Source organism: Cellulomonas sp. P22 (genome assembly GCF_044392165.1).
On the sequence record NZ_JBISBW010000006.1, the window covers coordinates 111891 to 167365 of the forward strand.

Genomic DNA, 55475 nt, shown 5'->3' on the forward strand with positions numbered 1-55475 from the left:
ACCGCGTGGGGCCACGTGCTCGACGAGCTGGGCGACGCGGGCACGCCCGTCGATCTCGGGCTGGCGGCCGGGCTGTGGCGCACGTGGACGGCGATCGCGCTCACCGGGGCGGGCGACGGCCCGGGTGACGACGTGGACCTGCTTCCTGCGCTCGTGGGCACCGACCGCGCCCAGGTGGTCGACGCGGAGGACGTCGCGGTCGCCGACGCCCCCATGTGGCTCCAGCGCACCGACGTCGCGGCGCTGATCCCCGTCGCCGAGCCGTCGGGTGCCCTCGCCTCGCTGCTGGACCTCCCGCTCGTCTCCGACCTCGCTGCGGGTGCAGTCGACGCCCACGCGACGAACGCCGACACCCTGCCCACGCCCGAGGAGGTCGCGACCGTGCTGCCCGGGGCGCCCACCACGTGGGTCGAGCACGACGTGCTGCGGGTCGACGGCGTCACCGTCGACTGGTGGGTCGAGGGTGCCGGGCCGCAGGCCGTGGTGCACGCGACCCAGCTCGCGGGCCTGGCCCGGGGGCTCGCGCAGGCGGCGGGCCGCTGGTCGGCGCGGCACGCCGTCGAGACCGTGCTCACCGACCCCGAGCGGGCCGCCGAGCTGCGCGTCGAGGCTGCGTTCGACGGGGACGACGTCGCCCTGTGACGCAGCCCGATCCCGCACCCCTGCCCGACCCGAACGGCACCCCGAACGAGGCGCGCCAGGTGCCGCTGTCCTCGGGCGCTGTGCTCGCCGGGGTGCTGGCCCCCACCCTCGTGTTCGAGATCGGCCTCGGGGCTGTGCTCCCCGTCGTCGCGCTCACTGCCTCCGACCTGGGTGCGAGCCTCGCGGGTGCGAGCGTGCTCGTGGCGCTGCTCGGGATCGGGCAGGTGATCGGCGACGTGCCCGCGGGGGCGCTCGCGGCCCGGGTGGGCGACCGGCGCGCGATGCTCGTCGCGACCGTGCTCGCCGTGCTCACGCTCGGTGCGTGCGCTCTCGCCCCGAACCTCGCGGCGTTCGGCGCGGCGGTGCTGGTCACCGGCGCGTCGAGCTCGGTCTTCCACCTGGCCCGGCAGTCCTACCTGACCGAGGTCACGCCGGTGGTCAACCGGGCGCGGGCGCTGTCCACGCTCGGCGGGGTCAGCCGGATCGGGGCGTTCCTCGGGCCGTTCCTCGGTGCCGCTGTGCTGCACTGGACCGGGCTGCGCGGGGTGTTCTGGCTCGCGGCGGTCACGACGGTCCTGGCCGGGCTCGTGGTGGCTATCGTGCCCGACGTCGAGGGGAGCCGCCTGCCCACGACCCGGGCGACTGCGCACGTGTCGACCCTCACGGTGCTGCGACGCCACCGGCACGTGCTCCTGACGCTGGGATCGGCCGTGGTGCTGGTCGGTGCGGTGCGGGCAAGCCGCCAGGTCGTGCTGCCGCTGTGGACCGACCACGTGGGCCTCTCGCCCACCACCACGAGCCTGATCTTCGGCCTCGCGGGGGCTGTCGACATGCTGCTGTTCTACCCGGCGGGCCACGTCATGGACCGGCGCGGGAGGCTGTGGGTCGCGGTGCCGTCGATGGTCGTGCTCGGGGGTGCGATCGCGCTGCTCCCGCTCACGGACACCGTCGCGGGGATCTGCGTGGTCGCGATGGTCATGGGCCTGGGCAACGGGATCGGATCGGGCATCCTCATGACGCTGGGGGCCGACGTGGCACCGCCCGAGACCCGGTCGCAGTTCCTCGGGATCTGGCGGCTGCTGCAGGATTCGGGGGCGGCCGCCGGGCCGCTCGTGGTCTCGGCGGGGGCCGCGCTGGGCAGCCTCGCGGCGGGCATCGCGACCATGGGGGCGATGGGCCTGGTCGCCGCAGGGGCGCTGGCCCGCTGGGTGCCTCGCTGGTCGGTGCACGCGAACGCCACGACCCGGCGTCGGGCAGGGATCGAGGTGCCGGCCACGGGACGCGCGGCGCGGCGGGGACGCGGACGGTCCTGAGCGGGGCGGCGCGGCCGGGGGAGCGGTAGGAGCGGTGGGTCAGCGGCCCGGTCGGCTGCGGGCCCACACGTAGCCGGCGGCGCCGAGCAGCGCCCCCGTGAAGCACACCCAGACCGCCGTGGTGGAGGCCAGGTCGGACCAGCGCAGGACCGCGGTCACGACCAGGGCGACGAGCCACACGACCACCCCGTACCGGAACACCGGGACGAGGCTCACCGGGACCGGCTCCGGGGACGCCTTGCGGCGTTCCGGGTGGAGCACGACATCGAGGAGTGTGGGCACGTGCACCAGGTTACGTCGGTCCGGCGTCAGGCCCGGGACCCGACCGCGAGGGACGTGGCCGTGGCGAGCGCGTCGGGCACGGCCGCGAGGTAGGCGTGGGCGACGTCGTACGGCTCGAGACCCGTGGACCGGACCCCGTCGACGTCGTTCTCCTCGTGGGCGAGCACAGCTGCCAGCGCGGGCCCGTACGGACCCGTCTGGGTCTCGATCGCCTGGGCCACGTCGATCGAGACGCCGGTGCGTGCCACGAGCTCGGACGCGGCGATGCCGAGCTGCGACCCGACGGCCGAGAGCAGGCCCACGGTGTAGCCCGCGTCCTCGCCCGTGAGGGTGCGGCAGGTCATGGCGCGGGTGAGCGTCGACCACAGCGCGCCGATGGTGGTGGGCCGCGCGTCGATGAGCGAGGCCATCGCGAGCGCAGCGAGCTGCTGGGGACCGACGAGCACCACGGCCTGGTGCACCGAGTCGATCTCGCGACGCAGCGCGTACACGCTCGAGTTCACCAGGTGCAGCACACGGATCGCGAGCTCGGGGTCCGAGCTCACGACACGCACGGCCGCGGCCTGGTCGATGTGGTCGGCGCTGAGCAGCTGCATGAGCTCGAGGCACTGCAGCTCACCCGCGGTGAAGTCGCGACCCGTGGTCTCGGGGTGGCGCTGGAACATGGGGCCCTGCAGCAGGTCCGCGCCGGCCTGCTGGCCGAGCCGGATGCGCTCACGCGAGTCCGCGCGCTCGGCGATCACGGTCGCCCCCGCGGCGTGCGCACGCGAGACGAGATCCTCGACGCGGTCGGGGCCGCGGCCCACGTCGACCTTGACCAGGTCCACGAGCCCGAGCAGCTCGTCCTGGGACGAGCTGCCGGTGTAGTCGGCGAGCGCGATCTTGACGTCCCGGGCCCGCAGGTCGGTCACGAGCTGGACGGCGTCGGCGCGCTGCGCCAGCAGGGGAGGCAGCTCGAGTACGACGCCGTGCGTGCTGGTCGGCAGGGCGAGGTCACCGGTGAACAACCGGTTCGTGGCGCGCAGCAGCACAGCGCGGTCACCGGCGAGCGAGCCGAGGTCGAGCCGGCCGTACTCGGCCTCGGTCAGGTGCTCGACCTGGTGCTCGGGGAAGATCCGACCGGTCGAGTCGAGCGCGTGGACGCGGACCGCGTAGCCGTACACGGCGCGGTCGGGGTGCACCACGGGCTGCCGCAGGATCGTGATCTCGCTGACACGGCTGGTCGAGCTCTGGTCGCCGAGCACGCTCATGGACGGGTTCCCCTTGACTGCTGGGTGAAGGAAAGGATTTCACCCGACTGATCGACTCGGGGACGGTGCAGATGAGCGAAAGCCCACCACCAGTTGATGTGCGCTCTCAGGCGCGTGCGCCCGTATCGCCCCAGGCCGGAGGGGTCAGGCGATCGGTGCGCGCAGGGGCCAGTCTGCCTCGAGCACGACCTGCGCGGTGCTGCCCGTGACCGGGTCGACCAGGAGCGGGGCGAGCAGGTTCGCGGTCATGGGCTGGTCGCCGTCGGCCGGGTGCACGATGACGAGCGGCACGAGGGCGCTGTCGGTCGACCCGAGCGCCGCCTCGACGGCCGGGTCCAGCAGCGGGGCGTAGTCGGGGAAGAACAGACCGGGCGCGATGACGAACAGCCGCACCGGGGCCATGCCCGCGGAGGCGCTGCGCAGGGCGAACAGCACGCCCGAGTCGTCGAGCGCGGAGAGGCTGAACTCCTCGTGACCCGGCAGGCCCGCGAGCGGCGTGCGCAGGTGCAGCGTGGCCGGCAGGTCGGACGCGACGCCGCGAGGTCCGGCGGCGACCTGGACGGCGTTCATCGGAGGTAGTCCATCAGGCTGGGCTGGAGCACCTTCGAGGCCGCACCGAGAGCGCCCTGGTAGGCGACCTCCTGCGACTTGATGTCGAGGATGATCGCCGCGAGGTCGATGTCCTCGATGCCCGAGAGGGTCGACTTCGTCGCGAGCAGACCGTCCTGGAGCGTGGACTTCGCGGTGAGGATCTGGTTGTGCCGGGCGCCCACGGACGCGACCTCGGTGAGCATCGCGTCGAAGCGGGTGTCGAAGGCGTTCAGCGCCGAGGACGTGGTCCCGCCGGAGCGCAGGGTCGTGACGATGTCGTCGATCATCGCGAACACCGAGTCGTCCCCCTCGCCGAACACAGCGCTGCCGTCGGAGTCGACACGCACTGTCGTCGCCTCGCCGATGCGTCGCTCGACGCTGGTCGAGGCTCCCGCGACCTTGCCGGTGAACGTGTAGTCGGACGTGAAGGCGACGCCCGCGTCGGACGTGCCGGCGAAGACGGAACGCCCCAGGTAGGAGGTGTTGGCCTGCTCCATGAGCGTGTCGCGCAGCCCTTCGAGCTCGGCCGCGAGGGCCTCCCTCGAGACGTCGCCGAGGCTCCCGTTGCCGCCCTGGACCACGAGGTCGCGGGCCCGACGCATGGTCGACAGCGTCGTGACGAGCGCGGAGTCGACGGTGGTCAGCCACGCGTTGCCGTCGTCGGCGTTGCGGGCGAACTGGGTCTGCTGGCGCTGCTCGCCGCGCAGCCGCAGCATGTCGGAGGCTGCAGCAGGGTCGTCCGAGGGGACGGTCACCTTCTTGCCGCCCGACATCTTGGCCTGCAGATCGGCCATCTTGGTCAGGTTGGACTGCAGGTTGGCCAGCGTGGACTGCTGGATGGTCAGGTGGCTCACACGGTTGATCACAATTACCTCCCGACGACGCCGGTGCGGTTGATGAGGGTGTCGAGCATCTCGTCGATGGCCGTCATGACGCGGGCCGCGCCTTCGTACGCACGCTGGTACGCGAGCATGTTGACGGTCTCCTCGTCGGTGTCGACGCTGGCCTGGGAGAGCTGCTGGGAGGCGGCGGCGGAGCGGGACGCCTCGGCGACGGCGGCGCGCGAGCCGAGGCTCGCGGTGCGCACCCCGAGCTGGACGACTGCCGAGCTCCAGCTCGCGTCAGGCCCGTCGGTCGCGGTGCCGAGCCGCGCGATGGCATCGGCCACCGAGCCGTCGAGCGCACCCTTGGCCGGGTCGGCCACCGCGACGTCCGCGGGGTTCGTGATCGCGACCTTGAGCCCCAGCGCGGCGGGCTTCGTGGGGTCGATGGTGAAGAAGTCACCACCGGGCGCGCCACCGACGGTGGTCGCGGAGCCGTGCAGGGCGTTGACGCGGGTCGCGATCTGCGTGGCCACGGCGTCGTAGGTCGCGGCCGCCTCGGTGAGCGCGCCGCCGCTGCCGGCCGGGGTGCCGGGAGGTGCGAGCACCGACAGCAGCCCGGCGACCCGGCCGCTGTCGAGCCCGGCGTTGACCGCGGGGGAGGTACCGGCCCACACGACGGAGACTGTGCCCCCGGCGGTGGCCTGGCCGAACGTCGCGGCGCCCGAGACGGCGAGCTCCTTGGACGAGGCGCCGTCGACGATCGCGTTGCCCCCGACGAACACGTCGATCTGACCGTTGTCCCGGGCCCGTGTCGTGGCACCCGCGAGCGTCGCCAGCTGGGTGATCTGCTGGTCGCGCGCGTCCATGAGCTCGTTCGCTGCCGCCCCGGAGTTCGTGATCGCGAGGATGCGCTCGTTGAGGTCGGCGACGTTCTTGGCGGCCGTGTTGATCTGGTCGACGAGCGCCACGGCCGTGGTGCGGGTCTGCGTCCACTGCGTGTCGGCCGACGTGTAGAGGGTGGCCAGACGGTCGGCGACCTGCTGCGAGGTCTCGAGGAGCACGGCCCGCGACGACTCCTTGCTCGGGGTGTTGGCCACGTCCTGCCAGGCGGACCACATCGCGCCGAGCTGGTTGGCCAGGCCCGTCGTCGCGGGCTCACCGATGGTCTTCTCGAGGTTCGCGTAGGACGTGGCCCGGGCTGCGAGGTAGGCGGCCGCGCCCGACTCGGTGTTGACGCGGGCGTCGAGGAACGCGTCGGACAGCCGCTGGATCGACGTCACGTGGACGCCGTTGCCGACGCCGTTGTTCGTGGAGAACATCGACGGGACCGTCGCGGCCGGCAGAGCCGACATCGCGGCGCGCTGCCGCGTGTACCCGACGGTGTTGGCGTTGGCGATGTTCTGGCCGGAGACCTCGAGGCCCTGGCGCTGCGCGATCAGCGAGCTCAGCGCGGTGCCGAGTCCGGAGAAGGTGCTCACGATCCTGCCTCTCTCAGAAGGACTGGTCGAGCAGCTGGGCGCTGCGGTCGACGGGTGTGGAGCTCGACCCGCGGACGTCGTACGTCTGCACGGTGTCCTGCAGGGAGAGCAGGGTCTCCTGGGTCGCGCGGTGCGACATGGCGAGCAGCTCGCGGTTGCCGTCGGCGACCTGGCTGATCTGCGTGGTCAGCTGGACGAAGGCGTCACGGTGGGCACGCAGCAGCTCGTCCCACGGGCTGGGGGCGTGCTCCGAGATCGTGAGCAGGCTCGATCCGACGTCGAGGCCCAGCAGCTCGGCGACCGCCTCGGCCTCGGCCGAGCGGCCGAGCTCGGCCTCCCGGATCTGCTCGAGCACGGTCTCGACCTCACGGGTCGCGTGGGTGAGCCACTGCGACCGCCCGCTCGTGAGGATGAGCTGCTCCTCCTCGAGCTTGAACAGCAGCAGCTCGAGCAGGTGGCGCTCGCGCCACAGCACGTCGGACAACCGGCTCAGGGCCACGGGTGCCTCCGCCTCTCGCTCGTCGTTGGGTGCGGTGACGCACCGGGGTTCTGGTCTCCTGATCGGACGCCCACCCGTGGTCATGACCCTTTTTCCGCAGGTGATTCGCGCACGAGCGGGTGATCCGGCCGTTTTCGCGGGCTTCTGGTCCGCGACGGGGTGTCGGCGAGCAGGTGGACAAGTGTCCAGCAGGCGGAGGGGCTCCGCACCCCGCTTCACCCGTTGTGACCTTCGTCACAGCAAGCCTTGTCTGGGAGTTCCCTATGCGCGGCTGTGGGTGATTCCGCTGTCCGCATCGTCCTCTTCGTCGTCTCCTACGTTGTAGAGCCCTCGGCAGGCGTCGACGGAATCCCTCAAGCACAGGGGGGTGGCTGACGACACAACACGGGTGACAGCCATCGGACACGCCACCGACGACCTCGTCGTCGCGCACCTGCCGCTGGTCGGGTACCACGTCAGCGAGGTGCTGATGCGGGTTCCTCCGACCGTGACGCGGGACGAGCTCGCGTCGGCAGGCAGCCTCGCCCTCGTGCTCGCGGCCCGGGCCTACGACGCCTCGACCGGTGTCCCGTTCGCTCGCTACGCCGCCCTGCGCATCCGCGGGGCCCTGCTCGACGAGCTCCGCTCGATGGACTGGGCCACCCGCGGTGCGCGGCACCGGGCCCGCGAGCTGGCCTCCACGAGCGACCGCCTCACGGCCGCCCTCGGCCGCAGCCCCTCGCGCGACGAGCTCGCCACCGCCCTGGGCACCGACGTCGCGACGGTCGACCAGGCCCGCCAGGACTCCGAGCGTCGCGTGCTCAGCATCGACGCGACCGTGCACCCCGTGGCCGATCTGATCAGCGACGACACCCCCGGGCCCGAGGAGGCGCTGCTCACCGGTGAGCGGCTGCGCTACCTGCGGGCGGGCGTCGACGCGCTGCCCGAGCGGCTGCGCTGCGTGGTCGAGGAGCTGTTCTTCCACGACCGCCCCGTCGCGGAGCTCGCGGCCGAGCTGGGCGTGACCCAGTCCCGCATCAGCCAGCTGCGCACCGAGGCCCTCGCGCTGCTGCGTGACGGCCTCAACTCGAGCCTCGACCCCGACCTCGTGCCGGCGGCCGACCGCCCCGACGGCGTCGCCGAGCGACGTCGACGCACCTACTTCGCGTCCGTCGCCGCGCGCGCCGCGATGTCGACGACGCCCCACCGGGCCGTCGCCGATCCCGGCCTGATCCCCGCGCAGCGTCAGGTCGCCGACACGGCCCGCGAGCTGCGGGCGCAGGCCGTCACCGGCTGACCAGCCGAGCGGCTGAAAAAGTTCCCGCAAATCCCTCAGAGGTCGGACCGACGGCCGATGAGGGGGATGTGCCCACGGATGGGCAGCATCTGACCCCACAAGGAGGACGTTCATCATGGGTCTCTCGATCAACCAGAACATCGCGGCCGTCAACTCGTACCGCAACCTGTCCAACACGCAGAACGACCTGAGCAAGTCGCTCGAGAAGCTCTCCTCGGGCTTCCGCATCAACCGCGCGGCGGACGACGCTGCCGGCCTCGCGATCTCCGAGGGCCTGCGCTCGCAGGTCGGTGGCCTCAAGGTCGCCGCCCGCAACGCCCAGGACGGCATCTCGGTCGTGCAGACCGCTGAAGGCGCCCTGACCGAGGTCCACGCGATCCTCCAGCGCGTGCGTGACCTGGCCGTGCAGTCGGGTAACGACTCGAACAACCCCGCGGCGCGCGCCAACATCAAGACCGAGTCGGACCAGCTCGTCTCGGAGCTGGACCGTATCTCGAAGTCGACCAACTTCAACGGCACCCAGCTGCTCGACGGCACCGGTGGCACCGGTGGCAAGCTCACGTTCCAGGTCGGCGCGGGCTCGACCGCGGGCAACGACCAGATCGAGGTCGACCTGGCCCCCGCCAACGTCGCGACGATCGCCACGAACCTCGGCGCTCTCGATTTCTCGTCGGCCGCGACGGCGCTCACGTCAATCGCCCTCGTCGACACGCAGATTGGCACGATCTCGACCGCTCGCGCCAACCTCGGTGCGATGCAGAACCGGTTTGAGCACACGGTCAAGAACATCAACGTCGCCGTCGAGAACCTGTCGGCGTCGGAGAGCCGGATCCGCGACACGGACATGGCGTCGGAGATGGTCTCCTTCACCCGCGCGCAGATCCTGTCGCAGGCCGGCACGGCGATGCTCGCGCAGGCCAACCAGATCCCCCAGGGCGTGCTCTCGCTCCTGCGGTGATCCTGACCTCACCTTCGTGGTGAGGACGCAGCGCCACACGACTGGCCCCATGAGCACGGACGAAGGACGGCACCAGATGGCATCGCTCGGGATCGACGGGCTGATCAGCGGTCTGAACACGACGGACCTGATCAACCAGCTGATGACTGCCGAGGCGGCGCCGCAACGGCTCCTCACGCAGAAGCAGACGAGCACGAGCAGCCTCGTGACGGCGCTGCAGGCCCTGAACGCGAAGCTCTCCTCGTTGGGCGACGCGGCGACGGCAGCCACCAAGGCCTCGTCCTGGGCGGCGGTCAAGGCCACATCGTCGCACCCGTCAGTGACGGCCACGGCCGCTGCAGGCGCCCAGCCGTCCACGCTCAGCTTCACGGTCTCGCGGATCGCACAGTCCCAGGCGTCGCTGGTGAAGCTGCCCACGGCCTACGACACCGCGACGCCCACGTTCACCGTCACCCAAGGTGGCGTCGACACGGTGGTCACCGCCGCCAGCTCCGACATCGCCGACATCGTCGCTGCGTTCAACGTCAAGGGGAGCGGGGTCAAGGCCGCGGCCGTCAACGTCGGCACCTCAGCCGCGCCCGAGTACCGGCTCCAGCTCACCGGCGTCGACACCGGCGGGAGCAAGGGCTTCACGATCTCCGTCGCGACAGGTCAGGACGGCTCGGGCTCCGAGGTCCTCGCGCTCAGCACCGTCCGGTCGGCACAGGACGCACAGCTCACCCTGTGGGCAGGCACCACCTCCGAGCAGACCGTCTCCTCGGCCACCAACACCTTCTCCGGGCTGATGTCCGGGATCGACGTCACCGTCACACAGGTCGAGGCGACGCCGGTCTCCCTCACGGTGGCCCGTGACGACGCGGCGATCACCAAGCTGGCCACCGGGTTGATGGGCGCCCTGGGTGTGGTGATGTCCGAGATCTCGGCCCGCACCGCGTCGACCACCTCCACCTCCGAGGACGGCCGCCCGGTCGTCACGGGCGGCCTGTTCAGCGGCGACAGCGCCGTACGCGGCCTCCAGCAGCAGCTGCAGAGCGCCACGTCGCTCCCCATCGAGGGCCTCTCGCCCGCCGAGGCCGGGATCAGCATCAATGCCAAGACCGGGATGTTCGACTTCGACGAGGTGAAGTTCGCGGCCGCGCTCGCCGCCGACCCCGCGAAGGTCGAGAAGATCATCTCGGGACTGGCCGCGCGTGTCGCCGACGTCGCGACCGGGGCGTCGGACAAGTACGAGGGCACCATGACGCTGAAGATCCGGAGCCAGGAGGGGGTGGTCAAGACCCTCGGCGAGCAGATCGCTTCGTGGGACATCCGGCTGGCGTCCCGACGCGAGGGCCTGCAGAAGACGTACTCGGCACTCGAGGTCACGCTGTCCAACCTGCAGTCGCAGTCGAGCTGGCTCACCAGCCAGCTCGCCTCGCTGTCGACCTCCTCCTGAGGAACGGCCGACAGCCGTCCTGACTGACGCCCAAAGGAGTCCGGCAATGTACGACGTGCGTTCGCGGTACCTGGCCGACACGGTCGCGACCGTGGGGCCGGCGCGCCTCCTGACGATGCTCTACGACCGGATGCTGCTCGACGTCGAGCGGGCCGAGGTCGCACAGCGGCAGGGCGACAGGGTCGAGGGGACCGCGCAGCTCACGCACGCGCAGGAGATCATCGCGGAGCTCATCGCGAGCCTCGACACGGGCGTCTGGGACGGAGGACCCGGCCTCCTGTCGCTGTACTCGTTCCTGCTGACCGAGCTCATCGAGGCGTCGATGACGGGGGACGCGGACCGGACCGCGGGGTGCCGCGAGCTCATCGCCCCGCTGCGGGACGCCTGGCACGACGCCGCCGCGGCTGTCGCCCCCGCCCCGGCCTCCGAGCCCGTCGCGGCCGGCGCGCTGATGGGTGACCTCGGTGTCGGCTGACCTCGACGGACAGGGCGGCGCGGTCGACGCGCAGGCCTGGGCCGACGTCCTCGACCGGCTGCAGGGCGAGCTCGAGGCCGCCGAGGCCGTGCTGCTCGCCGACGAGCCCGGTGACGCCGTCGGGCCGACGACCTGGCGGGCCCCCGCGGGCCTGGGACCGATGCCGGTCGAGCACGCCGAGCGCGCACGCGCCCTGCTCGCACGTCAGGGCGTGCTCACCGAGCACCTCACGGCGGCCGCGGCGCTGACCCGTCGCCACCTGGTCGCGGCGAGCGCGCTCGACGCGCGACCCCCGGGCGTCCCGGTCTACCTCGACGTCGAGGGCTGACCAGGGCTGACGCGGGCCGACGCGCGACGGCGGCACGACTCGGACAGCAGGGGACACTTCCGAGCGAACCCGTTCGGCCGACCGGGTGAACGTCCGCGCAGCGCGGGCGAACTTCTCACAGCGATGCAAGGGCCTCCGATGAGGAGTCCGAGCACGGATGGCTCGCGCATGAGGCCACGGATCGGCCGACCCGAAGTACCACGTCGGTGAGGTAGGGCCACGCATGTCCATGTTCGACTCGGTCGGCTATGTCGCGCTCAACAGCGCGCTCGACGGTCTTGCGCTGCGCCAACGCGTCATCGCGGAGAACGTCGCGAACGTGCAGACCCCCGGCTACCAGGCCCAGCGGGTGCAGTTCGAGGACGCGCTCGCCCGTGCCGTGAGCCACGGCTCGGGTGCGACGACGGCCACCACGGCCCGTTCGCTCGAGCCCACCCGCGAGGACGGCAACAACGTCAACCTCGACACCGAGACGTTGCTGAACGTCGACACGAACCTGCGGTACCAGCTCGCCACCCAAGCGGTGAGCGGGACCTACTCCTCGATCCGCACCGCCATGAGGAGCTCCTGATGACCACCTTCGGCGCGATCGGGATCGCCAGCACGGGCCTCACCGTGTACCGCAAGTGGCTCGACGCGGTCAGCGACAACCTCGCGAACATGTCGACCGCGACCTCGACCACCGAGGCGGCGTACCAGACCAAGTACGTCGTCGCGCAGGAGATCGCGAGCGCGGACGGCGGCGGGGTGCAGGTGGCAGGCATCGAGCTCGGCAGCGCCGAGGGGCGGCTCGCGTACGAGCCCGACAACCCGCTCGCCGACGAGCAGGGCTACGTGCGCTACCCCGACGTCGACATGGCCAGCCAGATGACCCAGCTGATCATGGCGCAGCGCGGCTACGAGGCGAACGCCGCCGTGGTCGACCGTGCCAAGGCCACCTACGAGGCAGCACTGCAGATCGGACGTTCCTGATGAGCATCCCCGCGATCGGCGGCGTGACAACCGTCCTGCCCACCACGTACCTCTCCGGAGCGACCGGCACCGACGCGACCTCGTCGGGCGACGGTGCGGGCTTCGCCTCGGTGCTCGGCTCGATCGACTCGCTCCAGCAGCTCCAGTCGACCAGCAACCAGCTCGCGGTGCAGGCCGTGACCGGTGACCTCGACGACGTGCACGACTACACGGTCGCGGCGGCCGAGGCGAGCCTCACGCTCGAGCTGACCGCCGCGCTGCGCAACAAGGCGATCGACGCGTTCTCCGAGATCATGCGGATGCAGGCCTGATGCCCGCGCAGCTCTCGGCGGTGCTCGGCCGGTTCGGGTCGACCGTCAAGCAGTTCACCCTCGCGCAGCGCACCCTCGCCCTGATCGGGCTGGCCGTGCTCGTGCTCGGCGCCGTCGCGCTCACGAGCTGGATGTCGAAGCCCACGCTGAGCCCGCTGTTCACGAGCCTGTCCGCGACCGACGCGAGCGCCGTGGTCGACCAGCTGAGCGCCGAGGGCGTCTCGTACGAGCTGGCCGACGGCGGCAGCACCGTCATGGTGCCCGCCGACAAGCTCTACACGATGCGCCTCAAGCTGGCCGCCGCGGGGCTCCCCGCGAACAGCGACGGCGCGGGCTACTCGCTGCTCGACGACATGGGCATGACGTCGTCCGAGTTCCAGCAGGAGGTCACCTACCAGCGCGCGCTCGAGGGCGAGCTCGCGAAGACGATCGGGGCGATGCAGGGCGTCGACGCCGCGACGGTCAAGCTCGCGCTGCCCCAGGACAGCGTGTTCGTCTCGGAGAAGGAGGACCCGACCGCGTCGGTGTTCCTCCGCACGACCGCGGGCACGACCCTGGGCACCGAGCAGGTGCAGGCCATCGTGCACCTCGTCTCCGCCGGCATCGAAGGCATGGAGCCCACCGACGTCGCCGTGGTCGACTCGACCGGCAAGGTCCTGTCGACCGTCGGGGCGGCGGTCGGCACCGGGCTCTCGGGCCAGCAGACGGGCGAGTACGAGCTGCGGGTGCGTGCCGCGGTCCAGGAGCTGCTCGACCGCGTCGTCGGTGCCGGGCACTCGGCTGTCACCCTCACGGCCGAGCTCGACTACGACCAGACGGACCGCACGAGCGAGGAGTTCACGGCGACGCCCGACGTCCCCCCGCTCATCTCGGCGACCACGACCGAGGAGTACACGGGGAGCGGCGGCACGGCCGCCGGGGTGCTGGGGCCCGACAACATCGCCGTCCCGTCGGACACCTCGACGGCCGGGGTCTACTCCTCGACCACCGAGAACCTCAACAACGCCGTGAACAAGGTCACCGAGAAGACCGTCACGGCCCCGGGCAGCGTCAAGCGGCAGTCGCTCGCGGTCGCCGTCGACTCGGCCTCGACCCCCGACATCGACCTGGGCGAGCTCACCGCGATGGTCAGCGCCGCCGCGGGGATCGACACCACGCGTGGCGACACGGTCGCCGTGCAGCGCATGGCCTTCGACACGACGTCCGCCGAGGCCGCCCAGGACGCCCTCGCGGCCGCCGACGAGCAGGCGAAGGCGCAGGCCAACGAGTCGCTCGTGCGGCAGCTCGCGATCGCCGGCGCCGTCCTGCTCGTGCTCCTGGCCCTCGCTGTCGCCGCGATGCGTCGCTCGCGCCGCAGCCGCCGCGAGTCGCTCGACATCGGCGAGCTGCCGCTGCTGGGCGGGGGCGAGAACACCCTCGAGATCGAGGGCCCTGACATGGGCCTGGCCGCGCTGCCGATGGGCATCGCCCCGGCGCCCGCTCCGGTCGACGGGGTCGCGATCAAGCGCGCCGAGCTCTCGGCGCTCGCCGACGAGCAGCCGGCCGAGATCGCCGAGCTGCTGCGCGGCTGGCTCACGCCGACCGGACCCGGGGCCCGCCGCTGATGGCCGCGCTCACGGGGACCCAGAAGGCCGCCATGATGCTGCTCCAGCTCGGCCGCGACCGGGCCGCGCGCGTCATGGCCCAGCTCGAGGTCAACGAGATCGAGGAGCTGACGGCCGAGATCATGCGGCTCGACCGCGTGGACCAGGACCTCGCGGACGAGGTGCTCGAGGAGTTCTACGCCGCGTCGGTGATCGGTCCGGGCGTCGGGGGAGGGCTCGGCTACGCCCAGCACCTGCTCGAGGCCTCGCTCGGCCGTGACCAGGCCGCCGGCATGATCGAGCGGCTGCAGTCCTCGATGGCCGGCCAGCGCTTCGAGTTCCTGCAGCACGCCGACGCGCGCCAGGTGCTCTCGCTGATCAGCGGCGAGCACCCGCAGACCATCGCGCTCGTGCTCGCCCACCTGCGCCCCGACCACGCGTCGCTGATCCTCGCGGGGCTGCCGCCCGAGCTCCAGGCCGAGGTCGCGCACCGGATCGCGCTCATGGAGCGCGCCAGCCCGGACGTGGTGACTGTCGTCGCCGAGAGCCTGCAGCGCAAGGCGTCGGCCGTGCTCACCCCGCAGGAGCTGTCGGCGGTGGGTGGCGTCCAGCCGCTCGTCGAGATCATCAACCGCGCCGACCCGACCACCGAGAAGCTCATCCTCGAAGGGCTGCAGGCCCGCGACGAGGCGCTCGCGGAGGAGGTCCGCAGCCGCATGTTCGTGTTCGGCGACATCGTGCTGCTCGAGGACCGTGCGATGCAGCTCGTGCTGCGCCAGGTCGAGATGTCGGAGCTGTCGGTCGCGCTCAAGGGTGTCGGCGAGGAGGTGCGCGACAAGATCCTGCGCAACCTGTCCGAGCGGGCCCGCGAGAACCTCGTCGAGGAGGTCGAGCTGCTCGGCCCCGTGCGCATGTCGCAGGTCGAGGACGCCCGCGCGAGCGTGGTGCAGGTCATCCGCCGTCTCGAGGAGAGCGGCCAGATCCTCATCCGCCGCGAGGGCGAGGACGAGTATGTCGCCTGAGGTGCGGGGAGCCGTCTTCGAGCGGGTCGTCATGGGGGCGGCCCCGGACGGTGCGCGCGAGTCGGCGCGGACCGCCGAGCTCGAGCGGGCCCGGGCCGCGGGCTACGCGGCCGGGTTCGCGGCAGGAATGCGCGACGCAGCCCAGGCCGCCCAGGCCGAGGCAGGACGGGTGGCGCGCGAGCTCGAGGTGGCGGCCTCGCGCCGTGCCGCCGAGCACGCCGCGGCGCTCGTGACGCTCGAGCGCGCCGCGCTCGCCGCGCAGGCCCGGACCGTGCCCGTGATCGACGAGCTCGAGCGACGGCTGCAGCGCGCGGCCCTCGAGCTCGCGCAGGCCGTGCTGGGCCACGAGCTGCGCGACGGCGAGCACGGCGCCCGGGCAGCGCTCGCCCGGGCCCTCGAGGACCACCAGCAGGTGGGACCCCAGACCGTGCGCATGAACCCGCGCGACCTCGACGTGCTCGTCGCGGCCGACGCGGTGCCCGACGTCGCCGGCCTGACGTTCGTGCCCGACGCCATGCTCGCCGTCGGCGACGCCGTGAGCGAGCACCCCGACGGCTACCTCGACGCCCGACTGACCACGGCGCTCGAGCGACTGCGCGCCGTGCTCGCGGAGCCGGGCGCATGACCACCACGACGGCCCGGACCACGTGGGACCGGGCGCTCGACGCGGCCCGGCCCGAGCACGTGGGCACGGTGCGGGGGATCGTGGGCCTGACGATCGAGGTCGCCGGCACCGGATCGGCCGTGGGCGACCTCGTCCTGATCGGCGAGGGCCCCGACGCCGTGCCGGCCGAGGTGGTCGCCGCCGAGCGCGCCGCCGCACGCTGCATGCCGCTCGGACCGACGCACGGCCTGCGGGCCGGCATGCCCGTGCGCGCGCTGGGTACCGTGCTCACGGCCCCGGTGGGCCACGCGCTGCTGGGCCGTGTCATCGACGGCCTGGGACGCCCGATCGACGGCAAGGGCCCGCTCCGCGAGGACGCGCACGTGCCCGTCACGGGCCGTTCGCCGCACCCGCTCGAGCGCGCCAGGGTCGCCGCACCGCTCGAGACGGGCGTGCGCGTGCTCGACACCCTCGTGACGCTGGGGCGCGGTCAGCGCATGGGCCTGTTCGCGGGCTCGGGCGTCGGCAAGTCGAGCCTGCTGTCGATGGTCGCGCGCGGCACCGACGCGCAGGTCTCCGTGATCGCGCTGGTCGGGGAGCGCGGTCGCGAGGTCCGGGAGTTCCTCGAGGACGACCTGGGACCCGAAGGCCTGGCCCGCTCGGTCGTCGTGGTGGCGACCTCGGACGAGCCGCCGCTCGTGCGGCTGCGCTCGGCGTTCGTCGCGACCCGCATCGCGGAGCACTTCCGTGACGGGGGAGCGGACGTGGTGCTGATGATGGACTCGCTCACGCGTGTGGCCATGGCCCAGCGTGAGATCGGGCTCTCGGTCGGCGAGCCCCCCGCGACCCGCGGCTACCCGCCCAGCACGTTCGCGCTGCTCGCGCAGCTGCTCGAGCGGGCCGGCACGGCCGCGACCGGTTCGATCACCGGCATCTACACGGTGCTCGTCGACGGCGACGACCACAACGAGCCCATCGCCGACGCGGCCCGCTCGATCCTCGACGGGCACGTCGTGCTCGACCGTCGGCTGGCGGTGCAGGGGCACTTCCCGAGCGTCGACGCCCTCGCCTCGATCTCACGCGTCGCGAACCGGGTGACCTCGACGCACCAGCGCGACCTGGCGGTGCGGCTGCGCACGGTGATGGCCGCGCGCCGCCAGGCGCAGGACCTGCTCGACGTGGGCGCCTACGTCTCGGGCTCCAACCCGCTCGTCGACGCGGCCGTGACGCACGGCCGCGCGATCGACGCGTTCCTGCAGCAGCCGCTCGACGACGCGGCCGGCGCGGACGACTCCTGGGACCGGCTCGCCGGACTCGTGGGCGCGATGGGGATGGCCGCATGAGCCGGCCCTTCCGCCTCGCGGGGCTGCTGCGGCTGCGCACGCTCGCCGAGGATCAGGCTGCGGTCGAGCTCGCGCGCGCCGTGCGCCAGCGCGACGCCGCCGAGGACCGTCGGCACGAGACCGAGACGGTGCTGGGCTCCGCGTCGCTGCCCGCCCGCTCGGACGAGCTGCACTGGCGGGCCGCCGTCGCGAGCCGCGCCGCGCTCAGCGGGCTGCTCGTCGAGCACTCCCACGCCGTCGTCGCGGCGCAGGCCGTGGTGGTCGACTCCGAAGGTCTCTGGTCGCAGGCCCGCACCGCGACCCGCACGCTCGAGAAGCTCGAGGAGCGGCACGACACCGAGGTGCGCGCCGAGGAGGCCCGCGCCGAGCAGGCCGTGCTCGACGAGGTCGCCGGGCGCATGCGGACCGGGGTCCCGACGCAGCAGGACGGGAGCGACCGATGACGGGCATCGCCGCGATCCAGACCCGCATGGCCGAGCTCGCGCAGCTCGTCGAGCCCCCGACCACGTCGTCGGGCACGGCGACCACGTCCGCGACGGGCACCGACGCGACCTTCGCTGCCCAGCTCGCTGCCCTCGGCGTCGACGCGACCCAGGTCGCGGGGCTGACCGGTTCGTCGACCACCACGTCGTCGACCGCGACGGGTCAGGCGCTCGTCGCCGCGGCCTCGAAGTACCTCGGGGTGCCGTACGTGTGGGGCGGGGAATCGCTCGACGAGGGTGGCCTCGACTGCTCGGGCCTCGTGCTGCGGGCGATGACCGACATCGGCGTCGAGGGCATCCCGCGCACAGCGCGCGAGCAGATGACGGTGGGGACCGCCGTCGGCTCGCTCGCCCAGGCGCAGCCGGGTGACCTGCTCGTGTTCGGCGGCGGCACGCACATCGGCATCTACGTGGGCGACGGGAAGATGATCGACGCCCCGAAGGCCGGTTCGTACGTGCAGATCCGCGACGTCTACACGACCCCCACGGCGATCCGGCGCGTGCTCCCCCAGGAGTCCGCGGCGAGCAGCACCCAGCTCACCTCGGCGCTGGCCTCGGCCACCGCGCAGCGCAGTGCGCTCGAGCTCGTGGCGGGGCTCTCGTCGACCACGTCGTCCACCTCGAGCGCGTCCTCGCTCGCGGCCCTCGCACGCAGCATCGGAGTGAGCACATGAGCGCGACGCCCGTGGCGCAGGCCGCCACGCCCAGCATCGCCCCGTCCACGCCCCGGCCGGCGCAGCGCCCGACGGGTGCCGACTTCGACACCGTGCTGCGCGACCAGGTGCGCCCCGACCCCGGCCAGGACCGCACCGCGGTGCGTGACCGTGCGCGGGCCGCAGGTCGCAGCGACCGGGCTCAGGCCGAACCCGCGTCCGGCCCGGAGACGCCGGCCACCGACGGGTCCGCGTCGGCGGGCGACTCGGCCCCCACGCCGCCCGACGGCACCGCCTCGACGACCCCGACGACGCCCGTCCCGGCGAGCGACGGGCTCGCCCTCGTGCTCGCAGCCGCGGCGCAGCCCGCCCCGGTGCCGACATCGGCCGACGTGGTGCCCGACGCGGCACTCGTGGCGGTCGAGAGCGCGTCCGCGACCGTGCCCGCGGCGCCGGTCGTCGTCGCTGCGGCCATCGCCACGGCGACCCCCACAGTGATCCCCACAGCGACCCCCGCGGCGACCCCCGTGACCGAACCCGGCGACACCGCACCTCAGCCCGTGGGCGGGGCTCCGGCGGTCGCGCCCGGCGCCGTGCCGGAGCAGCCCACCGGCACCGGCCCGATCGTGGCGCGCGCCGCCTCGCGGGCCGCCCAGGGCGTGCCCGTGACCGCTGCACCCGCAGCCGCGCAGTCGCCCGCCGGTGCGGGGACCGTCCCCGCAGAGGCCGCCGCGGTCCCGGTGCCCGCCGCTCCCGCGCCCACCGAGGCGACCCCGACGATCGTGGTCGCGCCGGTCGCGCCCGGCGCGACGGCGGGCGTGGTGCGGGCCGTCGACGCCCCCGCCGCACCGCAGCCCGCCCCCGCCCCGGCGCCGCTGCCCGCGCAGCTCGCACCGCAGCTCGCGGGGCTGCGCGACCTGGGCAAGGGCCAGCACGTGATGTCGCTCGCGATCGACCCCGAGCACCTGGGCCCCGTGCGGGTCGTCGCGCACATCTCGGCCGACGCTGTGCGCATCGACCTCATCGGCGCGACCGAGCAGTCCCGGGAGGCGCTGCGCTCCTCGCTCGCCGAGCTCCGCCGTGACCTCGCCGCATCGGGCCTGCAGGCCGAGCTGGGCCTGGGCCAGCGGGACGCGCAGGGCGCGGGCGGCGACGGCACAGGCTCGTCCGACGACCGGCAGCGCTCCACCTCGACCGGCGCCGGGGCCACCGCCCCGGGGGCCGCCACCGCACCCTCCTCCCCGTCGGCCGCCCGGCCGGGCGGCATCGACGTCTTCGCCTGACCAGGAGCACCCATGAGCATCGACGTGTCCGCCGTGTACGGCGCCACCTCCACGACCGCGACGACAGCGACGACAGCCAGCAACGGCGAGCTCAGCAAGCAGGCGTTCCTCAACCTGCTCGTCGCGCAGCTGCGCAACCAGGACCCGAGCAACCCCATGGACAGCTCGGACCTCATGGCGCAGACCACGCAGCTGACCACGATGGAGCGGCTCGTCGAGCTCTCCGACACCTCGCGCGAGAGCTTCGCGCTGCAGATGCGCATGGCTGCCTCGGGCCTCGTGGGCCATCAGGTCAGCTACATCGACGCCGACGGCGTCACCCAGACGGGCACGGTGTCCGCCGTCTCGTACCTCACTGCCGTGCCGACGGTGACCGTGGGCGACGTGCAGGTGCCGCTCGACTCGATCTCCGCGGTCACCACGCCGGGCACGGCGACCACCCCGCCCGACACCGACACCGACACCGACACCGACACCGACCCCGACACCGACCCCGCCTGACGCAGGCCCGCACACCTCCACCGAAGGGACCTTCCCATGCTCCGCTCGCTCTTCTCCGGCATCAGCGGTCTGCGCAGTCACCAGACCATGCTCGACGTGACCGGCAATAACATCGCCAACGTCAACACGACGGGCTTCAAGTCCTCCCAGACCCAGTTCCAGGACACCCTCAGCCAGGTGCTCCAGAACGCGGGCGGCGCCCAGGCCGGCACGGGTGGCACCAACCCCGCGCAGGTCGGCCTCGGAGTGCGCGTCGCGGGCATCACGACCAACTTCACGCAGGGGGCCTCGCAGTCCACGGGCCGCAGCACCGACATGATGATCTCGGGCGACGGGTTCTTCGTGGTGCGCAAGGGCACCGAGACGTTCTACACGCGGGCCGGCAGCTTCGACTTCGACGCGACCGGTCAGATGGTGCTCCCCGGCGAGGGTGCGCTCGTGCAGGGCTGGGCAGCCGTCAACGGCGTCGTCGACACCAACGGGCCCATCGGCGACCTCAAGGTCCCCGCGGGCACCCTCATGGCGGCCGTCCAGACCACGAAGGCCAGCTTCCTGGGCAACCTGCCGTCCGACGCCGCGGAAGACACCGTGCTGCAGCGCACCATCAAGGCGTTCGACTCGACCGGGGTCGAGCGCGAGATCGCGCTGAGCTTCACCAAGTCGGCTACCGGGTGGGACCTCACAGCGACCGACGGCACGACCACCGCGGCCCCCGGCCCGCTCACGTTCGACGGGAACGGCGTACTGACCACGCCCACGACGTTCCCGCTCGGGGGCGTCGATGTCGACCTGAAGGCCATCACGGGCTTCGCAGGCATCGAGACGCTCAAGGCCGGCGTCCAGGACGGTCAGGCCGCGGGCACGCTGCTGTCGTTCGCGCTCGGTGCCGACGGCACGATCACCGGCTCGTTCAGCAACGGCCTGAAGCAGGCCGTGGGTCGCATCGCGCTCGGCAGCTTCACCAACCCGGCCGGCCTCGAGAAGGCGGGCGGCTCGCTGTTCCGCACCTCGGTCAACTCGGGCGCGGCGCAGGTGGGCACGGCCGGCACGGGTGGCCGCGGCGGGCTCGCGGGCGGCTCGCTCGAGATGTCGAACGTCGACCTGTCGAGCGAGTTCACGTCGCTGATCATCGCCCAGCGCGGTTTCCAGGCGAACTCGCGCGTCATCACGACGTCCGACGAGCTGCTCCAGGAGCTCGTCAACCTCAAGCGCTGACCCCCGGCGTGGTGACGGGCCCCGTGGCGCAGGTCGCGGGGCCCGATCACCTGCCGGACGTCACCGGAAGCCTCACACCAGCGCCCGCCCGGCCGATGAGAACGGCACAGGGCCCACGGACGGGCTCGTCGGCACCGACCCAGGGACGGACAAGCTGTGATCGTCGTGACGCGCCTCAACGGACCCCAGTTCGGGGTGAACCCCGACCTGCTCCAGCGCATCGACAGCGCACCCGACACGATCCTGACCCTCATCGACGGCACCAAGTACATCGTCGAGGAGTCGATGACCGAGGTCATCGCCCTGATCCACGAGCACCGGGCCGTGCTGCTGGCGCGCGCGCAGGAGATCCAGGCCGCCCCGAAGCCGAGCGTCGAGCTCGTGCGTGACCTCGACGGCGAGCCCGACGACGACACGCCGATGGCGCACCCGGTGCCTCTTCGTCCCAGGAGCCGCTGATGGACCCCGCCGGCCTGATCGGAATCGTCCTCGCGTTCGGCGCGATCTTCGGGGCGCTCGTCATCGAGGGTGCCGACCCGATGTCGATCTTCCTGCCCGCACCGCTGCTGCTGGTGTGGGTCGGCACGATCGGCGTGGGCATCGCCGGGCACACCGTGAAAGACGTCCTCTCGTCGTTCGCCGCGGTGCCGCGCGCGCTGCGCAGCAAGGCCCCGGACCCCTCGGCCACCGTCGACACGGTCGTGGACCTGGCGGACCGCGCCCGGCGCGAGGGCCTGCTCGCGCTCGAGGACGCCGCCAAGGACATCGACGACCAGTTCCTGCGCAACGGGCTCCAGGCCGCGATCGACGGCACCGACCCCGAGGACCTGCGCATCATCCTCGAGGACCGGATCGCGACCAAGCGCACCCAGGACCGGGTGCACTCCAAGTACTTCCAGGACATGGGCGGCTACGCGCCCACGATCGGCATCATCGGCACCGTCATCTCGCTCGTGCACGTGCTCGAGAACCTGGCCGACCCGGCGTCGCTGGGCCACTCGATCGCGGCGGCCTTCGTCGCGACCCTCTGGGGCATCCTCTCGGCGAACGTGGTGTGGCTGCCCCTCTCGACCCGCATCAAGCGCATCTCCGACCTGGAGTGCCAGCAGATGGAGGTCACGCTCGAGGGCCTCCTCGCGGTGCAGGCCGGCGCGAACCCGCGCCTGGTCGGTGAGCGCCTGCGCTCGCTGCTGCCCGAGAAGGCGCCAGCCAAGGTCGCGGCGTGAGCTCGTCCGCGGCCGCGCGGGGTCACGGCGGTCGACGCCGCCGCGGGGGCGGGGAGGAGGAGCACGTCAACCACGAGCGGTGGCTGGTGAGCTACTCGGACATGATCACGGTGCTCATGGCGCTGTTCATCGTCCTCTTCGCGATCAGCCAGGTCGACCAGCAGAAGTACGTCGCGCTGCGTGACTCGCTCGCGGCGGGGTTCAACACCAACGTGGCGCCGTCGGTGCTCGAGGGCAGCACGGGCACGCTCGACGGCGCGAGCATCGTGCCGGAGACCGCGCCGGCGCAGAGCTCGGGCGGCATGGTGAGCGCCGACGCGGGGCTCGGCGCGCAGGGGGCGAACCCGTCGGCCACCCCCACCGAGACCGTCGACCCGGACGTGCTCGCGGCGGCCCAGCGCGAGGCCGCCCACCTCGAGGAGCTGCGTGACCGGCTGTCGGGCCTGCTGGCCGCGAACGGCCTGGGCGACGCCGTGCGCTTCCGCATCGACGACCGTGGCCTGGTGCTGGGCCTCGTGGCCGACGACGTCTTCTTCGCCGCGGCGAGCGCCGAGCTGACCCCGACCGCACGCCAGGTGCTCGACGTGGCGGGCCCCACGCTCGTCGAGATCGCCGAGAACATCTCGGTCGAGGGGCACGCGAACTCGATCCCCGTCTCGGGCAGGTACCCCACGAACTGGGAGCTGTCCTCCGACCGTGCGACGCAGGTGCTGCGGCACCTCGTCGAGGCGGACGGCATCGCGGCGAACCGCATCATGGCGGTCGGGTTCGGCGACGCCCGTCCGCTGGTCGACGGCACGGGCGAGGACGCGATCGTCGCGAACCGCCGTGTCGACCTCGTCATCCTCAGCAGCGCCCCCGAGGCCGTGCGCGTGCTGGTACCCACCCTGACCGGGACGGAGGGCTAGACCCATGCCCATCGAGCAGCGCGTGATCTCGAGCAACAAGATCGGGGCGAAGAACCCCCAGTCCATCGGGGCGGTCAAGGCCGCGTCCCCCGAGGCGTCCCCCGAACCCCAGGGCGGCAAGCGCAAGAAGCTCATGATCGTGGTGGTCGTGGCCGTCGTCCTGCTGCTCGGCGGCGGCGGTGCCGCGTACTTCCTGGGGGTCTTCGACTCCGGTGCGTCCGCTGCGCCCAGCGCGCCGCCCGCGCCGACCCCGGGCGAGGTGCTCGCTGTCGAGCCGGTGAGCCTGAACCTGGCGGACGGGCACTACCTCCGCGTGGGGCTGGGGCTGCAGCTCACCGCCGACGTGACGGAGGCCCCCGACCCCTCGCGGGCCGTCGACGCGGCCATCGCCCTGTTCTCCGGTCGCACGGTCGAGGAGGTCACCGACCCCACGACGCGGGACGCGCTCAAGGCCCAGCTCGTCGAACAGCTCGCCGAGGTGTACGAGGGCGAGGTGATGGACGTCTACCTGACGAACTACGTCACGCAGTAGACCGGCCACGCCGGTGAGTCGGGGCGCCATGGAGGGCGTCCGCACCGCTGCGCCCGCACGGCGACCCATGACGGGTCCTGGGCGCAGAAAGTTTCACCCCCGGTTTCTCATAACCGGGTGACGCCCGCCGATGGGGCGAGCGTGACCGTTGACGAGACCGCGCACGCCCCTGTGCGCCCCACGGCGCGCCGTGCACGCACCACGGAGCCGGAGACGTACGACTTCCGGCGCCCGATGACCATGGCCCGCGAGCATGCGCGCCTCGTGGAGATGGCGCTCGAGACCTTCGCCCGGCAGTGGGGCACCCAGCTGACCGCACGCCTGCGGGTGACCTCGCAGGTGACGTTCGACGAGCTGACGCTGCGCTCGTACGACGAGTACGTCCGGGCCCTGCCCTCCCCGACCGGGATGGTGCTCTGCACGGTCGAGCAGACCCGCCAGACGGCGGTGGTCCAGCTCCCGGTGGGCGCGTTCATGGTCTGGATCGACTACCTGCTGGGCGGGTCGGGCAAGGGCGACGAACGTGAGGGCCGCGAGCTCTCCGACATCGAGATGACGCTGGTGCGCGAGCTGCTGCAGCACGCGCTCGGCGACCTCGGGTACGCGTTCGCCGCGCTGCTGCCGCTCGACGTGAGCGTGCGCACGGTGCAGTACAACCCGCAGTTCGTGCAGGCCGTCGGGGCGTCCGAGCCTGTGCTCGTGGCGTCCTTCACGCTGCGCTCGGGCCAGCGCGAGGACCGCGCGACGCTGATGTTCCCGGCCGACCTGCTGCTCTCGGCCCTGCTGCGGGGCGAGGGGGCCGACTCGCGCACGGACGACGAGCGCCGCGCTCAGGCCGCCGCGCACGCCGACCTCGAGGCGGCGGTGCAGCACGTGCCCGTGAGCGTCGCCGTGCGCTTCACGCCCGTCACCGTCCACCCGCGCGAGGTGGTCGATCTCGCGGTCGGCGACGTCCTGCCCCTGTCCCACCCGTCGTCACGTCCGCTGGACGTGGTCGTCGACGGGGTCGTGCTCGCCCGAGCCGCCGCCGGGAACAACGGTTCCCGGCTCGCCTGCATGGTTGTCGACGTCGAGGAGAACCTCTGATGAACCCCGCCCTCACCTTCGCCCCGGCCGCCCTCGAGGCGGCCGCGGCGGTGGCTCGTCTGCTGCCCTCGACGGTCCCGCTCGTGGCGGTGCCCGCGGTCGCCGGCCAGGGTCCCGAGGCCCAGGACGTCGCGGTCGTGGCCTCGTTCGTGGGTTCGCCCAGCGCTGACCTGGTGATCGTCGCGGAGGGGGCTGTGCGCGAGGCGCTCGCCGCCGCCGCGGAGGCCGGCGCCCCGCTCGACCTCGCTGACGCGCTGCGTCCGGCCCTCGAGGCCGCGTGCGCCCGGCTCGGCGCCGGGGTGCTCGACGCGGCGTCCACGGCCACCGCGGGCGACGTCGTGGCCGCCGACGCGCACCTGTTCGCGCTCGAGCACGAGGGCACCGCGCACGGCTGGTTCGCGCTGCGGGTGCGCGCCGAGCCGACCCCCACGGGCGTGGCCGGCGTGCCGACCCAGCGCGCTGGGCTGCACGTGCTCTACGACGTCGAGATGACCCTCACCGCCGAGATCGGGCGCACGCGCCTGCCCGTGCGCCAGGTCCTCGAGCTCACTCCCGGTGCTGTGCTCGAGCTCGACCGGGCCGCGGGCAGCCCTGCCGACGTCATGGTCAACGGTCGGCTCATCGCCCGCGGCGAGGTCGTCGTGATCGACGAGGACTACGGCATCCGGATCACCGAGATCCTCGCCGGCTCGGAGGCCGGCGCCTGATGGACGGGCCCGTGCTCGTGCTGCGTGTGGTCCTCGCCCTCGTGTGCGTCATCGCGCTCATCTGGGTCGCGGGACGCAGGCTGGGCGGCGCACAGGCCCGACGTGGGCGCCCGGCGCCCGAGATGCACGTGCTGGCCCGGCAGTCGTTCGGGAGGCACTCGGGGGTGGCCGTGCTCGCGGTCGGCAACCGGCGGCTGCTGCTCGGCTACGGCGACCAGCAGGTCACGATGCTCACCGAGCTCGCGCCCGTGCTCGACGGTGCCCCGAGCCCGTCCTCGGCCCTCACGCACCCGACGGCTGCGCCCGCGGCGCGCCCGTCCACGGGCGGCGCGCAGCTCTCCGCGGTGCCGTCCCCGCGCGCCGAGCTCGACATCGACGCTGTCCTCGCGCAGGCCCGCATCGACGCCCAGGCGCCGCCGCGCGTGCCCGGGTCTGCCCCGGCCGGCCCGGCGCCCACGGGGGCTGCCGACCCCACCGACCCCGCCGCCGCCCCGGGTCCGCTCGACGGCTCGGTCCTGTCTCCCGCGACGTGGCGCCGCGCGGTCGGCGCGCTCCAGGACCGCACGGTGCGCCGATGACGCTGACGGCGACGCCTCCTGCGGTGCGACGGCTGCACGGGCGCACCATCGCCCTGGCCGTGCTCCTGCTCGGCCTCGTCGTCGTGCTGCTCGTCGTCGCCGGCGCCGGGCCGGCCCACGCCGTCCCGGTCGACCCGACCGACCCCGCGGCCCCCACCGCGCCGCTCGACCCGGGGGCGGGGGACACGGTCACGGTGGCGGTCAACGGCGTCAACGGCACGCCCAGCAGCTCGATCGTGGTGCTGCTCGCGATCACGCTGCTCTCGGTCGCGCCGTCGCTGCTGCTCATGACCACGAGCTTCACCAAGATCTTCGTGGTGCTCGCGCTGACCCGGAACGCGCTCGGCCTGCAGGGCGTCCCGCCCAACCAGGTGATCGCGGGCCTCGCGCTGTTCCTCAGCCTGTTCGTCATGGCGCCCGTGGTGAGCGACGTCAACGAGGTGGGTGTGCAGCCCTACCTCGCGGGCGACCTCACGTTCACCCAGGCCGTCGACGTCGGTTCGGGCCCGCTGCGCGACTTCATGGTCGGCCACACCCGCGAGGCGGACCTCGCTCTCGTCACGCGGGCCGCCGACCAGCCCAACCCCGAGGACCCGGCCTCGGTGCCCATGCTCACGCTCATCCCGGCGTTCATGCTCTCCGAGCTGCGGGCCGCGTTCATCATCGGCTTCGTCATCTTCGTGCCGTTCCTCGTGATCGACCTGGTCGTCTCGTCCTCGCTCATGTCGATGGGCATGATGATGCTGCCGCCCGTCATGGTGTCCCTGCCGTTCAAGCTGCTGCTGTTCGTGCTGGTCGACGGGTGGGGCCTGATCATCACCGCCCTGGTGAGCTCGTACACGGGCGGTGGTTGACGGTGGACACCAGTGCGGTCCTCGACATCGGCCTCGACGCCCTCCTGCTCGCGGCCAAGCTCTGCGCCCCGGTGCTGGTCACCGCGCTCGTGGTCGGCTTCGCCGTGTCCCTGCTGCAGTCGATCACCCAGATCCAGGAGGTCACGCTCAGCTTCGTGCCCAAGGCCGTGGCCGCCGCCGTCGCCCTGCTCGTCTCGGGCCACTGGATGATCTCGGAGCTCGTGAGCTTCACGCACGAGCTGTTCTCCCGCATCCCGCAGCTGGTCGGGGGCTGAGGTCCGTGGAGCCGCTGAGCGTCTCGCTCCCGCTCGGCGCCGTCGAGGCGACCATGCTCGCCGGGGTGCGCATCGCCGCGTTCCTGGTGATCGCCCCGCCGTTCTCCCACCGCTCCATCCCCGGACGCATCAAGGCGATGCTCGCGATCGGCCTGGCGCTCGCGGTCAGCCCGCGGCTCGACGCCGACGCGGTGGCCTCGGCCAGCACCGCCGGGTTCGTGGTCGACCTGCTGCTCCAGGTGGTGATCGGGGGTGCGCTCGGGTTCCTCGTCGCGCTCGTGTTCGCGGCCGTGCAGTCCGCGGGCAACCTCATCGACCTGTTCGGCGGCTTCCAGATGGCCGCGGCCTTCGACCCCATGAGCCAGACCAACGGTGCGCAGTTCGCACGGCTGTACACGTTCACCGCGGTCGTGCTGCTGTTCGCCTCGAACGGGTACCAGCTGCTCATCGCGGGGCTCGTGCGGACGTTCGACGCGCTGCCGATCGGTGCCAGCCTCGACCTCGCGACCCTGGCAGACACCGCGACCACGGGCCTGACGCAGATGTTCGTCTCGGCCGTGCAGATCGCGGGGCCGCTGCTCGTCGTGCTGTTCCTCACCGACGTGGGCCTGGGGCTGCTCACGCGGGTGTCGCCCGCGCTGAACGCGTTCGCGCTCGGCTTCCCGCTCAAGATCCTCATGACGATCTCGTTCGCGAGCTTCGCCTACCTGGCCATGCCCGGCATCATCGACGGGATGCTCGGCACGGCCGTGCGCGACCTGGTGGGGGTGGCGCGATGAGCAGCGACGGCCAGGACCGCAGCGAGAAGGCCACCCCGCAGCGCATGAAGGAGGTCCGCCGCAAGGGCGAGCTCGCCCGCTCGCAGGACCTCACGGCGTGGATCGGGCTGGGTGCGGCGGCCCTGATGCTGCCCGGCGTGATCAGCCGGGCCGGGCAGGCCGCGACCGAGCAGCTCCAGACGGTGCGCGACGTGGCGCTCGACCCGGGCGCGCGCTCGGTCGACGTCCTGCTGGGCGACGCGCTGCGCTCGTTCCTGCCCACGATGGGCACCATGTTCGTGGTCGTGGTGATCGTGACCGTGGCGGTCGCGGCCGCGCAGGGCGGCGTGCACCCCAAGCAGCCCAAGCCCACGTTCAAGCAGCTCAACGTGCTCGCGGGGATCAAGAGGCTGGTCGGCGCGCAGACCCTGTGGCAGGGCGTCAAGACGCTGCTCAAGACCGCGGTGGTGGGTCTGGCCCTCGTGGCCGGCGTGCAGGCCCTCGTGCCCGTGCTCGTGGGCTCGGGGCGGCTCGCGCTGTCGCAGCTGGTCGACTCGGCGTCCTCGGGCGCGGTGACGCTGATGCGCGGTGGCGTCGGGGCAGGGATCCTGCTCGCCGTGCTCGACGTGGTCGTGGTCATGCGCCGCAACCGCAAGAAGACCCGCATGACGCTGCGCGAGGTCAAGGACGAGAACAAGCGCTCCGAGGGTGACCCGCTGCTCAAGGGCGCGATCCGCTCCAAGCAGATGGCGATGAGCCGCAACCGCATGATGGCGGCCGTCGCCGACGCGGACGTCGTGCTCGTCAACCCCACGCACGTCGCTGTCGCGCTGCGCTACGAGCCCGGCGCGGGAGCACCGCGGGTCGTCGCGAAGGGCGCCGGCGCGGTCGCGACCCGCATCCGGGCCGAGGCCACCGCGAAGCACGTGCCGATGGTCGAGGACGTGCCGCTCGCCCGCGCGCTGCACAGCGCGTGCGAGATCGGCCAAGAGGTCCCCGAGTACCTGTTCACGGCCGTGGCGCGCGTCCTCGCGTTCGTCATGGCGCTGCGCCGACGCGGTGCCGCGACCGGTCAGCACCGCGTGCCCGGGGCCCCCGTCGAGCTGCCCGAGGCGCCCGCGCGCCGCCGTCGGCGCCGGGTCCCCGCATGAGGGCCGCCCGCGGGCGCCCGCACCGCCCTCCCGGTCACCACCCGCACCCGCCCGGTGCCCCCGACGCCCCACTGAAGCCCGTGCCCGACGCCCGGAAGGCCCGCCCATGAAGAACCGTTCGGTCGCCCAGTTCGCGGTCCCCGTGGGGGTCGTCGGCATCGTGCTGCTGCTCGTCGTGCCGCTGCCCGCGTGGATGCTCGACGGGCTGCTCGCGATCAACATCACAGCCTCGCTCGTCATCCTGCTGACCAGCATGTACGTCCAGCGGCCGCTCGACTTCTCGATCTTCCCCTCGCTGATCCTGGTGTTCACCCTGTTCCGGCTCGGGCTCAACGTGGCCTCGACCCGGCTCGTGCTGCGCGACGGGTACGCCGGGCACGTGATCGACGCGTTCGGGCACTTCGTGGTGGGCGGGTCGCTCGTCATCGGGCTCGTGATCTTCCTGATCCTGGTGGTCATCCAGTTCGTCGTGATCACCAACGGCGCGGGACGCGTCGCCGAGGTCGGCGCCCGGTTCACGCTCGACGCGATGCCCGGCAAGCAGATGGCCATCGACGCGGACCTCAACTCGGGGCTCATCGACGAGGACCAGGCGCGCAAACGGCGGGCCGACGTGGCGGCCGAGGCCGACTTCTACGGCGCGATGGACGGTGGCTCGAAGTTCGTCAAGGGTGACGCGATCGCGGGCATCATCATCACCGTCATCAACCTCGTCGGCGGCTTCGTCATCGGCATGATGCAGATGGGCATGACCGCGGGCGAGTCGCTCGAGCGGTTCAGCCTGCTGACGATCGGCGACGGCCTCGTCACGCAGATCCCCGCGCTGCTGCTCTCGGTCTCCACCGGCATCGTGGTGACCCGGGCCACGGCCGAGGGCGACATGGGCACCGCGGCCGCCAAGCAGCTGCTCCAGTCGCGCTCGGCGCTCATGATCGCCGGGTGCGGCGCGATCGCCCTCGCGCTGCTGCCGGGCATGCCCAAGCCGCCGTTCCTCGTCGTGGGCGGCGCGCTGCTGATCGCGTCGCAGCGCATCAAGGCCGGCCAGACGCGCGACGCCCAGGCCGCGCAGGACGGCGCCGCCGCCAACGCCGTGGCCCCCGCGGGTGACACCCCCGAGCAGCTCATCGAGCAGATGCGGGTGCACACGCTCGAGATCCTGCTCGCGCCGGACCTCGTGGACCTCGTCGGCTCGGGCCCCGACCGCGACCTGCTCACGCGCGTGCGCGGTCTGCGCCGCAAGATCGCGATGGACCTGGGCATCGTGGTGCCGCCCGTGCGGACCCGGGACTCGGTCGACCTGCCGCGCTCGACGTACGTGGTGCGGATCGCCGGGGTCGAGGTCGGCCGCGGCGAGGCCCCCGCGGGGCGCCTCCTCGCCCTGGGCGACGACCTCGCGGCGCTGCCCGGCCAGGCCGTCGTCGAGCCCGTGTTCGGGCTCCCCGGCAAGTGGGTGCCCGCCGAGCTGCGGCACGCGGCCGAGCTCTCCGGGGCGACGGTCGTGGACCGGGTGTCGGTGCTCATCACGCACCTCGGCTCGATCATCACCCAGAACGCCCCCCGCCTGCTCGGTCGGGAGGACGTGCGGGTGCTGACCGAGGGGGTCAAGCAGGTCAACCCGTCGGTGGTCGAGGAGCTCGTGCCGGGCCTGCTGTCGCTCGGCGAGGTGCAGCGCGTGCTGCAGGGCCTGCTCGCCGAGGAGGTCCCCATCCGCGACCTGTCGCGCATCTACGAGGCGCTGACCCTGCGGGCCAAGATCTCGACCGACCCTGAGGGGCTCGTGGAGGCCGCCCGCGGCGCGCTCGGGCCCGCACTGACCGCGCAGCTCGCGCGCGACGGGGTGCTGCGCGTCGTGACGCTCGACCCGTCGCTCGAGCAGTCGCTCGTCGAGCAGCTGCGCCCGTCCGAGGCCGGCAGCCAGCTGCTGGTCGAGCCGGCCCGGCTCGAGTCGATCCTGACCCAGCTGCGCACCCTGGTGAACGCGGCCGAGGCGGCGGGCCAGCAGGTGGTCCTGGTGTGCGCCCCGGCGCTGCGACCTGCGCTCCGCCGCGTCGTGTCGCTGGGCCAGGCGCGCACCGCTGTGCTGTCCTACTCCGAGGTCACCGGAGCCGGTGTCCAGATCGAGACCGTCGGGGTGGTGAGCGGTGCCCACGCGATTGCTGCTTGAGGGGGTCGATCTCGCCGAGCTCATGGTGCACGTGCGCGCCGAGTTCGGACCCACCGCACGGATCGTGAGCGCCGAACGGGTGCGCAGCGGCGGCTTCGCGGGGTTCTTCGCCAAGCAGCGCTACGAGCTCACGGTCGACGTGCCCGACGACGCGCCGCAGCGCCCCCGGGCCATGCGCCAGCCGCCGGCAGCGGTCGGGCTCGAGGCGCTGCTCGTCGCGGCCGAGGCCGTCGAGGCGGGCGAGGCCGGTGCGGGCCCCGCGTTCGCCGGTCAGGACCTCGTGCCGGCGACCGGGTCGGAGGTCGGCACGGTGCCCGGTGCCGCCCCCGGGCCGCAGGTGTCCACGGGGGCCGAGACGTTCGCCTCGGTGCTCGACCAGGTGCGTGCCATGGCCGGCGGCCAACCGCCCGCCGACCTCGAGCTCGCGGCCCCCGCTGCACCGTCGGCCCGCCGGTTCGAGCCGCTCGTCCCGTCCGCGGTGCCGGCGCCCGGCGGTGCGAGCCGCGAGTCGCTGCGCGACCTGGGCGTGCCCGACCACTTCCTGGCCCGCGTCCCCGGCACCGGGCCGGTGCTGCTCTCGACCGTGCTCGAGGCCCTGCCCGTCGTCCCTCCGGTGCCTCGCCGTCCCGGGTCGGTCGTCGTGGTGGCCGGACCCGCGGCCGAGGTCGTGCACGTCGCCGCGCGGCTCGCCGAACGCCTCGGGCAGACCGAGACCGACGTGGTGCTCGCGGGCCGCGCCGAGGCGAGCGGCCACGGGCGCAGGCTCGCGACGTCCGTGGCGGCGAGCCGGTGGCGTCCCCGGGCGAGCGAGGAGGACCACGTCGTGGTCGTCGCGCTCGGCGTCGGCGCCGACACCGAGGCAAGGACCGAGGCCGCGGCGATGCTGCACGCCCTGGCGCCCGACCAGGCGTGGGGCGTCGTCGACGCGCACAGCAAGCTGCGGGACGCCGCGCACTGGCTCGCGCAGGTCGGGCGCAGCCGGGCGTTCGACGTGCTCGCCGTGCACGGCCTGTTCGAGACGACCCAGCCGGGCACCGTGCTCGACCTGGGTGTCCCGGTCGCGTGGATCGACGGCCTGCCCGCCACGCGCGTCGCCTGGGCCGCGGCGCTGAGCGACCGGCTCGACGCGGCGACCCGGTGGGACTGACGGCCGGACCCGCGTCGCGTCGTCGGGTCGCGGCGGCCGTGGCCGGTAGGCTGGCGCGATGCTGGTCCTGAGCCGTCGCGTCGGCGAACGCCTCGTGATCGGGGACGACATCGTCCTCACCGTCATCGAGGTGCGCAGCGACGGGGTGCGGCTGGGCATCGACGCACCGCGTCACGTGCGGGTGCACCGCGCGGAGATCCTCGACGCGGTCAAGGCGGCGAACGTCGAGGCCAGCGCCGTCGACGACGACGCCGTCGCCCAGCTCCGCGAGCTCGTCCGGCCCCGCACGGCCCCGGCAGGGCCGGCTGCCGAACCGGCTGCCGGACCGGGAGCTGCGCCCGCCGCCGCTCCCCAGCCGCCCTCGGCGTAGCACCGTCGGGCGAGGCCCACCGGCCTCCGCGGCCACGTGCCTCGTGCCCTGACCCACCCGAGCACCCCGCAACCCTCAACTGCGCAGCGTCCCGGCCGATCAGAGCATCGACAGTGTGGACGGTGCCATGGAGGGCGCGAAGTGGACGACATGGACGACATCGTCCGGGAGTTCCTGGTCGAGAGCCACGAGAACCTGGATCAGCTGGACCAAGACCTGGTGGCGCTCGAGGAGGCCCCGGGTTCGCGTGAGCTCCTGGGAAGCGTCTTCCGCACGATCCACACCATCAAGGGCACGAGCGGGTTCCTGGCGTTCTCCGAGCTCGAGCGGGTCACCCACGCGGGCGAGAACCTGCTGGTCGAGCTGCGCGACGGGCGCCGGGAGATGGACGGTCCGACCACGGACCTGCTGCTGCGCCTGGTCGACACCGTGCGCGCGATCCTCAGCGCGATCGACGCCGACGGCACCGAGGGCACCGTCGCTGTCGACGACGTCATCGAGGCGATCGCTGCGCTCCAGCGCGGTGAGACCCCGGTCGTGGTCGACGCGTCCGCTCCCGCCGCACCGGTGGTCGCCGACGCCGTTCCCGCCGCCCCGGTGGTCGTCGTCGCGGACGTCGAGCCGGCCCCCGCACCGAGCCCCGCGCCCGAGGTCGTCATCCCGGCCCAGCGCACCGTCCAGGACCAGCGCATCGTCCAGGACCAGCGGCCGGCCGGCGCCACGCCCCCCGAGGAGGGCGGGACGCGCGCCGCGGCCGACTCCTCGATCCGTGTCGACGTCGGCCTGCTCGACGCGCTGATGCGTCAGGTCGGCGAGCTCGTCCTGGCCCGCAACCAGATCAGCCGGCTGGCCACGGGAGCCGACGACGTCGAGCTCGCGCGCTCGGCGCAGCGACTCAACCTCATCGCGGGCGAGCTGCAGGAGGGGGTCATGAAGACCCGCATGCAGCCCATCGAGCACGTGTGGTCGAAGATGCCGCGGATCGTGCGCGACCTCGCCGCGCACTGCGACCGCGAGGTCGCCCTCGAGATGACCGGTGGTGACACCGAGCTCGACCGCAGCCTGCTCGAGGCCGTCAAGGACCCGCTCACGCACCTCGTGCGCAACGCCGTGGACCACGGCATCGAGACGACCGGGGAGCGCGTCGCCGCGGGCAAGCCCGCCAAGGGCAAGCTGTCGCTGCGCGCGTACCACGCGGGCGGTCAGGTGATCGTCGAGATCGCCGACGACGGCCGCGGCATCGACCCCGAGAAGATCGCCGCCAAGGCCCTCGAACGTGGCCTGCGCACCGCGGAGCAGCTCGCGGCGATGAGCACGACCGAGGTCATCCAGCTCGTGTTCCTCGCCGGGTTCTCGACCGCCGAGGCCGTCACGAACGTCTCGGGCCGCGGCGTGGGCATGGACGTGGTGCGCACCAAGATCGAGGCCATCGGCGGGGCCGTGGACGTCGAGTCGGTCGTCGGGGCCGGCACGGTGTGGCGCCTGGGCATCCCGCTGACGCTCGCGATCATGCCCGCGCTGACCGTCGAGTGCGCGGGCGACCTGTACGCCGTGCCGCAGGTCAACCTGCTCGAGCTGGTCGCCCTCGACACGCAGCGCTCCCGCTCGGCGATCGAGTACGTGCACGCCTCCCCGGTCTACCGGCTGCGCGGCGACCTGCTGCCGCTGGTGTCGCTCGCGGGCGTGCTGCACGTGGGACCCGGGCCCGAGGCGGGGACCGAGGGCTCGTCGGTCATCGCCGTGGTGCAGGCCGACCAGCAGCGCTTCGGGCTGCTCGTGGACCGCGTGCTCAACACCGAGGAGATCGTCGTCAAGCCGCTCTCCGCCCGCATCAAGTCGATCGGCACCTACGCGGGGGCGACAGTGCTCGGCGACGGGCGCGTCGCGCTCATCCTCGACGTGCAGTCGATCGCACGCCGCGCGCTGACCAGCGAGGGCGAGCTGGCCCGTGCGGCCCGGCAGGTCGAGGAGGCCGTCGAGGCCCGCGACGTCGTCCAGGTGCTCGTGGTCGGCATCGGCCACGGGCGTCGCGTCGCGATGCCGCTCGCGTCGGTCGCGCGGCTCGAGCTCGTGCGCTCCGAGCACGTCGAGCTCGTGGGCGGTCGCGAGGTCATCCAGTACCGCGGCACGATCCTTCCCCTCGCGCGGCTCGACCGGGTCCTGCGGGTCCCGGGCCGCGCCCACGAGGACCCCGAGGAGCTGCTGCTGGTCGTCTACACCCACGCCGGACGCAGCGTGGGGCTCGTGGTCGACGAGATCGTGGACATCGTCGACGACGACGCCGCGCAGCACTCCGACATCGAGGACACGGGCCTGCTCGGCTCGACCGTGCTCGGCGAGCGCGTCACCGAGCTGCTCGACGTGCGGGGTGCGGTGCTGGCTGCCGACCCGTCCTTCTATGACGCCGACGTGCTCGGCCTGGAACTCGTGGGAGCCGGCCGATGAGCCAGTTCGTGACCTTCACGCTCGGCGGCAGCCTGTACGGCGTGGCCGTGACCCGTGTCCAGGAGGCGCTGCGCGCGCACACCCGCACGCGCGTCCCGCTCGCCCCGGTGGGCGTGGCCGGGCTCGTGAACCTGCGTGGCCAGGTCGTCCTCACGGTCGACCTGCGGCCGCGGCTCGGGCTGGCCCCGCTGGCCGACGACGCCGAGCCGATGATGGTCGTGGTCCAGGTCGACGGCGAGCCCGTGAGCCTGCTCGTCGACGAGATCGGCGACGTCGTCGACGTGGGCCCCGACGCGTTCGAACCCCCGCCCGACACGCTCGACCTCGAGCTGCGCACGCTGATCCTCGGTGCGTACAAGCTCGACGCCGGCCTGCTGCTCGTCCTCGACGTCGACGCCGCTGTCGCCGCCTGAGCCCCTCGACCATGCCGGTGGCACCTGCTGCCGAGCTGGCACCCACCCACCGGAGCGATCTTGCCCAGCACCACACCGACCGACGCCAACGACGCCCCGGTCACCCTTGACGACCTGCCCATCGGCGCCCAGGTCGTCGACGACGTCGGGAGTCCTGCGGCGGTCAGGAACCGGGGCCAAGAGATGTCCCTGGGCACGCGACACGACGCACGAACGGGTGTGAGCACGATGGGCGCTGGACGACGACGTGGACTCTCTGCCCTGATCCAGGACCGATCGGTCGTGGCCAAGATGGTGGCCGCGATGCTCGTGCTCGGCGGGTCCTTCGCGGTGGTGGGCGGCACCGGCGGCCTCGTGCTGCTCGACGTGGGCCGCGAGATGCGGGTCGTCGCCGACCTGACCGACGGCCTCAACTCGTCGCTGAGCGAGCTGCGCACCGCGTACAGCCAGAGCCACCTGCTGGTGCACCGGGCGGCGGGTGTCGGCGACGCGGCGACCCGCACCGCGCTGCTCGCGGAGTCGGCCGCGAACGACCAGGTCGTGCAGGATGCGATCACCGTCGTCTCCGGCTATGCCGAGGCAGACACGCCGGCCTGGCGGCGGTTCGTCACGGACTGGGACCAGTGGGTCGAGTTCCGGGACGCGACGCTCCTGCCGATCGTCCAGAAGGGCGACGTGATGGCGGTCAACGACGTCCTCGCGCTGAGCTCGGCGAGCAACCCCGAGCCTGGTGCGCAGGCGCTCGAGGCGGTCGAGGAGTCGGCGCACGCGCAGATCGACGCGGCATCGGCCGCGACCCAGTCCCGGATCACCGCCACGATCGTCGCGCTCGTCGCGGCGTTCGCCGTGGCGGCAGCCGTGTCGGCCGCGATCGCGACGGTCGTCCTGCGGCGCATCCGACGCTCGCTCCACGCGGTGAAGGCGAGCCTCGACGCGCTCGCGGCGGGTGACCTGACGGTCGAGGCACGGGTGACGGGCGGCGACGAGATCGGGCGGATGGCGGCGTCGTTGGCGGTGGCGCAGGAGTCGTTGCGGTCGACGTTGTCGCAGGTGGCGGTGTCTGCGGATGCGGTGGCGGCGTCGGCGGAGGAGCTGTCGGCGGCGAACGTGCAGGTGGCGGCCGGTTCGCAGGAGACGAGTGTGCAGGCGGGGGTGGTTGCTGCGGCGGCGGAGCAGGTGAACCGCAGCGTGCAGGCGGTGGCTGCGGGGTCGGAGGAGATGGGCGCCTCGATCCGGGAGATCGCGCAGAACGCGAACGAGGCGGCGCGGGTGGCGTCGCGGGCGACGGGGGTGGCTGCGGCCACGAACGAGCAGGTCGCGAAGCTGGGTGCGTCGTCGCAGGAGATCGGCAACGTGGTCAAGACGATCACGTCGATCGCGGAGCAGACGAACCTGTTGGCGCTGAACGCGACGATCGAGGCGGCGCGGGCCGGCGAGGCGGGCAAGGGGTTCGCCGTGGTGGCCGGTGAGGTGAAGGAGCTGGCGTCGGAGACGGCGCGGGCGACGGAGGACATCGCGCGCAGGGTGGCGGCGATCCAGGTGGACACCTCGGGTGCGGTCGCGGCGATCGGGGAGATCGCGGGGATCATCGCGAGCATCAACGACTTCCAGCTGACGATCGCCTCGGCGGTGGAGGAGCAGACGGCCACGACGAACGAGATGTCCCGCGGTGTGGGTGAGGCGGCGTCGGGGTCGGGGGAGATCGCGGCGAACATCATTGGGGTCGCGTCGGCGGCCGAGTCGAACGCGGTCGTCGTCGGGCAGATGGGGTCGGCTGTCGACGACCTCGCGCGGATGTCCGCCGAGCTGCGCACCCAGGTCGCCACTTTCACCTACTGAGACGCCCCGGGGAGTCTGCTACTCGAACGCTCGGGGCTGCCGATCAGACGGGTCGACGTCTGTCGCGCAGTGCTCGATCGAGGAGTTCACATGAACACGCCCGTCACGCAGGTCGCGGCCGACACCGCCGTGAGCGACACCGTCGCGCCCCGCGGTACCGCAGGGCGGCGCGGTCCGGGGTTGCGGTGGTTCCAGGACCGTTCGATCCGTACCCGGATCCTCGCGATGGTCGGCTTCGTCCTCGTCGTCTCCGGCGGGACCGGCGTCTACGTGATCACGGCCCTCGACGCGACCGCGGCGGAGACCCAAGACCTCGCCACGCTGCAGTCGGGCATCGTGAACCCCCTCAACGAGGTGCACCAGGCGCAGCTCAAGGCCCGCATGATCGCGGCCCAGATCGGCGCGACGTCCTCGGCAGGAGCGCGTCTGCGCTGGATCGACGAGCAGGACGCGAACGACGCGGAGCTCGACGCCGCCGTCGCGGCGTTCGAGGAGGGCGGTGGGGCGGGGTTCGCGACCTGGCCGGACTTCCGCGAGAACTACGACGCGTGGCGCACGGCCCGCGACACCCAGCTGGTGCCGGCCGCGCTGTCCGACGACAAGAGCGAGTACGAGCGCGTGCTCAACGAGGTGACCGAGCCGCTCAAGGACGCCTACGTCGCCGCCCTCGACGCGGCGGCCGAGGTCAGCACGGCCTACGCGCGCACGACCGCCGCCGACGCCGCCGCGACGGCGCGCCGCACGGTGCTGACCACGGTCGGGGTCCTGTCGCTCTCGGCGGTCCTCGTCGGCTGGGCGGCGATCGCGACCACGTCGACCATCGTCCGGTCGGTGCGTCGGGTCCAGGTCTCGATCGAGGCCATGGCCGAGGGTGACCTCACGCTCGACGTCGAGGTCGCGAGCCACGACGAGATCGGGCGCATGTCGGCCGCGCTCAACACCTCGCGGGACGCGCTGCGATCGACGCTCGCCGGGGTGGCGGCGTCGGCGGATGCGGTGGCCGCGTCGGCGGAGGAGCTGTCGGCGGCGAACGTGCAGGTGGCGGCGGGGTCGCAGGAGACGAGTGTGCAGGCGGGGGTGGTCGCTGCGGCGGCGGAGCAGGTGAACCGGAACGTGCAGGCGGTGGCTGCGGGGTCGGAGGAGATGGGCGCCTCGATCCGGGAGATCGCGCAGAACGCGAACGAGGCGGCGCGGGTGGCGTCGCGGGCGACGGGGGTGGCCGCGGCCACGAACGAGCAGGTCGCGAAGCTGGGGATCTCGAGCCAGGAGATCGGTGACGTGGTCAAGACCATCACGTCGATCGCGGAGCAGACGAACCTGCTGGCGCTCAACGCGACGATCGAGGCCGCACGGGCCGGTGAGGCCGGCAAGGGGTTCGCGGTGGTGGCCAGCGAGGTCAAGGAGCTCGCGTCGGAGACGGCGCGGGCGACCGAGGACATCGCGCGTCGGGTGGCGGCGATCCAGGTGGACACCTCGGGTGCGGTCGCGGCGATCGGGGAGATCGCGGGGATCATCGCGTCGATCAACGACTTCCAGCTGACGATCGCCTCGGCGGTGGAGGAGCAGACGGCCACGACGAACGAGATGTCCCGCGGTGTGGGCGAGGCCGCCTCGGGGTCGGGGGAGATCGCGGCGAACATCATTGGGGTCGCGTCGGCGGCCGAGTCGAACGCGGTCGTCGTCGGGCAGATGGGGTCGGCGGTCGACGACCTCGCCCGGATGTCCGCCGAGCTGCGCACCCAGGTCGCCGCCTTCACCTACTGACATCTGCTGACCAGCCACACCCCGCGCACCCGGGTGCAGGGGTCCTCCGTCCGAGGGACCCCAGCGGCTGGCCCCTCACAAGTCCGGCCTGCCCGCCGATGGGGGCATTCGACATAGATGTCACCCGGACGGAGCACCATCATGCGCAGCCTGAGGCACGACGACGACGAGGTCCTCCTCGCGCCGCGGGATCCCGCCGACACCGACCCCGACGCCGACACCGACGCCGACGCTGTGCCAGACGACAACGCCGCGACGCCGACCTCCGCGCCACCCGAGGTCGCTCGCACCGGGTCATGGATCGCCGCTCGCTCGGTGCGCACCAAGATCGTCGGCTCGATCCTGCTGCTCGCGGTCGTGGCTGTGGCCGCAGGCTCGTACGCGGTCGTGTCGATGCGCTCGATCGCCGCGCAGGCCGACGAGCTCGCGCGGCTCCAGGAGGAGATGGTCTTCAGCCGCGGCCTCGTCGAGCAGGGCCAGCTCAAGGCGCGGGTCATCGCGGCCGAGGTCGCGGCGTTCGACAACGAGACCATGACCGAGGAGTGGCTCGGGAGGCAGCGCGACAACGACGCCGCGATGACCGAGGCGATCGCCGGGTACGACGCCGCGGGCAACGGCACGGGCGAGGCGTGGGACTCGTTCGTCGCGACCTACGCCAGGTGGATCAAGGTCCGCGACGGCCTGCTCATCCCGACGGCCCTCTACGGCGACCGGGTCTACTACTCGAAGCTCGTCGACGAGTCGAGCGAGCCCCTCGTGCAGGCGTACACCGCCGCGCTCGGGGCGGTGGCCGACGAGACCAACGCCTACTTCTACGACGTCGCCGCGCAGGTCGACGCCGAGTCCGACCGCGCTGTCGCCATCCTGACGGTCAGCCTGACGCTGGCACTCGTCGTCGTCGTGGCTCTCGGGCTGCTGATCGCGCGCTCGATCCGACGGTCGGTGCACGAGGTGCACTGTGCGCTCGAGGGCATGGCCGCGGGCGACTTCACCGTGGTCGCCCCCGTGCGGGCGGACGACGAGATCGGGCGGATGGCCCGCGCACTGACGCAGGCGCAGGACTCGGTGCGCTCGACCCTCACGGGCGTGACCGCGACGGCTGCCTCGGTGGCCGGTGCGGCGCGGGACATGTCGGGGGCCGCGGCGCGCGTGGCCGACGGGTCGCACGAGACGTCGTCGCAGGCCGGTGCCGTCGCGACGGCGGCCGAGCAGGTCAGCCGCAACGTGCAGTCGGTCGCGGCGGGTGCCGAGCAGCTGGGGTCATCGATCCGGGAGATCGCGCAGAACGCCAACGAGGCCGCACGGGTCGCGACCGAGGGGGTCGCGCACGCGCGTGCGGCGGCCGAGACGGTCGACGCGCTGGGGACGACGTCGGACGAGATCGGTGCCGCGATCAAGGCGATCACGTCGATCGCGGCGCAGACGAACCTGCTCGCGCTCAACGCGACGATCGAGGCGGCCCGCGCCGGCGAGGCGGGCAAGGGCTTCGCTGTCGTCGCCGGCGAGGTCAAGGACCTGGCCCGTGAGTCGGCCCGTGCCGCCGAGGACATCGCGGCCCGGGTGGCCGCGAACCGCGCCCACACCGAGACGGCGGTCGCGGCGATCGAGCGGATCACCGAGGTCATCGCCCGCATCAACGACTTCCAGCTGACGATCGCCTCTGCGGTCGAGGAGCAGACCGCGACGACGGGCGAGATGTCCCGCGGGGTGGCCGAGGCAGCGACCGGGTCGGGCCAGATCGCCGAGCGGATCACGGCCGTCGCGAACGAGGCGGCGATCACGTCCGAGGTCGTGGCGCAGCTCGAGGCGTCGGTCCAGGACCTCGCCGCGACGGCCGTGGGCCTCAACGCGCGGGTCGCTGCGTTCACCTACTGAGGTTCACCTGCTGAGGTTCACCTCACAGCAGCACACCGCTCACGAAGCGGTCGGTGCGGCCGATGAGCACGGGGTGCGCCCATTCCTGGGGCGCCCCAGGCAGGAGAGCACGTGACACGCATCCGGGTGCTGGTGGTCGACGACTCGGTGGTCGTCCGCCGTCTCGTGACCGAGGCGTTGTCTCGCGACCCCGCCGTCGAGGTGGTGGGCACGGCCTCGAACGGGCGCTTCGCGCTCGGCAAGGTCGAGCAGCTGGCCCCTGACCTGGTCACGATGGACGTCGAGATGCCCGAGATGGACGGCATCGAAGCCGTGCGCGAGCTGCGCCGGTCGGGTCACCGGATGCCCATCATCATGTTCTCGACGCTCACCGAGCGCGGTGCCGCGGCGACGCTCGACGCCCTCGTCGCCGGGGCGAGCGACTACGTGACCAAGCCGACGAGCACCGGGAGCCTGCAGGCCTCGCTCGACCAGGTCGCCGAGCAGCTGCTCCCCAAGATCCACGCCCTCGTCGCAAGGCCCGAGGTGACCCGCGCGCCGCGCACGCCGCTCGGTGCCCCGGCGTCGGGCAGCACGCCCGGGCACCCGACGGCCCCGACCCGCCCCCGGGAACCGGTGGTCACCGCGGTCCCGCGCGCGTCGGCGACAGGCCGGGTTCCCGTGTGCCGGCCCGAACCGCCCGCGCACCCCGTGCGGGCCGTCGTGCTCGGCTCCTCGACCGGTGGCCCAGAGGCCCTGTCGCGCGTGCTCCGGTCGCTGACGGCCCCGCTGCCCGTGCCGGTGCTCGTGGTCCAGCACATGCCCCCGGTGTTCACCCGCCAGCTCGCGTCGCGGCTCGACCGGCTCGGTCCCTCGACGGTGGTCGAGGCGGAGGGCGGCGAGGAGCTCGTCGCCGGTCACGTGTACGTGGCCCCGGGCGACCACCATCTCGAGCTGCAGCGTTCGGGCGCCGCGGTGCGCACGGTGCTGACGCGCACCCCCCCGGTCAACTTCTGCCGACCCTCGGTCGACGTGCTGTTCCGCTCCGCGGTGCGCGCGCTGGGCGGTGACCTGCTCGCTGTGGTGCTCACCGGGATGGGTGCCGACGGTCGCACGGGCTGCGACGACGTGGTGACAGCGGGCGGCACGGTCGTGGTCCAGGACGAGGCGTCGAGCGTGGTGTGGGGCATGCCGGGGGCCGTGGCGACCGCCGGCCTGGCGCACCGGGTCCTGCCCCTCGACGACGTCGGGCGGGTGGTCGAGGCCGTCGTGGCCCGGAGCCGCGCCGGTGCGACCCGCGTGGCCGCGGCGACGGGGGGTGTCGCGTGACGCTCACGACCGCGTCGTTCGACTTCGTGGCGGACCTGGTCCGTCGACGCAGCGCGATCCAGCTCGACCAGGGCAAGGAGTACCTCGTCGAGAGCCGCCTGGCGCCGCTCGCCCGACGTGCCGGGCTCGGCGTCGACGAGTACGTGCGCGCTGTGCGTGCGGGCCGTTCCGAGCACGACCTCGACCTGGTGGTCGAGGCGCTCACGACCAACGAGACCTCGTGGTTCCGCGACGGTGCGCCGTTCGTGGCGCTGCGCCAGCACCTCGTCCCGACGCTCATGGAGGGCCCGATCCCGGCCTCGGGCCTGCGGGTGTGGTCGGCCGCCTGCTCGACGGGCCAGGAGCCGTACTCGATCGCCATGACGCTGGCCGACGTGCTCCCCGCGTCGGTCCGCGTCGAGATCCTCGCGACCGACCTCTCGGAGCAGGTGCTCGCGCGGGCCCGGGCGGGTCGCTACAGCCAGCTCGAGATGGACCGGGGGCTGCCGACCGCGATGCGGGCGCGCCACTTCCGGGCCGACGGCGCCGAGTGGTGCATCTCGGACGAGCTGCGCGCCGCGGTCCGCTACCAGCGCCACAACCTTCTCGACGCGCCGCCCGCCGGGCCGCCGTTCGACCTGGTCTTCCTGCGCAACGTGCTCATCTACTTCGACCTGACCACCAAGCAGCAGATCCTCTCGCGCGTGCACCGGGTGCTGCGCCCGGGGGGCTTCCTGGTGCTGGGGGCGGCCGAGACGACGATCGGGGTCGACGACGGCTGGGCGCGGCTCGCCCTGGGCAGCGGGTCGGTCTACCGCCCGGTCGCCCGCACCGCGCCCCGCACGTCCGACGTCCCCCTGGTCCCGTCCCCGTTCACCGCGAAGCCTGGAGGGCTGCGTTGAGAGCTCTGGTCATCGACGACTCCCGCACGATGCGACGGATCGTCGCGAGCGTGCTCGAGCCGCTCGGGTTCGAGGTCGTCCAGGCGGGCGACGGGCAGGAGGCGCTCGACGTGCTCGAGCAGGGCGTCGAGGTCGACCTCGCGTGCGTCGACTGGAACATGCCGGTCATGGATGGGCTGACCTTCGTGACCCGGGTCCGGGCGCGCAGGGAGTGGCGTGACGTGACGCTCATGATGGTCACGACCGAGAGCGAGCACGGCCAGATCGTCCGCGCGCTGGCCGCGGGGGCTCACGAGTACGTGATCAAGCCGTTCACCCCCGAGATCATCCGCGGGAAGCTCGAGCTGCTCGGTCTCGTCCGCGCCGGGCAGACGGCATGAGCGCCCCGGCGGACGCCGGCGTGATCGGGCGCCCTGAGGTGCTCGCGATCGCCGTCGACGTCTTCGCGACGATGGTCGACGGGACGCCGGGCACCGTCGGCGAGTGGTCGGGCGTGTTCCCGGGGTTCACCGACCCGCTCGTCGCGTGGGTCGACCTGCACGGGGCGTGGTCGGGCCAGGTCGCGGTCGAGACCTCGACGTCGACCGCGCACGAGCTCACGCGGGCGCTGCTGGGCATGGCCGACGACGAGCCGGTCGGCGAGGCGGACCTGGTCGACGCGTTCGGCGAGGTCGCCAACGTGGTGGGCGGCAACGTGAAGTCGCTGCTGCCCGTGGCGGGCACGCTCGGCCTGCCGCGTGTCGCTGTGCGTCCGCCCGACGAGGGCCCGCTCGTGCACGCGCTGCACCTCGGGTGGGGCGGGAGGCCCCTGGTCGTCACCGTCCGGGGTCAAGGTAGTCGTCCCGCCCACCGATGAGATCAATGTCCGGAGCGATCCAACGTGCACGAGCTGTGCACGTCGAAGGAAGGAAGAACCATGCTGCGAGTCCTGGTCGCGGACGACAGCCGCGTGATGCGTCAGATCGTCATCCGCACCCTGCGGCAGGCCGGGTACGACTGGGAGGTCACGGAGGCTGCTGACGGCGCCGCCGCTCTCGAGGCGGTCCGTGCCGACGAGCCCGACGTGATCCTCTCCGACTGGAACATGCCCGAGATGACGGGGATCGAGCTGTTGCACGCCCTGCGGGCCGAGGGCTTCCAGACGCCGTTCGCGTTCGTGACGTCGGAGGGTTCGCCCGAGATGCGCGAGACCGCCGACGCGGCGGGGGCGCTCTTCTTGATCGCGAAGCCGTTCACCGCGGAGAGCTTCCGCGACGCGATCGAGCCGGTGCTCGCATGAGCGACCTGACGCCGCTGCCCGCGGCCATGGACGTGCGGGACGTGCTCGCGGGGCTGATCGGCCGCGACGTGCAAGTCGTGACGGGCGGGTCGATGGTCGACCCGGCCGCGGAGTTCGGTGCGCTCGTGGGCGCGTACGTCGACCGGCACCAGACGCTGGGTGCGCTCATCCTCATGGACCTCGAGCTCGCGTCGCGCGCGGGTGCGGCGATCGCGCTGCTCCCCACGCCGACGGCCGAGCGGGCCATCGGAGCGGGCCTCATGCCGGACAACCTGCTCGAGAACGCGAGCGAGATCCTCAACGTGCTGGCCTCGCTGTTCAACGCGGAGGACGCGCCGCACCTCAAGCTGGGAGCCGTGTACGCGCCGGGCGACCCGGTGCCGAACGACGTGGCTCAGTGGATCGGGGCGTTCGTGCGCCGGATCGACCTGGACGTCGACGTCAAGGGCTACGGCTCGGGGCGGTTCTCGCTGCTCGTGGTCTGACGGTGAGTGCTTTCACATCGTCCGATCGGCGGCAGCAAGATCACGATCGGATAACGTGCTCACGTGATGACGACGGGTCCGACCGAGCTGCCCCGGCGCCGCGAGCTCCGTTCGTGGCGTGAGCGCAAGGCCCGGCGCGCCCGTCGGACCCGCACGATCGTCGGGATCTCGACCCTGGTCGCGCTCGGGGCGCTCGCCGCGGTCGCCGGGCCCGCGTTGCGCGACGACACCGGCGCTGTGACCCTCGCGGGTCTGCCGACGCGGATCGCGCAGGTCGTCGACCGCAGCCCGTCGAGCTCGCGCGGGGCGTCGCGCACCCCCGCGCCCGAGATCCTCGCGCCCGGCCCCACCGGTACGGGCCCCACCGCGACGGGCCCCACCGCGACCGCCGTCCCGTCCGAGGCGTCGAGCCCGTCGGCGACGCCCGAGCCTGCGGCGTCGTCGCGGGCTCCTGCCGCGAGCCCGGCCCCCGCGTCCACCCCGACCCCCGCGTCCACCCCGGTCGGCGCTGCGGCCGAGGAGTTCTCCGCCGCGCTGGTGGCGCTCACGAACGAGCAGCGCACCGCGGCGGGTCTCGCGACGCTCGCGGTCTCCCCGTGCGCGACCGAGCAGGCGGTGCAGCGGGCCGGCGTGCTCGTGGCCGAGGACCGCTTCGAGCACGACCCGCTCGCCCCCGTCCAGGCGGCGTGCGGCGGACGCGCGGCGGGGGAGAACCTCGCGCTCGGCCACCCGACCCCGGCGGACATGACCGCGGGATGGATGGGCTCGACCGGGCACCGCGAGAACATCCTGCGCGCGTCGTACACGTCGATCGGGATCGGCTGCGCCGAAGGGTCGCGCGGGATGCTCTGCGCGCAGGTCTTCCTCGGCTGATCCGGGGTTCAGCCGGCGTCGGCGCCCGAGGCGCCCACCGGCGCACGCGTCCCGGCGGTCGTGCTCGCGCTCCTGGCCGCCCGCGCCGACCACCACCGCAGCCCCGCGGCGAGGAGCACGAGCCCCACGGCCGTCCCCGCGGTGTTGAGCACCACGTCCTGGGCCGTCGGCACGCGGGTGGGCAGGAACAGGCGCTGGGCGGTCTCGATCGCGACCGACGTGGCACAGCCCGCTGCGAGCACGACCCACCACCGCCCCCGCGCCACGAGCAGCCCCGCCAGGACGCCGAACGGCACGAACATCAGGACGTTCGAGACCGCCTCGACCCCGTCGTAGGTCACCGGTGCCCCGCGCGCGGCCAGCCAGCCGATCACGGCACGGACGACGTCGAACGTCTCCTCGTCGGCAGGCTCGGGACGCAGCGTCATCCTCGCCACGAGGGCGAGGTAGGCGACGAACGCGACCCACGTCCACCGCCGCAGCCGGCCGGACCCCACGCCGCTAACCCCGTCCGCCGTGGCCCGCGACGGGCGCGAGCCCGGACGCACGTCGCCGCCGGACGCGCTGCCACACCGCCGCGAGGCCGATCCCGACGAGCGTGCCCAGCGTGTTCGCGAGCACGTCGCGCGCCGAGCCCACCCGCTGCGCCAGCACGGCGTGCTGCACGACCTCGATCGTGAGCGAGGCGAGCGCGGCTCCCACCAGCACGGCCCACCACCACCGGCGCGCGAGCACGAGCGCGGCGAGCAGGCCGAGCGGCACGAACAGCGCCACGTTCGCGGCCGCCTCGGCCAGGTGCGCGGACCCGGGCAGGCCCCAGCCGTGCAGCAGCGCGAGCACCCGGCCGAGCGGCCGGTCGAGCACCTGCTGCAGCGGGACGGGGCTCAGGGTCACGACCGCGACGACGGCACCGGCTGCCACGAGCGCTCCGAGCACGCGCCGAGGAGGTCGGGTCATCCGTCGACGGTAGTGCAGGGGCACGGCGGACGCGGGGCGGATGGTCGGTCGGCCCGAAGGGGCCCAGACTGGTCGGATGGGAGCGGCGGGCCACCGGCACCGGGTTACGGGCGTGTTAACGCTCTGGACAGCCGCGCGGCGGGTCCAGGGTGATCTGCCATCATGCGCGGCATGGCGACAACCTCCCCCGATGTCGTGAAGACGTCCCCCCCGGGCGCCCTCGACCGCTTCTTCAAGATCACCGAGCGTGGCTCATCCGTCGGCTCCGAGATCCGCGGCGGCCTGGTCACGTTCTTCGCGATGAGCTACATCATCGTCCTCAACCCGCTCATCATCGGGACCGTCCAGGACGGCACCGGCAAGTTCCTCGGCGGCGGTGACGCACCCGACCTGGCGATGGTCGCGGCGACGACGGCGCTCGTCGCGGGTGTCCTGTCGATCCTGATGGGTGTGGTCGCGAACTTCCCCCTCGCGCTCGCCGCGGGCCTCGGGCTGAACGCCGTGGTGGCCTACTCGATCGCCGTGCTGCCCGACATGACGTGGGCCGACGCGATGGGGATCGTGGTCCTCGAGGGCCTGATCATCCTGGCGCTGGTGCTCACCGGGTTCCGGGAGGCTGTCTTCCGTGCCGTCCCCGTCGAGCTCAAGACGGCCATCAGCGTGGGCATCGGCCTGTTCATCGCCTTCATCGGGCTCTTTGACTCGGGCTTCATCCGGGTCCCGGCCAGCCAGGCCACCCCGGTCGAGCTGGGCATCGGCGGCTCGATCGGCTCGTGGCCGCTGCTGATCTTCGTTGTCGGCCTGCTGCTCGCGATCATCCTCATGGTCCGCAAGACCAAGGGCGCGATCCTCATCGCGATCGTCACCACCACCGTGCTCGCGATCCTCGTCGAGTTGGTCGGCAACCTCGGCTCGCAGAGCGCCGACAACCCGGGCGGCTGGAAGCTGAACATCCCCGCCCTGCCCGACACGATCGTGAGCGTGCCGAGCTTCACGGTGCTGGGTCAGTTCTCGCTGTTCGGCTCGTTCGGCAAGATCGGCACCGTCGCGGTCATGCTGCTCGTGTTCGCGATCCTGCTCGCTGACTTCTTCGACACGATGGGCACGATGGTCGCCGTCGGTGGCGAGGCCGGGCTGCTCGACGAGGAGGGCAACCCGCCCAAGACCAAGCAGATCCTGGTGGTCGACTCGATCGCCGCCGCAGCCGGTGGCGCCGGGGGCGTCTCCTCCAACACGAGCTTCGTGGAGTCGGCCGCGGGTGTCGGCGACGGTGCCCGCACGGGTCTGGCGTCGGTCGTGACCGGTATCGCGTTCCTGCTGGCGACCTTCCTGGCCCCGCTCGTGGAGATGGTGCCGTTCGAGGCTGCCACGCCGGCCCTCGTGGTCGTCGGCTTCCTCATGGTCATGCAGGTGACCGGCATCAACTGGAAGAACTACGAGATCGCGATCCCGGCGTTCCTCACGATGATCTTCATGCCGTTCACGTACTCGATCACCGCGGGCATCGGCGCGGGCTTCATCACCTTCGTGATCATCAAGATCGCGGTGGGCAAGGTCCGCCTGATCCACCCGCTCATGTGGGTCGCGAGCGTGCTCTTCCTCGCGTACTTCACGCTCGGCCCGATCAAGTCCGCGATCGGCCTCTGACCCCTGTCGTCCCCGCAGGCCGGGTCCGCCCTCGTGGCGGGCCCGGCCTGCTGTCGTCGAGGCGGGCGGGCGTCCACCTCGTGACGTCGGCCACAGCACATGTACTTACCTTGAGTAATGAGTTAAGGTAACGACATGCCTGTTGTCCCACCCGTCGACGCCGTCGGGTCCGGCCCCGCGCCCACCGTCACCGCCAAGCAGTGCCGCCCCGGCACGCTCGCCGGTGACCTGCGCGTCGCGATCTCGCGGTCTGCCCGCCGGATCCGCTCCGAGCGTGGCGCCGCTGACCTGCCCGACACCCAGTTCAACGTCCTGGCCTGGCTGCACCAGAACGGGCCGATGACCCCCGGGGCGCTCGCCGACCTGCAGCACGTCCAGCCGCCGTCGATGACCCGCACGGTCAACGGCCTCGTCGAGCTGGGCTTCGTCACCAAGCAGGAGCACCCCACCGACGGTCGCCAGGTCGTCGTGACCCTCACCGACGCCGGCACGGCCGAGGTGCGCGAGACGCGCCGCCGCCGCGACGAGTGGCTCACCCGACGCCTGGCGTCGTTCACGCCCGCCGAGCGTGCCACCCTCGCCGAAGCCGCCCAGCTCCTCCGGAGGATCGCCGCCGAATGAGCTCCTCGTCCACGTTCTCCTCGCTCAAGTTCTTCAACTACCGCCTGTGGTTCGCCGGCGCCCTCGTGGCGAACATCGGCACCTGGATGCAGCGCATCGCCCAGGACTGGCTCGTCCTGACCGTCCTCAGCGACGACTCGGGTGTCGCCGTGGGCGTCACCACCGCGCTCCAGTTCGCCCCCACGCTGTTCCTGTCGGCGTGGGCGGGCGTGCTCGCCGACCGCGTCAACCGCCGCAAGCTCCTCATGGCGACCCAGGCGTCCCAGGCCGTGCTGGCCCTCGGGCTCGGTGGGCTCGTGCTCAGCGGGCACGCGCAGCTCTGGCAGGTGTACGTCTTCGCCGCGCTGCTCGGCTGCGTCTCGGCCGTCGACGGCCCCGTGCGGCAGACGTTCGTCGCCGAGCTGGTCCCCGCCACGAAGCTGTCCAACGCCGTGGGCCTGAACAGCGCGTCGTTCAACGCCGCCCGGCTCGTGGGCCCCGGCCTGGCGGGTCTGCTCATCGCCTGGATCGGCACCGGCTGGGTCTTCATGATCAACGGCGTGACGTTCGCCGCGACGATCTTCGCGCTGACCCAGATGCGGCTCTCCGAGCTCCACCCCCTGCCGATCGCGGACCGCGCCAAGGGGCAGATCCGCGAGGGCATCGCCTACGTGCGCAACCGCACCGACATCATCGTCATCATGGTGGTCGTCGGCGTCGTCTCGACGTTCGGCCTGAACTTCCAGATCACCAGCGCCATGATGGCCCGCACCGAGTTCGGCCGGGGCGCGGGGGAGTACGGCGTGCTCGGCTCGGTGCTCGCGATCGGCTCGCTCACGGGCGCGCTCATGGCCGCCCGGCGCGACCGTCCGCGGGTGCGACTCGTCATCGGTGCGGCCTTCGGGTTCGGCGTCGCCTCGGGCGTCATGGCCCTCATGCCCACGTACCCGAGCTATGCGGTGGCGTGCATCCCCGTCGGTTTCGCCTCGCTGACGATGATGACCGCGGCCAACACGACCATCCAGATGTCGACCGACCCCGCGGTGCGCGGGCGCGTGATGTCGCTCTACATGATCGTGTTCCTCGGCGCGACGCCCGTGGGCTCGCCCATCATCGGGTGGGTGGCCGAGGAGTTCGGTCCCCGCTGGGCGATCGGCATCGGCTCGATCGCTGCCCTGATCGTCGCGACCGGCGCAGCGATCTGGGTCAAGCGGCACTGGCAGCTCGAGGTGCACTACAGCGTGCGCACCCGCCCCCACCTGGACGTCCGCTACCCGTCGCTGCCCACGCAGCGCCAGGAGGTCGCCGCCGAGCTGCGGGCACGCGAGATCGAGCAGTCGACCTCGTCGGCCTGAGGTCTCAGCGGATCGAGCGCCTCAGCGGATCGAAGGTCTCAGCGGATCGAGGTGTCCCCGGTGGCCCGGGCCCACCGCCGTGCGAGCGTGACGGTGAGGGCCGCGATCGCGACCAGCACCGGGACGACGCCGAAGGCCGCGCGGGTGCCGACCGCGTCGGCGAGGGCACCGAGCAGCGGTGGGGCGACGCCCACGGCGACGCCGCCCGCGAGCGTCGACCGCGACTGGGCGGCGTCGGGGCGCCCGGCGGACGCGTCCAGCACCGCGACGATCGTCAGCGGGTACTGCGCGCCGTAGCCCAGGCCCGCGACCACGAGGCCCACGAGGCCGACCACCGGGCTGGTCGCGGACCAGAGCACGAACCACCCGACCGCGGCCAGCGCGAACGAGCCCAGCAGCAGGTCGACGGGCGAGAGGCGCAGGGCGAGCCGCCCGACGGCGAACCGGGCGGCGGCCATGCCGGCGACGAGCCCCGAGACGGCGCCCGCGGCCAGCCCTGCGGTGGCCCCGGTCTGCGACTGCAGCAGGTCCGCGGCCCAGAACGTCGTGGCGTTCTCGATGCCGATCGCGCACACCAGCGCGATCCAGAACAGCCAGAACGCGGGCGAGAACCCGCGCCGCCCACCCGTCGCCGGATCGGCGTCGGGAACGGCGACGGTGCGGGTCGGTCGGCCCAGGGCCCCGGTGGCGGGCAGCCGGGACACGGCCAGCGCGACGCCCGCCGCGAGGACGACCGTGATCGCCACCGCGGGCCGCCACCCGCCGCCGAGAGAGACCGAGAGCCCGAGCGCCAGCGGCCCGACGAGCCCGACGAGGGCACCCGCCCCGTTCGCCTCGGTGAGCGCTGCGGCCCCGGCGCCGCCGTGGTGCACGGCCAACGCGGGCTGGAACGCGGAGATCGCGAGCGAGCCGCCGATCGCGACGACGGTCACGGCCGGCAGCGTCACCGCGAGCGACTGCCCGGCGACCAGCATCGCCACGCCACCGACGATGAGCGCCGGCCCGATGAGCAGCACGGTGCGGCGGCCCACCCGGCCCACCAGCTGCGCGCTGAACAGGCCCGCGGCGATCATGCCGCCCGCCATGAACGTGCCGTGCAGGCCCGCCTGGGCCCGGGTGATGCCGAGGTCCTCGGCGATCAGCGGGACCCCCGGGGTGAAGCTGTAGAGCCACCAGCCCCACATCACGGAGTACCCGTAGAGGGTCAGCGTCAGCCGGTCACGGACGAGGCGTGGGGCCCCGACGGCCTGAGCGTCCGCGACCGGGCGGCCGGCCGGGAGATCGGCGACCGCGGGCTCGGATAAGGAAGGGTCAGACAAGGCGGTCGACGACGTGGTCGATGCAGGCAGTCAGGGCGAGCACGTCCTCGGGGTCCACCGCGGGGAACATGGCCACGCGCAGCTGGTTGCGGCCGAGCTTGCGGTACGGCTCGACGTCGACGACGCCGTGCGCGCGCAGCACCGTGGCGACCGTCGCGGCCTCGACCTCGGGGGCGAGGTCGATCGTGCCGACCACCTGCGAGCGGTGCGCGGGGTCCGCGACGAACGGTTCGGCCCAGTCGCGGGCGTCGGCCCAGGTGTACAGGTGGCCCGAGGACGTCGCTGTGCGCGCCGTCGCCCAGTCGAGACCGCCCTGGGCCAGCAGCCAGTCGATCTGCTCGGCCATGAGCACGAGGGTCGAGATCGCCGGGGTGTTGAGGGTCTGGTCGAGACGCGAGTTGGTCAGCGCCGTGGTGAGCGACAGGAACTCGGGCACCCACCGGCCGTCGGCCTCGATGCGCGCGGCCCGCTCGATCGCGGCGGGGGACAGCACAGCGAGCCACAGCCCGCCGTCCGAGGCGAAGCCCTTCTGCGGCGCGAAGTAGTAGGTGTCGGTCTGCGCGATGTCGATCGGCAGACCGGCGGCGCCCGAGGTGCCGTCGACCACCATCAGGGCGCCCTGGTCGCGCGATCCCGCGACGCGACGCACGGGGGCGGCGACGCCCGTCGAGGTCTCGTTGTGCGGCCAGGCGTAGACGTCGACGCCGTCCTCGAGCTCCGGCAGGGCGAGCTGACCCGCGGGGGCGGTGCGGACGGTCGGCGTCCCGAGGAACGGCGCCCGCGTCGCGGCCTGGGCGAACTTGGCACCGAACTCCCCGAACGACGCGTGCTGCGAGCGGTCGCGCACGAGGCAGAAGGTCGCGAGGTCCCAGAACGCGGACGAGCCGCCGTTGCCGAGGGCGACCTCGTAGCCGTCGGGCAGCGAGAACAGCTCGGCGAGGCCGGCGCGCACCCTGTGCACGACGGCGCGCACGGGCGCCTGCCGGTGCGAGGTGCCGAGAAGCGAGGTGCCCAGCGCGGCGAGCGCGTCGACCTGGGCGGTGCGGACCTTGCTCGGTCCGGAGCCGAACCTGCCGTCGCGGGGGAGCAGGTCGGCAGGGATGGTGATCTGCGGGTTCTCGGCCTCGGGCACAGATCGAGGATAGGGGCTGCGTCGCTCCGAGATCGGCACGGCCCGCACCCAGGACCAACTAACCTGGGGCGGCGAGCACCTGATGACCGAAGGGGAGTGCCGTGAGTGATCTGATCGACACGACCGAGATGTACCTCAAGACGATCTACGAGCTCACCGAGGAGGGCATCACCCCGCTGCGCGCGCGGATCGCGGAGCGGCTCGGTCACAGCGGACCGACCGTGTCGCAGACGGTGGCTCGCATGGAGCGTGACGGGCTGCTGGTGGTCAGCGGCGACCGTCACCTCGAGCTGACCGACGCCGGCATGGCCAAGGCCGTGCGCGTCATGCGCAAGCACCGCCTCGCGGAGCGTCTGCTGACCGACGTCATCGGGCTCGACTGGGAGTTCGTCCACGAGGAGGCGTGCCGCTGGGAGCACGTGATGAGCGAGCGCGTCGAGCGCCGGCTCGCCGAGCTGCTCGACCACCCGCACTTCGACCCGTACGGCAACCCGATCCCGGGGCTCGCCGAGATCGGTGAGGAGAGCACTGTCGTGGGCTTCCTCGACGGTGTCGTGTCGCTGCTCACGGTCGCGAGCGCTCCCGGGGCGTCGCCGTCGCGTGCCGTGGTCGCGCGGCTCGGCGAGCCGCTGCAGACCGACGTCGAGCTCCTGTCGCGGCTCGCGCAGGCCGGGGTCGTGCCGGGCGGCGAGATCACCGTCGAGCGCACCCCGGGAGTGGTCACCGTGGCGCGTCCCGACGCCGAGACCGTGCTCGACCTGCCCGACGACGTCGCCCGGCACGTGTTCGTCACGACGAGCTGACGGCGGGCCGTCGTCGCACGGCCTCGCAGGTGGGCGTACCTCCCGACGAGACCCCGCACCCCCGGGTGCGGGGTCTCGTCGTGTCCGGAGCGAGATCTGTCGTGACCGGAGCGTGACATGAGCCGGTCCCTGCTGTACGTTCTGAGTGCTTCACAGACCCTCCTCTGTTGAAGCCCTCGAGCGGAACGCCGAACCCTGCCGCCGCACGAGGTCCGTACTACTTCGCCGGCAGGGGCGGGGGACCCACGTAGTGGGCGCTGAGATCTGGCGCCCTTGGGGTGAAGTCGAGGGGCGGAACGTCGTCCATCGGCCGGGTGTTCTCCCACCCGAACCCGACAGCTCACCTCGTAGGCGACAGGAGAGGCACCGCGTGACCGTGAGCAACACCCGCGCCCGCCATCGTGCAGCGCGACGCCCCGTGACACCTCTGACCGACATAGCCCACGCCGCCACGGCATCCATCGGAGTCGTGGGTCGGCGCAGCGCCGCCGTCGCCGCGACCTCCGGCCTCGTCGTCACCATGATCGGAAGCGTCGCCAACGCCGCTCCGGCCGGTGGCGCCGCAGGTTCCCTTCCGGCCGTCGACACGTCCGCACTGACGGCCTCGGCCCGCGCCGTGCTCGAGACGGCCCCCGTCGTGACCGCCCCCGTCGAGGCGAGCTGGTCCTTCGACGCCCCGGCCGTCGAGGCCGTGGCCCCCGTCGTCAAGAAGGCCACCACGCGCACCGCCACCCTGGCGGCGTCGCGCTCGACCACCCGCACCGCAGTCGCGACCGCCGCGGCGACCAGCGACGTGCCGCAGTCCGTGGCCGGCAACTCCGTCCTCGAGATCGCCGCACGCTACGTCGGCGTCCCGTACGTCTCGGGCGGCACCACGCCCGACGGCTTCGACTGCTCGGGCTTCGTCTCCTACGTCTACGACCAGCTCGGCGTCTCGCTGCCCCGCACGTCCGCGGGCATCAAGGCGGCCGGCACCGTCGTCTCGCGGGCCGACGCGCAGCCGGGCGACATCATCTGGAGCCCCGGCCACGTCGCGATCTACGCGGGCGGCGACCAGCAGATCGACTCGCCCCGTCCGGGCAAGACGATCCAGTTCCGCTCGATCTGGCAGAGCGCTCCGGTGTTCATCCGGATCGGCTGACCTCAGCACAGCACCGAAGGGCCCCGCAGACGCGAGTCGGCGGGGCCCTTCGGCGTCTCCGCAGACCTCACCCGGCGAATCGGCGGGTGTGCACCCGGGGGCGCCGCGTACGCTGGTCGCGCTTGCACCTCCCCCCACGGGACACCGGCAGCCAGCCGGGTCCCACGACCGGGCCTAGGAGTCGCCGTGCTGATGCCCGTACCGCACCGGACCTTGCTGCTGAACGCGAGCCTCGAACCGTTGTGCGTGGTGAGCCTGAGACGGGCCGTCAGCCTCGTGATGT

At 72.8% G+C, this 55475-nt stretch carries 61 protein-coding genes and 1 riboswitch (2 of these 62 cut by a window edge); of the genes, 51 read left to right on the forward strand and 10 right to left on the reverse strand.

Going from position 1 to position 55475, the window contains the following annotated elements; genetic code table 11:
• Both ACGIF2_RS07105 and ACGIF2_RS07110 read left to right on the forward strand, forming a co-directional pair.
• Positions 1-642, forward strand: the final stretch of a protein-coding gene (locus ACGIF2_RS07105) for a sacsin N-terminal ATP-binding-like domain-containing protein (RefSeq protein WP_396044969.1). It extends 2580 nt beyond the left edge of the window; 642 of the gene's 3222 nt are visible here — the last part of the coding sequence; its start codon lies off the left edge, out of view; it ends in the stop codon at positions 640-642.
• A complete protein-coding gene (locus ACGIF2_RS07110) occupies positions 639-1955 on the forward strand; it encodes an MFS transporter (RefSeq protein ID WP_396044971.1) in 1317 nt (438 codons plus the stop codon). Before ACGIF2_RS07105 ends, ACGIF2_RS07110 begins: the two co-directional genes overlap by 4 nt.
• A gap of 39 nt (positions 1956-1994) precedes the next feature.
• Here ACGIF2_RS07110 and ACGIF2_RS07115 read toward each other — a convergent pair whose 3' ends face one another.
• From ACGIF2_RS07115 to flgN, 6 genes are all read right to left on the reverse strand, one after another.
• Entirely contained in the window at positions 1995-2237 is a 243-nt protein-coding gene (locus ACGIF2_RS07115; protein WP_396044973.1) for a DUF2530 domain-containing protein, read from the reverse strand.
• Positions 2238-2263: 26 nt separating this feature from the next.
• Complete coding sequence (locus ACGIF2_RS07120; protein WP_396044975.1) at positions 2264-3487, reverse strand: EAL and HDOD domain-containing protein; 1224 nt, start codon at positions 3485-3487, stop codon at positions 2264-2266.
• A gap of 144 nt (positions 3488-3631) precedes the next feature.
• On the reverse strand, positions 3632-4057 hold the full coding sequence (locus ACGIF2_RS07125; protein WP_396044977.1) for a flagellar assembly protein FliW: 426 nt from the start codon (positions 4055-4057) through the stop codon (positions 3632-3634).
• Positions 4054-4932 (reverse strand): flagellar hook-associated protein FlgL, encoded by an 879-nt coding sequence (flgL, locus tag ACGIF2_RS07130; RefSeq protein ID WP_396044979.1) that lies wholly within the window; start codon positions 4930-4932, stop codon positions 4054-4056. Before flgL ends, ACGIF2_RS07125 begins: the two co-directional genes overlap by 4 nt.
• Positions 4933-4946: 14 nt before the next feature.
• On the reverse strand, positions 4947-6380 hold the full coding sequence (gene flgK, locus ACGIF2_RS07135) for a flagellar hook-associated protein FlgK (protein ID WP_396044981.1): 1434 nt from the start codon (positions 6378-6380) through the stop codon (positions 4947-4949).
• A 13-nt stretch (positions 6381-6393) separates the two neighbouring features.
• Positions 6394-6879 carry a flagellar export chaperone FlgN gene (flgN, locus tag ACGIF2_RS07140; protein WP_396044983.1) on the reverse strand — a complete coding sequence of 162 codons (486 nt, stop codon included), beginning with the start codon at positions 6877-6879 and terminating at the stop codon, positions 6394-6396.
• 388 nt (positions 6880-7267) lie between these two features.
• On the opposite strand from flgN, the gene ACGIF2_RS07145 reads away from it, so the two are divergent.
• The 43 genes from ACGIF2_RS07145 (at position 7268) to ACGIF2_RS07355 (ending at position 46238) form a co-directional block, all read left to right on the forward strand.
• Positions 7268-8155: a sigma-70 family RNA polymerase sigma factor gene (locus tag ACGIF2_RS07145; RefSeq protein WP_396044985.1), complete on the forward strand. Its 888-nt coding sequence runs from the start codon at positions 7268-7270 to the stop codon at positions 8153-8155.
• Positions 8156-8270: 115 nt separating this feature from the next.
• Positions 8271-9113, forward strand: coding sequence for a flagellin (locus tag ACGIF2_RS07150; RefSeq protein WP_396044987.1), 843 nt, complete (start codon positions 8271-8273; stop codon positions 9111-9113).
• Between the two features lie 49 nt (positions 9114-9162).
• Positions 9163-10548, forward strand: coding sequence for a flagellar filament capping protein FliD (fliD, locus tag ACGIF2_RS07155; protein WP_396044989.1), 1386 nt, complete (start codon positions 9163-9165; stop codon positions 10546-10548).
• A 46-nt stretch (positions 10549-10594) separates the two neighbouring features.
• Complete coding sequence (fliS, locus tag ACGIF2_RS07160) at positions 10595-11023, forward strand: flagellar export chaperone FliS (RefSeq protein ID WP_396044991.1); 429 nt, start codon at positions 10595-10597, stop codon at positions 11021-11023.
• A complete protein-coding gene (locus ACGIF2_RS07165; protein WP_396044993.1) occupies positions 11013-11351 on the forward strand; it encodes a hypothetical protein in 339 nt (112 codons plus the stop codon). Before fliS ends, ACGIF2_RS07165 begins: the two co-directional genes overlap by 11 nt.
• Positions 11352-11580: 229 nt before the next feature.
• Positions 11581-11922 (forward strand): flagellar basal body rod protein FlgB, encoded by a 342-nt coding sequence (locus ACGIF2_RS07170; RefSeq protein WP_396045692.1) that lies wholly within the window; start codon positions 11581-11583, stop codon positions 11920-11922.
• Positions 11922-12323: a flagellar basal body rod protein FlgC gene (gene flgC / locus ACGIF2_RS07175; protein WP_396044995.1), complete on the forward strand. Its 402-nt coding sequence runs from the start codon at positions 11922-11924 to the stop codon at positions 12321-12323. Before ACGIF2_RS07170 ends, flgC begins: the two co-directional genes overlap by 1 nt.
• On the forward strand, positions 12323-12634 hold the full coding sequence (fliE, locus tag ACGIF2_RS07180) for a flagellar hook-basal body complex protein FliE (protein ID WP_396044997.1): 312 nt from the start codon (positions 12323-12325) through the stop codon (positions 12632-12634). The genes flgC and fliE overlap by 1 nt, the downstream gene beginning before the upstream one ends.
• Positions 12634-14238: a flagellar basal-body MS-ring/collar protein FliF gene (gene fliF, locus ACGIF2_RS07185; RefSeq protein WP_396044999.1), complete on the forward strand. Its 1605-nt coding sequence runs from the start codon at positions 12634-12636 to the stop codon at positions 14236-14238. The genes fliE and fliF overlap by 1 nt, the downstream gene beginning before the upstream one ends.
• Positions 14238-15239, forward strand: a complete 1002-nt coding sequence (gene fliG, locus ACGIF2_RS07190; protein ID WP_396045001.1) for a flagellar motor switch protein FliG — start codon at positions 14238-14240, stop codon at positions 15237-15239. Before fliF ends, fliG begins: the two co-directional genes overlap by 1 nt.
• Positions 15229-15864 (forward strand): FliH/SctL family protein, encoded by a 636-nt coding sequence (locus tag ACGIF2_RS07195; RefSeq protein ID WP_396045003.1) that lies wholly within the window; start codon positions 15229-15231, stop codon positions 15862-15864. Before fliG ends, ACGIF2_RS07195 begins: the two co-directional genes overlap by 11 nt.
• Entirely contained in the window at positions 15861-17186 is a 1326-nt protein-coding gene (locus ACGIF2_RS07200) for a FliI/YscN family ATPase (protein ID WP_396045005.1), read from the forward strand. The genes ACGIF2_RS07195 and ACGIF2_RS07200 overlap by 4 nt, the downstream gene beginning before the upstream one ends.
• Positions 17183-17629 carry a flagellar export protein FliJ gene (locus ACGIF2_RS07205; RefSeq protein ID WP_396045007.1) on the forward strand — a complete coding sequence of 149 codons (447 nt, stop codon included), beginning with the start codon at positions 17183-17185 and terminating at the stop codon, positions 17627-17629. Before ACGIF2_RS07200 ends, ACGIF2_RS07205 begins: the two co-directional genes overlap by 4 nt.
• Positions 17626-18342 carry a C40 family peptidase gene (locus tag ACGIF2_RS07210; RefSeq protein ID WP_396045009.1) on the forward strand — a complete coding sequence of 239 codons (717 nt, stop codon included), beginning with the start codon at positions 17626-17628 and terminating at the stop codon, positions 18340-18342. The genes ACGIF2_RS07205 and ACGIF2_RS07210 overlap by 4 nt, the downstream gene beginning before the upstream one ends.
• Positions 18339-19604: a flagellar hook-length control protein FliK gene (locus ACGIF2_RS07215; RefSeq protein ID WP_396045011.1), complete on the forward strand. Its 1266-nt coding sequence runs from the start codon at positions 18339-18341 to the stop codon at positions 19602-19604. The genes ACGIF2_RS07210 and ACGIF2_RS07215 overlap by 4 nt, the downstream gene beginning before the upstream one ends.
• Before the next feature lie 12 nt (positions 19605-19616).
• On the forward strand, positions 19617-20105 hold the full coding sequence (locus ACGIF2_RS07220) for a flagellar hook assembly protein FlgD (RefSeq protein WP_396045013.1): 489 nt from the start codon (positions 19617-19619) through the stop codon (positions 20103-20105).
• A 36-nt stretch (positions 20106-20141) separates the two neighbouring features.
• On the forward strand, positions 20142-21320 hold the full coding sequence (locus ACGIF2_RS07225) for a flagellar hook protein FlgE (protein WP_396045015.1): 1179 nt from the start codon (positions 20142-20144) through the stop codon (positions 21318-21320).
• Between the two features lie 156 nt (positions 21321-21476).
• Positions 21477-21779 carry a flagellar FlbD family protein gene (locus ACGIF2_RS07230; protein WP_396045017.1) on the forward strand — a complete coding sequence of 101 codons (303 nt, stop codon included), beginning with the start codon at positions 21477-21479 and terminating at the stop codon, positions 21777-21779.
• Positions 21779-22546 (forward strand): motility protein A, encoded by a 768-nt coding sequence (locus tag ACGIF2_RS07235; RefSeq protein WP_396045019.1) that lies wholly within the window; start codon positions 21779-21781, stop codon positions 22544-22546. The genes ACGIF2_RS07230 and ACGIF2_RS07235 overlap by 1 nt, the downstream gene beginning before the upstream one ends.
• A complete protein-coding gene (locus ACGIF2_RS07240) occupies positions 22543-23454 on the forward strand; it encodes a flagellar motor protein MotB (RefSeq protein WP_396045021.1) in 912 nt (303 codons plus the stop codon). The genes ACGIF2_RS07235 and ACGIF2_RS07240 overlap by 4 nt, the downstream gene beginning before the upstream one ends.
• 4 nt (positions 23455-23458) lie before the next feature.
• A complete protein-coding gene (gene fliL, locus ACGIF2_RS07245) occupies positions 23459-23986 on the forward strand; it encodes a flagellar basal body-associated protein FliL (protein ID WP_396045023.1) in 528 nt (175 codons plus the stop codon).
• Positions 23987-24127: 141 nt separating this feature from the next.
• A complete protein-coding gene (locus ACGIF2_RS07250) occupies positions 24128-25072 on the forward strand; it encodes a flagellar motor switch protein FliM (RefSeq protein ID WP_396045025.1) in 945 nt (314 codons plus the stop codon).
• On the forward strand, positions 25072-25779 hold the full coding sequence (fliN, locus tag ACGIF2_RS07255) for a flagellar motor switch protein FliN (protein ID WP_396045027.1): 708 nt from the start codon (positions 25072-25074) through the stop codon (positions 25777-25779). Before ACGIF2_RS07250 ends, fliN begins: the two co-directional genes overlap by 1 nt.
• A gap of 11 nt (positions 25780-25790) precedes the next feature.
• Positions 25791-26357 (forward strand): flagellar biosynthetic protein FliO, encoded by a 567-nt coding sequence (locus ACGIF2_RS07260; RefSeq protein ID WP_396045029.1) that lies wholly within the window; start codon positions 25791-25793, stop codon positions 26355-26357.
• Complete coding sequence (fliP, locus tag ACGIF2_RS07265; protein ID WP_396045031.1) at positions 26354-27211, forward strand: flagellar type III secretion system pore protein FliP; 858 nt, start codon at positions 26354-26356, stop codon at positions 27209-27211. Before ACGIF2_RS07260 ends, fliP begins: the two co-directional genes overlap by 4 nt.
• Positions 27212-27213: 2 nt before the next feature.
• Positions 27214-27486 (forward strand): flagellar biosynthesis protein FliQ, encoded by a 273-nt coding sequence (fliQ, locus tag ACGIF2_RS07270; RefSeq protein ID WP_396045033.1) that lies wholly within the window; start codon positions 27214-27216, stop codon positions 27484-27486.
• Positions 27487-27500: 14 nt separating this feature from the next.
• Positions 27501-28265: a flagellar biosynthetic protein FliR gene (locus tag ACGIF2_RS07275; protein ID WP_396045694.1), complete on the forward strand. Its 765-nt coding sequence runs from the start codon at positions 27501-27503 to the stop codon at positions 28263-28265.
• On the forward strand, positions 28262-29395 hold the full coding sequence (locus ACGIF2_RS07280; protein ID WP_396045035.1) for a flagellar biosynthesis protein FlhB: 1134 nt from the start codon (positions 28262-28264) through the stop codon (positions 29393-29395). The genes ACGIF2_RS07275 and ACGIF2_RS07280 overlap by 4 nt, the downstream gene beginning before the upstream one ends.
• A 106-nt stretch (positions 29396-29501) precedes the next feature.
• Positions 29502-31559 carry a flagellar biosynthesis protein FlhA gene (locus ACGIF2_RS07285; protein ID WP_396045037.1) on the forward strand — a complete coding sequence of 686 codons (2058 nt, stop codon included), beginning with the start codon at positions 29502-29504 and terminating at the stop codon, positions 31557-31559.
• Positions 31537-32706 (forward strand): hypothetical protein, encoded by a 1170-nt coding sequence (locus tag ACGIF2_RS07290; protein WP_396045039.1) that lies wholly within the window; start codon positions 31537-31539, stop codon positions 32704-32706. The genes ACGIF2_RS07285 and ACGIF2_RS07290 overlap by 23 nt, the downstream gene beginning before the upstream one ends.
• Positions 32707-32764: 58 nt before the next feature.
• Entirely contained in the window at positions 32765-33076 is a 312-nt protein-coding gene (gene csrA, locus ACGIF2_RS07295; protein WP_396045041.1) for a carbon storage regulator CsrA, read from the forward strand.
• Between the two features lie 150 nt (positions 33077-33226).
• The gene (locus tag ACGIF2_RS07300; protein WP_396045043.1) at positions 33227-35521 is read left to right on the forward strand and encodes a chemotaxis protein CheA; all 2295 of its coding nucleotides are present in this window, start codon (positions 33227-33229) and stop codon (positions 35519-35521) included.
• Complete coding sequence (locus ACGIF2_RS07305; RefSeq protein ID WP_396045044.1) at positions 35518-35934, forward strand: chemotaxis protein CheW; 417 nt, start codon at positions 35518-35520, stop codon at positions 35932-35934. Before ACGIF2_RS07300 ends, ACGIF2_RS07305 begins: the two co-directional genes overlap by 4 nt.
• Before the next feature lie 291 nt (positions 35935-36225).
• Positions 36226-37773 (forward strand): methyl-accepting chemotaxis protein, encoded by a 1548-nt coding sequence (locus ACGIF2_RS07310; protein ID WP_396045696.1) that lies wholly within the window; start codon positions 36226-36228, stop codon positions 37771-37773.
• Positions 37774-37863: 90 nt separating this feature from the next.
• The gene (locus ACGIF2_RS07315) at positions 37864-39537 is read left to right on the forward strand and encodes a methyl-accepting chemotaxis protein (protein WP_396045046.1); all 1674 of its coding nucleotides are present in this window, start codon (positions 37864-37866) and stop codon (positions 39535-39537) included.
• 141 nt (positions 39538-39678) lie between these two features.
• Positions 39679-41412, forward strand: coding sequence for a methyl-accepting chemotaxis protein (locus ACGIF2_RS07320; protein ID WP_396045048.1), 1734 nt, complete (start codon positions 39679-39681; stop codon positions 41410-41412).
• A gap of 111 nt (positions 41413-41523) precedes the next feature.
• The gene (locus tag ACGIF2_RS07325) at positions 41524-42720 is read left to right on the forward strand and encodes a chemotaxis response regulator protein-glutamate methylesterase (protein ID WP_396045049.1); all 1197 of its coding nucleotides are present in this window, start codon (positions 41524-41526) and stop codon (positions 42718-42720) included.
• Positions 42717-43601, forward strand: a complete 885-nt coding sequence (locus ACGIF2_RS07330; RefSeq protein WP_396045051.1) for a CheR family methyltransferase — start codon at positions 42717-42719, stop codon at positions 43599-43601. The genes ACGIF2_RS07325 and ACGIF2_RS07330 overlap by 4 nt, the downstream gene beginning before the upstream one ends.
• Positions 43598-43981 (forward strand): response regulator, encoded by a 384-nt coding sequence (locus ACGIF2_RS07335; RefSeq protein WP_396045053.1) that lies wholly within the window; start codon positions 43598-43600, stop codon positions 43979-43981. The genes ACGIF2_RS07330 and ACGIF2_RS07335 overlap by 4 nt, the downstream gene beginning before the upstream one ends.
• Complete coding sequence (locus ACGIF2_RS07340; protein WP_396045055.1) at positions 43978-44457, forward strand: chemotaxis protein CheX; 480 nt, start codon at positions 43978-43980, stop codon at positions 44455-44457. The genes ACGIF2_RS07335 and ACGIF2_RS07340 overlap by 4 nt, the downstream gene beginning before the upstream one ends.
• 60 nt (positions 44458-44517) lie before the next feature.
• Entirely contained in the window at positions 44518-44880 is a 363-nt protein-coding gene (locus tag ACGIF2_RS07345; protein ID WP_396045057.1) for a response regulator, read from the forward strand.
• Positions 44877-45365: a hypothetical protein gene (locus tag ACGIF2_RS07350; protein WP_396045059.1), complete on the forward strand. Its 489-nt coding sequence runs from the start codon at positions 44877-44879 to the stop codon at positions 45363-45365. The genes ACGIF2_RS07345 and ACGIF2_RS07350 overlap by 4 nt, the downstream gene beginning before the upstream one ends.
• 66 nt (positions 45366-45431) lie before the next feature.
• The gene (locus ACGIF2_RS07355) at positions 45432-46238 is read left to right on the forward strand and encodes a CAP domain-containing protein (RefSeq protein WP_396045061.1); all 807 of its coding nucleotides are present in this window, start codon (positions 45432-45434) and stop codon (positions 46236-46238) included.
• Between the two features lie 8 nt (positions 46239-46246).
• Here the strand turns inward: ACGIF2_RS07355 and ACGIF2_RS07360 are convergent, their stop codons facing one another.
• Entirely contained in the window at positions 46247-46735 is a 489-nt protein-coding gene (locus ACGIF2_RS07360; RefSeq protein ID WP_396045063.1) for a VanZ family protein, read from the reverse strand.
• A 4-nt stretch (positions 46736-46739) separates the two neighbouring features.
• On the reverse strand, positions 46740-47195 hold the full coding sequence (locus tag ACGIF2_RS07365; RefSeq protein ID WP_396045065.1) for a VanZ family protein: 456 nt from the start codon (positions 47193-47195) through the stop codon (positions 46740-46742).
• Positions 47196-47366: 171 nt separating this feature from the next.
• Here ACGIF2_RS07365 and ACGIF2_RS07370 point away from each other — a divergent pair, with 171 nt between their 5' ends.
• The 3 genes from ACGIF2_RS07370 (at position 47367) to ACGIF2_RS07380 (ending at position 50797) form a co-directional block, all read left to right on the forward strand.
• Positions 47367-48842 carry an NCS2 family permease gene (locus tag ACGIF2_RS07370; RefSeq protein ID WP_396045067.1) on the forward strand — a complete coding sequence of 492 codons (1476 nt, stop codon included), beginning with the start codon at positions 47367-47369 and terminating at the stop codon, positions 48840-48842.
• A gap of 135 nt (positions 48843-48977) precedes the next feature.
• Positions 48978-49463, forward strand: coding sequence for a MarR family winged helix-turn-helix transcriptional regulator (locus ACGIF2_RS07375; protein WP_396045069.1), 486 nt, complete (start codon positions 48978-48980; stop codon positions 49461-49463).
• Positions 49460-50797 (forward strand): MFS transporter, encoded by a 1338-nt coding sequence (locus tag ACGIF2_RS07380; protein ID WP_396045071.1) that lies wholly within the window; start codon positions 49460-49462, stop codon positions 50795-50797. The genes ACGIF2_RS07375 and ACGIF2_RS07380 overlap by 4 nt, the downstream gene beginning before the upstream one ends.
• A 38-nt stretch (positions 50798-50835) precedes the next feature.
• Here ACGIF2_RS07380 and ACGIF2_RS07385 read toward each other — a convergent pair whose 3' ends face one another.
• Both ACGIF2_RS07385 and serC read right to left on the reverse strand, forming a co-directional pair.
• Positions 50836-52116 carry an MFS transporter gene (locus ACGIF2_RS07385; RefSeq protein ID WP_396045073.1) on the reverse strand — a complete coding sequence of 427 codons (1281 nt, stop codon included), beginning with the start codon at positions 52114-52116 and terminating at the stop codon, positions 50836-50838.
• Positions 52109-53248 (reverse strand): phosphoserine transaminase, encoded by a 1140-nt coding sequence (gene serC, locus ACGIF2_RS07390; RefSeq protein ID WP_396045075.1) that lies wholly within the window; start codon positions 53246-53248, stop codon positions 52109-52111. The genes ACGIF2_RS07385 and serC overlap by 8 nt, the downstream gene beginning before the upstream one ends.
• Before the next feature lie 101 nt (positions 53249-53349).
• Here serC and ACGIF2_RS07395 point away from each other — a divergent pair, with 101 nt between their 5' ends.
• The 3 genes from ACGIF2_RS07395 to ACGIF2_RS07405 form a co-directional block, all read left to right on the forward strand.
• On the forward strand, positions 53350-54051 hold the full coding sequence (locus ACGIF2_RS07395; RefSeq protein WP_396045077.1) for a metal-dependent transcriptional regulator: 702 nt from the start codon (positions 53350-53352) through the stop codon (positions 54049-54051).
• A 176-nt stretch (positions 54052-54227) separates the two neighbouring features.
• A riboswitch (cyclic di-AMP (ydaO/yuaA leader) is annotated at positions 54228-54419 on the forward strand.
• Positions 54420-54421: 2 nt separating this feature from the next.
• Positions 54422-55192 (forward strand): C40 family peptidase, encoded by a 771-nt coding sequence (locus tag ACGIF2_RS07400; RefSeq protein WP_396045079.1) that lies wholly within the window; start codon positions 54422-54424, stop codon positions 55190-55192.
• Between the two features lie 192 nt (positions 55193-55384).
• Positions 55385-55475, forward strand: partial view of an HNH endonuclease gene (locus ACGIF2_RS07405; RefSeq protein WP_396045698.1) — the beginning only. 410 nt of this gene lie beyond the right edge of the window; the window shows 91 of its 501 coding nt (coding positions 1-91); its start codon is at positions 55385-55387; its stop codon lies beyond the right edge, outside the window.

Excerpts from the sequence above, each read along its gene's own strand:
- ACGIF2_RS07285 (WP_396045037.1), top strand. The coding sequence starts at position 29,502 with ATGAAGAACCGTTCGGTCGCCCAGTTCGCGGTCCCCGTGGGGGTCGTC.
- fliS (WP_396044991.1), top strand. The coding sequence starts at position 10,595 with ATGTACGACGTGCGTTCGCGGTACCTGGCCGACACGGTCGCGACCGTG.
- ACGIF2_RS07375 (WP_396045069.1), top strand. The coding sequence starts at position 48,978 with ATGCCTGTTGTCCCACCCGTCGACGCCGTCGGGTCCGGCCCCGCGCCC.
- flgC (WP_396044995.1), top strand. The coding sequence starts at position 11,922 with ATGACCACCTTCGGCGCGATCGGGATCGCCAGCACGGGCCTCACCGTG.
- fliL (WP_396045023.1), top strand. The coding sequence starts at position 23,459 with ATGCCCATCGAGCAGCGCGTGATCTCGAGCAACAAGATCGGGGCGAAG.
- ACGIF2_RS07225 (WP_396045015.1), top strand. The coding sequence starts at position 20,142 with ATGCTCCGCTCGCTCTTCTCCGGCATCAGCGGTCTGCGCAGTCACCAG.
- ACGIF2_RS07305 (WP_396045044.1), top strand. The coding sequence starts at position 35,518 with ATGAGCCAGTTCGTGACCTTCACGCTCGGCGGCAGCCTGTACGGCGTG.
- ACGIF2_RS07210 (WP_396045009.1), top strand. The coding sequence starts at position 17,626 with ATGACGGGCATCGCCGCGATCCAGACCCGCATGGCCGAGCTCGCGCAG.
- fliP (WP_396045031.1), top strand. The coding sequence starts at position 26,354 with ATGACGCTGACGGCGACGCCTCCTGCGGTGCGACGGCTGCACGGGCGC.
- ACGIF2_RS07345 (WP_396045057.1), top strand. The coding sequence starts at position 44,518 with ATGCTGCGAGTCCTGGTCGCGGACGACAGCCGCGTGATGCGTCAGATC.
- ACGIF2_RS07280 (WP_396045035.1), top strand. The coding sequence starts at position 28,262 with ATGAGCAGCGACGGCCAGGACCGCAGCGAGAAGGCCACCCCGCAGCGC.
- ACGIF2_RS07300 (WP_396045043.1), top strand. The coding sequence starts at position 33,227 with ATGGACGACATCGTCCGGGAGTTCCTGGTCGAGAGCCACGAGAACCTG.
- ACGIF2_RS07235 (WP_396045019.1), top strand. The coding sequence starts at position 21,779 with ATGGACCCCGCCGGCCTGATCGGAATCGTCCTCGCGTTCGGCGCGATC.
- ACGIF2_RS07220 (WP_396045013.1), top strand. The coding sequence starts at position 19,617 with ATGAGCATCGACGTGTCCGCCGTGTACGGCGCCACCTCCACGACCGCG.
- fliF (WP_396044999.1), top strand. The coding sequence starts at position 12,634 with ATGCCCGCGCAGCTCTCGGCGGTGCTCGGCCGGTTCGGGTCGACCGTC.
- ACGIF2_RS07355 (WP_396045061.1), top strand. The coding sequence starts at position 45,432 with ATGACGACGGGTCCGACCGAGCTGCCCCGGCGCCGCGAGCTCCGTTCG.
- fliD (WP_396044989.1), top strand. The coding sequence starts at position 9,163 with ATGAGCACGGACGAAGGACGGCACCAGATGGCATCGCTCGGGATCGAC.
- ACGIF2_RS07205 (WP_396045007.1), top strand. The coding sequence starts at position 17,183 with ATGAGCCGGCCCTTCCGCCTCGCGGGGCTGCTGCGGCTGCGCACGCTC.
- ACGIF2_RS07150 (WP_396044987.1), top strand. The coding sequence starts at position 8,271 with ATGGGTCTCTCGATCAACCAGAACATCGCGGCCGTCAACTCGTACCGC.
- ACGIF2_RS07380 (WP_396045071.1), top strand. The coding sequence starts at position 49,460 with ATGAGCTCCTCGTCCACGTTCTCCTCGCTCAAGTTCTTCAACTACCGC.
- ACGIF2_RS07170 (WP_396045692.1), top strand. The coding sequence starts at position 11,581 with ATGTTCGACTCGGTCGGCTATGTCGCGCTCAACAGCGCGCTCGACGGT.
- ACGIF2_RS07200 (WP_396045005.1), top strand. The coding sequence starts at position 15,861 with ATGACCACCACGACGGCCCGGACCACGTGGGACCGGGCGCTCGACGCG.
- ACGIF2_RS07340 (WP_396045055.1), top strand. The coding sequence starts at position 43,978 with ATGAGCGCCCCGGCGGACGCCGGCGTGATCGGGCGCCCTGAGGTGCTC.
- fliE (WP_396044997.1), top strand. The coding sequence starts at position 12,323 with ATGAGCATCCCCGCGATCGGCGGCGTGACAACCGTCCTGCCCACCACG.
- ACGIF2_RS07370 (WP_396045067.1), top strand. The coding sequence starts at position 47,367 with ATGGCGACAACCTCCCCCGATGTCGTGAAGACGTCCCCCCCGGGCGCC.
- csrA (WP_396045041.1), top strand. The coding sequence starts at position 32,765 with ATGCTGGTCCTGAGCCGTCGCGTCGGCGAACGCCTCGTGATCGGGGAC.
- ACGIF2_RS07125 (WP_396044977.1), bottom strand. The coding sequence starts at position 4,057 with ATGAACGCCGTCCAGGTCGCCGCCGGACCTCGCGGCGTCGCGTCCGAC.
- ACGIF2_RS07215 (WP_396045011.1), top strand. The coding sequence starts at position 18,339 with ATGAGCGCGACGCCCGTGGCGCAGGCCGCCACGCCCAGCATCGCCCCG.
- ACGIF2_RS07120 (WP_396044975.1), bottom strand. The coding sequence starts at position 3,487 with ATGAGCGTGCTCGGCGACCAGAGCTCGACCAGCCGTGTCAGCGAGATC.
- fliN (WP_396045027.1), top strand. The coding sequence starts at position 25,072 with ATGAACCCCGCCCTCACCTTCGCCCCGGCCGCCCTCGAGGCGGCCGCG.
- ACGIF2_RS07320 (WP_396045048.1), top strand. The coding sequence starts at position 39,679 with ATGCGCAGCCTGAGGCACGACGACGACGAGGTCCTCCTCGCGCCGCGG.
- ACGIF2_RS07365 (WP_396045065.1), bottom strand. The coding sequence starts at position 47,195 with ATGACCCGACCTCCTCGGCGCGTGCTCGGAGCGCTCGTGGCAGCCGGT.
- ACGIF2_RS07350 (WP_396045059.1), top strand. The coding sequence starts at position 44,877 with ATGAGCGACCTGACGCCGCTGCCCGCGGCCATGGACGTGCGGGACGTG.
- ACGIF2_RS07315 (WP_396045046.1), top strand. The coding sequence starts at position 37,864 with ATGAACACGCCCGTCACGCAGGTCGCGGCCGACACCGCCGTGAGCGAC.
- ACGIF2_RS07195 (WP_396045003.1), top strand. The coding sequence starts at position 15,229 with ATGTCGCCTGAGGTGCGGGGAGCCGTCTTCGAGCGGGTCGTCATGGGG.
- fliG (WP_396045001.1), top strand. The coding sequence starts at position 14,238 with ATGGCCGCGCTCACGGGGACCCAGAAGGCCGCCATGATGCTGCTCCAG.
- ACGIF2_RS07310 (WP_396045696.1), top strand. The coding sequence starts at position 36,226 with ATGGTGGCCGCGATGCTCGTGCTCGGCGGGTCCTTCGCGGTGGTGGGC.